The organism is Kitasatospora phosalacinea, from assembly GCF_000716545.1.
Classification (GTDB): Bacteria; Actinomycetota; Actinomycetes; order Streptomycetales; family Streptomycetaceae; genus Kitasatospora; species Kitasatospora phosalacinea.
This window is the reverse complement of sequence record NZ_JNWZ01000049.1, coordinates 1-48,257: the sequence shown is the minus strand read 5'-3', so window position 1 is coordinate 48,257 and position 48,257 is coordinate 1. Positions and strand designations below refer to the sequence as shown.

The following is a 48,257-nucleotide window of genomic DNA, read 5'->3' as shown; positions in this document are numbered from 1 at the left end:
ATCGCCCGCGGCGCCGCCTCCGGCGACCGGGACGGCTACTTCGCCGAACTCGACAAGAAGTGGTCCGAAGCGCAGAAGACCGTCAACGGCTGACCACACGGGTCGAGTTGACCGAGTGGCGCGGTCGGAACACCACCGGCCGCGCCGCCCACCGGGTGTCAGGACTTGAGAAGGAACGGAAGATGACTGCACTGCAGAGGGACCGGGGCGCCGGAAAGCCCCCCGCGGCGGCCGACGACGCCGCCCCGGCCGGCCCGCGCCGCGCTCCCCGGCGCAAGGCTCTGCGCCGCCACTGGTGGTTCACGCCGTGGCTGTACCTGGTGGTACCGCTGGCGTTCCTGGTGACGTTCACGTACCTGCCGATCGGCGACATGATCGGCTACAGCTTCACCGACTGGGACGGGATCAGTCCGGAGAAGGAGTACGTGGGCTTCGAGAACTACACGGACCTGTTCACCCGGCCCGAGCTGTTCAAGGTCTTCCTGGTCTCCGGCGTCTACCTGGTCGCCGCGGTGCTGCAGATCGCGCTGGCCCTGTACTTCGCCACCGTGCTGAGCTTCAACACCCGCTTCCGGAACCTGTTCAAGGGCATCCTGTTCTTCCCGTACCTGATCAACGGCGTGGCGATCGGGTTCGTGTTCCTGTTCTTCTTCCAGCCGCACGGCACCCTGGACTCGCTGCTGTCGATGTTCGGCGCGCACGGCAAGCACCAGTGGCTCGGCGACCCGGACCTGGTCAACAAGTCGCTGGCCGGCGTGTCGGTGTGGCGCTACACCGGCCTGAACCTGGTGCTGTTCCTGGGCGCGATCCAGTCGATCCCGCCGCACCTGTACGAGGCGGCGGCGCTGGACGGCGCCAACCGCTGGCAGCAGTTCCGGCACATCATCGCGCCCAGCATCAAGCCGGTGATCAGCCTCAGCGCGATCCTGGCGGTCTCCGGCTCGCTCGCCGTCTTCGAGATCCCGTACATCATGACCGGCGGTTCCAACGGCTCGCAGACCTTCGTCATCCAGAGCATCAACATGGCGTTCAAGTTCGACAAGTTCGGTCTCGCCTCGGCCAGCGCCGTCGTGCTGATCGTCCTGATCCTGATCGTCACCTGGATCCAGCGCCGCCTGGTGCCGGAGGAGAGGGTGGAACTGTCGTGACCACCGCCGTGAACCACAACCGCCGTCGTTTCCACGCCCGTTCCGCCGCCGCCTCCGGAGCCAAGTACCTCTCGCTGGTGCTGGCCAGCGCCGTGGTGCTGGTGCCGCTGCTGGTGATCCTGTTCACCTCGCTCAAGACCCGCAAGGAAGCGCTCACCACCGGGCCGCTGGACCTGCCCTCGGACTGGTTCAACTTCGAGAACTTCCGGATCGCCTTCACCCAGGGCAACATGATGCCGGCGTTCCTGAACACCGGGATCATCCTGCTGGTGTCCGTCACCGGCACCGTGGTGATCGGCTCGATGACCGCCTACGCCATCGACCGCTTCGAGTTCCGCTTCAAGAAGCTCGTCATGGGCGCCTTCCTGCTGGCCAGCCTCGTGCCGTCGGTCACCACCCAGGTCGCCACCTTCCAGATCGTCAACGAGCTCGGCGCGTTCAACACCCGCTGGGCGCCGATCCTGCTCTACCTGGGCACCGACATCATCTCGATCTACATCTTCCTGCAGTTCATCCGCTCCATCCCGGTCTCGCTGGACGAGGCGGCGCGGCTGGACGGGGCGAACTCGTTCACCATCTACCGGCGGATCATCCTGCCGATGCTCAAGCCCGCCATCGCCACCGTGGTGATCGTCAAGGGGGTGACGGTGTACAACGACTTCTTCATCCCGTTCCTGTACATGCCCTCAACCGACCTGGGCACCATCTCCACCTCGCTGTTCCGCTTCCAGGGCCCGTTCGGCGTCAACTGGGAGATCATCTCGGCCGGCGCGATCCTGGTCATCCTCCCCACCCTGGTCGTCTTCCTCGCCCTGCAGCGCCTCATCTACGCCGGCTTCGCGGCCGGCTCCAGCAAGTGAGCCGCCGCGCCGGGGGGAACGGGCGGCGGCACCGCACCTGCGCCGCGGTGCCGCCGCGCGGGGAGCCGGCGGAGGTGGCACGGTGAGCGGACGCGTCACCATCCGGGAGGTCGCCGCCCTCGCCGGAGTCTCCGCCGGGGCCGTCTCGCTGGCGCTGAACGACCGGCCCGGGGTGTCCGCCGCCACCCGGGAGCGGATCCGGGCCGCGGCCGAGCAGCTCGGCTGGGTGCCCAGCCAGGCCGCCCGCAGCCTGGCCCGGCTCGCCCCCGGCAGCGACACCGTCGGGCTGGTCATCACCCGCCCCGCCCGCCAACTCGGCCTGGAACCCTTCTACATGGAGTTCATCTCCGGCATCCAGAGCGTGCTGGAGGAACGCTCGGCGACCCTGCTGCTGCGGCTGGTCCGCGACCGGGAGCAGGAGATCTCCGTGCACCGCACCTGGTGGCGCACCCGGCGGGTCAGCGGCTCCGTGCTGGTCGACCTCACCGAGGCCGACCCGCGCATCCCCGCGCTCGCCGCACTCGGCATGCCGGCCGTCGCGGCCGGCCACCCCGGCCTGGCCGGCGGCGAGTTGGCCGCCGTGTGGACCGACGACTCGGCCGCCGTCGAGGACGCCGTCCGCTACCTCGCGATGCTCGGCCACCGCCGGATCGCCCGGGTCGGCGGCGCCCCCGACCTCGGCCACACCGCCATCCGCACCAGGGCGCTGGCCGCCGTCGCCGAACAGCTCGGACTGGAGCCGCCGCGCAGCGTCCCCACCGACTTCTCCGGCCAGGCCGGCGCCCGCGCCACCCGGATGCTGCTGGCCTCCGCGCACCGCCCCACCGCGATCATCTACGACAACGACATCATGGCCGTCGCGGGCATCTCGGTCGCCGCCGAGTTCGGCCTGCACGTGCCCGCCGACGTGTCGCTGATCGCCTGGGACGACTCCCAGCTGTGCCGGCTCACCCACCCCGCGCTGTCCGCGATGAGCCACGACGTGCACGGCTACGGCGCGCTGGTCGCCCGCACCCTGTTCGACGTCATCGAGCACCGCGGCACACCGGCCGGGCCCGCGCCCACGCCCGTCCTGGTCCCGCGCGGCAGCAGCGCCCCGCCCGCCGCCGTCCACTGACCGCCGCCCGACCGCCGTTTCCCGCAGACTCCCGGCCCGGCCCCGACTCCTTCTGAGGGTAAGGAAGTCCGGGGCCGGACCGGGGCACCACCCGCCCGGAGCGCACCCGATGACCGCCGACCTGCTCGCCACCACGATCCGCCCCTACGCCTGGGGCTCGACCACCGCGATCGCCCGCCTCACCGGCCGCCCGCCCACCGGCGAACCCGAGGCCGAACTCTGGATGGGCGCCCACCCCGGCGCCCCCTCCCGGGTCGACCGCGGCCACGGCCCCGAACCGCTCGACACCGTCATCGCCCGCGACCCCGCCGCCGAACTCGGCCCCCGGGTCGCCGACCGCTTCGGCCCCCGGCTGCCCTTCCTGCTCAAGGTGCTGGCCGCCGAGAAGGCGCTCTCGGTGCAGGTCCACCCGACCGCCGCCCGGGCCGAAGCCGGGTACGCCGCCGAGGACGCCGCCGGCCTCCCGCTCGACGACCCCCGGCGGATCTACCGCGACCGCAACCACAAGCCTGAACTCATCTGCGCGCTCGGCGAGTTCGACGCCCTGTGCGGCTTCCGCGACCCGCGCGCCAGCGCCGCGCTCTGGCAGCGCCTCGACCTGCCCGTGCTCGCCCCCTGGATCGACACCCTGCGCACCGCCCCCGCCGGAACGGCCCTGCGCACCGTCCTGACCGGCGCGCTCGCCGAGGACCGGGCCAGGGGCGAACAGGCCGCCGCCGAACTTCCCGCCGCCCTGAGCGAGCTGGCCGAAAGCGCGGACCCGGACGCGGCGAGCTGGGCCGCGTACCTGGCCGCCGCCCGGGACTACCCCGGCGACCCCGGCATCCTGGCCGCCATGCTGCTCAACCACGTCCGGCTCGGCGCCGGGCAGGCCCTCTACCTCGACGCCGGCGTCCCGCACGCCTACCTGCGCGGACTCGGCGTCGAGATCATGGCCAACTCCGACAACGTGCTGCGCTGCGGACTCACCCCCAAGCACGTCGACACCGCCGCGCTCGCCGAGGTCGTCGACTTCCGGCCCACCGCCCCGCACCGCGCCCCCACCGTCCCGGTCGGCCCCGGCGAACTCGAGTTCCTCACCCCCGCCGCCGAGTTCGCCCTCTCCCGGCTCGAACTCGACGCCCCCGCCGTGCTCGACGACGACGGCCCGCAACTCCTGCTCTGCACCCGCGGCACCGCCCGCCTCCACGACGGGCCCGCCCTGGGGCCGGGCCAGTGCGCGTACGTCCCCGCCGCGAGCGGGCCGGTGCGGCTGACCGGGGACGCGACCGTGTTCCGGGCGAAGGTGCCGCCGGTGCGGTGAACCCGGCGCGGGCGGGCAGGAGCCGTACTGTCCGTCCTGTCCACCCGCCGAACCCGAACCGCCCGCCCGTCCGAACCGCCCGAACCGCCCGCCCGGACCGTCCACCCGGACCGCCCGCCCGGACCGCCCGCCGCCCGGTGACCGTCGACCCGGGCGGCGGGCACCGCACGTCCCCGAGGAGCCCGCATGCAGCCCACCGCCACCACCGCCGTCCTGTTCCAGGGCGACAGCATCACCGACGCCGGACGCGACCGCGCCCGCCCCGGCCACCTCGGTTACGGCTACGCGGCCATGGTCGCCGCCGCCCTCCCCGGCACCTCCACCGTCCTCAACCGGGGCGTCGCCGGCGACCGGATCACCGACCTGAGCGCACGCTGGGACGAGGACGCGCTCGCCCACCGCCCGCAGCTGCTCTCGCTGCTGATCGGCGTCAACGACACCTGGCGCCGCTACGACAGCGGCCTGCCCAGCCCCGCCGACACCTGGGAGGACGAGTACCGCGCCCTGCTGGAACGCCTGCACGCCCACTGCGCGCCCCGACTGGTCCTGATCGAACCCTTCCTCGTCCCGGTCACCCCCGAGCAGTGGACCTGGCGCGAGGACCTCGACCCGCGCATCCACGCCGTCCGCCGCCTCGCCGCCGACCACGACGCCCTGCTGCTCGCCGCCGACGGCCTGCTCAACCAGGCCGCCCGCACCGCCGGCGACCCCGCCCTGATCGCCGCCGACGGCGTCCACCCCACCGAACTCGGCCACCGCCTGCTCGCCGAAGCCTGGCTGCGACTCGTCAACGGCGGGGAGTGACCCGCCCTGCGGAGCGGGGCGGTGCGCGCACTATCCTCCCTGACATGACCAGCAGCCCTGCCGGCGGCACCCGCGGCGCCCGCCCCACCATGAAGGACGTCGCGGCGGCCGCCGGGGTCGGGCTGAAGACGGTCTCCCGGGTGGTGAACGGCGAGAGCGGCGTGACGCCCGAGATGGCCGCCCGGGTGCGGGCCGCGATCGAGGCGCTCGGGTTCCGGCGCAACGACAGCGCCCGGCTGCTGCGCACCGGCCGCACCGCCAGCGTCGCCCTGCTGCTGGAGGACATCAGCGACCCGTTCTCCTCCGCGCTCTCCCGCGCCGTCGAACAGGTCGCCGCCACCGAGGGCTGCCTGCTGTTCACCGGCTCCAGCGGCGAACAGCCGCACCGCGAGCAGGAGTTGGCCCTCGCCTTCTGCGCCCGCCGGGTCGACGGTCTGATCGTCGTCCCCGCCGGCGACGACCACGGCTACCTGCTGCCCGAGGTCGAGTCCGGCACCCCCGTGGTCTTCCTGGACCGCCCCGGCAGCATCGACGCCGACGCCGTCCTCAGCGACAACGCCGGCGGCGCGAAGGCCGGCACCGCGCACCTGATCGCCCACGGCCACCGGCGGATCGGCTTCATCGGCGACCTCCCGTCCATCCACACCGCCGCCGAACGCGCCCGCGGCTACCGCGAGGCGATGGCCGAGGCCGGCCTGCCCGTCGACGAACGCTGGATCGACTGCGGCCCCACCGACCGCGCCCGGGTCGCCGCCGCCGTGCACCGCCTCACCACCGGGCCCGACGCCGTCACCGCCCTGTTCACCGCCAACAACCGCGTCACCCTCGCCGCCCTCCACCACCTCCCCGCCGCACGGCGCCCCGCCCTGGTCGGCTTCGACGACCTCGAACTCGCCGACCTCCTCACCCCCGCCCTCACCGTCGTCGCCCAGGACCCGGTCGCCCTCGGAGCGCTCGCCGCCCGCCGCCTGTTCGACCGCCTGGCGGGGGAGAGCGCGCCCCCGGCGCGACTGGAGCTCCCGACGCTGCTGATCCCGCGCGGGTCGGGCGAGACGCCGCCCGGCGGGCACTGAGGGCGGAGTCGGGTTCTCCTACGCCCGGTAGGCCGTCTCCAGCCAGGAGCGGTGGTCCTCGCCGAGGAGGCGGGGCGGCAGGTCGGCGATCCAGGCGGCCACCTCGGGGCCGACCGGGAGTTCGCGGTAGAAGCCGAGGTGGAGGTCGGGGAGACGGGCGAAGTGCAGCCAGTCGTCGATGGTGCGGGTGATGTGCCGTTCGGCGGTCGGGGTGCGGGTCTCGGTCCAGGCGGCGAGCCAGGGGGTGGCGGTGCCGGTGGCGACGGCCAGGGTCTCCAGGACGTCGGCGGCGTTCGCGGTGGGGTCGTCGAGGGTGGCGGGCCACCAGGCGTCCAGGACGTCCCGGACGAGTTCGGCGCGGTGCCAGGACGTCCAGTCGGCGGCGACCAGGCGGGAGGCGATCAGGCGGCCGTCGACCGCCAGCGTACGGGTGGTCAACTTCCTCAGCAGGCGCGGGGCGAGGCGCCGGTAGAGGGTGGGGAAGTCGACCCAGTGGTCGGGGAACTTCATCGCGGCCGAGTGCAGCAGCCGCTCGGGGACGAGGGCGGGCGGGCCGGCGAGGGCGGCCAACTCCTCCGGGGTGTAGCAGTGTCCGCAGCCGTCGACCACCGGTCCGGGGCGGGCGGTGCGGTCGAGGGCGTCCAGGGCGTGGTGCAGGCGCTGTTGCGCGGTCGTCATGCCGAGTCCCTGCTGGGGTACTCCGCCGGGTCGTCCGGCGAAGGTTGCGACGCTACCAGGAGCCGATGTGCCGCTCGGCGCCGGGGACCTGACAGGATGGGGAGCCGCAGGTGGCGGGTGCGCGCGGGTCCGCGAGGGTCCGCGCGGGTACGGAGTGGACGGGGTGAGCAGCAGGATGCAGCGCCGGGTGACGATCCGGGACGTGGCGGCCCGGGCCGGGGTGTCCGCCGGAGCGGTCTCGCTCGCCCTCAACGACCGGCCGGGCGTCTCCGACGCGACCAGGCGGCGGATCGTCGAGGCCGCCCGCGAACTCGGCTGGTCGCCGAACCTCGCGGCCCGCTCGCTCGCCCAGGGCGACCGGGTGCACACCGTCGGCATGGCGCTGACCCGAGGCGGCGCCGGGCTGGACCAGGTGCAGATGGCGCTGATCGGCGGCATCGAGCAGGTCCTCGCGGAGCGGCCGTGCGCGCTGCTGCTGCACACCGTCCCCGACCGGGACGCGGAGATCGCGCTGTACCGGCAGTGGTGGCAGTCCGGGCGGGTCAACGGCTCGGTGCTGGTCGGGGTGGTCGCCGACGACCCCCGGCTGGAGCCCGTGCACCGGCTCGGCATGCCGGCCGTCGCGGTCAGCCAGCCCGCGCTGTCCGGCCCGTTCCCGGCGGTGTGGACCGACGACGCGGCGGCGATCTCCGAGGCCGTCCGCTACCTGGCGCTGCTCGGCCACCGCCGGATCGCCCACGTCACCGGCCCCGAGACGCTCGGCCGCACCCTGCTGCGCGGCGACGCCTTCACCGCGACCGCCGCCGAACTCCCCGACGTCACCGCCCGCACCCTCCCCACCGACCTCTCCGCGTACGCCGGCGCCCGGGCCACCCGCACCCTGCTGACGGCCGCCGAACGCCCCACCGCGATCGTCTACGACAACGACCTGATGGCCGTTGCCGCGCTCGCCGTCGCCGAGGAACTCGGCCTGCGCGTCCCGCAGGACGTCTCGCTGGTCGCCTGGGACGACTCCGACCTGTGCCGGATCACCCGGCCCCAGCTCTCCGCCCTCAGCCACGACCCGTTCGCGGTCGGCGAGGAGGTCGCCCGCTGCCTGCTGGAACTCATCGACGAGGGCCGCGCCCCGTCCCGCCCGGCCGGCACCCCCGTCCTGGTGCCGCGCGGCAGCACCGGCCCCGCCGCGCCCTGACCCGGTCGGTGGTGTGCGTACTCGTCCGGCGGTCGACGGCGCGCACGAGGTGGTGGCAGGGCGAAGCCGGTCGAAGCGCCCGCGCGGCGCGCGGCCGCGGCGCGGCAGGTGGAGCGGTCGCGGGCGCGGGCCGATGCGTTGGCCGAGGAGATCCGCAGGTGGACACCCTGGTCCGGCGCACCGACCGGGAGATCGACCTGATCGAGGACTGACCGGCCACGGGCCGGCGGTGCTCCGGCCATCGGTGCGTGAAGAGCAGCGCAGGGGTTCGACTCCCCGAGGACAGTGCGGCTCGGCACCGCGTTCAGCCGCGCAGCAGCGCGAGGGCCAGGTCGCGGGCCCGGTAGTCGTCGAGGCCGCCGCCCGTCCTGCGCAGGAGGCCGAGGAAGCCCTCGGGGAGCAGTCGGCGCGGGGCGAAGGCCAGGCCGCGCAGGAACGGGCGGGCCTCCTCCGGGAGCCGGGGCAGGGCGGCGAGCAGCGGCAGGGCTCTCAACGCGGCACCGGACGGGGAGAGCCGACCGATCAGGTCGGCGGCGGGCAGGCCGGGGGAGCCGGTGATGCGCAGGTGCGCCTCGGCGGCGGCGATCCGGCGCTCCGGGCGGTGGTCGGCGAGCAGCGGGACGACCAGCGGCAGCAGGGGCGCGGCGGCTTCGCCGAGGGGCGCCAACGCGGCCGGCGCGGAAGCGTCTCGGCCGTCCGTCAGGAGTTCCGCGAAGACCCGCAGGGCCAGGGCCGGGTCCCCGGTCAGCCGGTAGTGGGCGGCGGCCGCCGCCGCGCGCAGCGTCCCGTCCTCGGCGCGGGCCGATCCGCTCAGCAGGGCGGTGAGTCCGGGTGTGGCGGTGGCGGTGCGGCCGAGCACCCGGGCGGCCCCGGCGGCGGCCCGGCCCTCGCGCAGGCAGGCGGTCAGTTCGGGCGTTCCGCCGCCGACCTCGCCGAGCGCGTCGACGAGTGTCGCGCTGGCGAACTCGTCCGCGCAGTCGGCGAGTTGCCGGGAGATCAGGGTGCGCAGCCGGGGGCGCGCCGGGGCGGGCAGCAGGCGGGCGGCCTCCGCGAGCAGGCCGGCGTCGGGGCGGCCGGGCAGCAGGTCGAGGGCGCGCGGGTCGCGGGCCCGCACCAGGCCGAGCAGGGCGGCGGGGTGCCGGTCCAGGTGGGCGTGCAGGGCGTCCAGCAGGGCGGCGGGCGGGGTGCGCAGGTGCTCGATCCAGTGGGCGACGGTCTCCAGCCGGGGGCCGGGTCCGTCGCGGTGGTGGGGGAGCGCGGCCGTCATCAGGTCGAGCACCTCGGCCTCGCGGTCGCGCCAGGTCGCCACGATCCGCTCGGCCAGCCGACTGCCGCGGCCGCCCTCGTCCCCGTCCGCGATCCACCGGCCCGCGACGGCGAGCGCCGCGTCCGGGTCGCGCCGCAGCAGCCGGGCCAGGTGTTCCTCCGGCCCGCCGGTCACCGGCCACAGCGGGCCGGGCCCGCCGGAGGGCCCGTCGGCGGCGAACACCTCCACCACCCCGGCCGGGTACGGCGGCCCGTGCCGGTCGGCGGCCAGCACCGCCGAGACCTGCCGGATCTCGGCGAACGGGCTGTCCAGGAAGGCCAGTCGCACCCCGAACCGGTCGAGCGCCACCAGCGCGTCGGCCCGGACGGCCGGCGAGGCGTCCGCCTCGAACACCCCGGTCAGCAGCGCGACCAGCTCCGCCCGCCGCGCCCCGGGGACCACGTCCGCCACCGAGGCCACCAGCCGCAGCGCGAGCTGCCGCGTCTCCCGCTCCGGATCCGCCAGGCACGGCAGCAGTTCGGGCAGCACCCCGCACAGCTCGGCGCAGACCGCCGCCGTCGCCCCGTCCGCCCACCTCGGGGAGGCGAGCGCCTCCGGCTCGTGCTCCGCCATCACGAACAGCAGTACCATCGCCTGCTGCCGGGCCTCCCGCAGCGGCGCGTGCCGGGCCACGTGCGCCAGGAACGGGACGGCGGCCGCCGACGCCGAATACACGCTGCCCTGGTGGCAGACGGCGCCGACCAGCTCGTCCTCCGCCTCGTCGACGGCCGCCGGATCCTCCCCGTACAGCGCGGCCAGCATCTCCGGCACGTCCTCCGCCGATCCGTACGCGTGCTCCAGCGCCGCCCAGTCGACCTGCTCCAACTCCTCGGGTGACCTCATCCGCTGCACGACTCCTCGACCGGTCCGGGTACGGACGGGACCCTACCGGCGCCGTCCGACGGGCCCGCTCCGGTGCCGGGCCGGCGGCGGCCCGGCACCGGCGGCCGGTGTCAGCGGGCCGGCGGGGCGGCCGTGGAGCCGCGCGGGGTGAGCTGGGGGGCCTGGTCCTCGTAGCCGGTGACGGGGCGGCCGGCGATGAGGTCGAGGAGGGTGCGGGCGGCGTGGGCGCCGTAGGCGTGGATGTCGCGGCTGAGGGCGGTGAGCGGGGGGCGGACGACCTGGGCCAGGGGGGAGTCGTCCCAGGCGACCAGGGAGAGGTCCTGCGGGACGGAGAGGCCGAGTTCCTGGGCGACGGAGAGGCCGGCGACGGCGGTGATGTCGTTGTCGTAGAGGATCGCGGTGGGGCGGGCGGGGGAGAGCAGCAGGCGGCGGGTGGCGCGGGCGCCCTCCTCGCCGGTGTAGTCGGTGTGGACGGTGGGCAGCGCGTCCAGGCCGAGGTCGGCGCAGGCGGCGGCGAAGGCCTCGTCGCGGATGGCGGTGTGGACCAGGCCGGTGAGGCCGGCGATCCGGCCGACCCGGCGGTGGCCGAGCGCGGCCAGGTACTCCATGGTCTCGCGGACGGCGGCGGCGTCGTCGGACCAGACGGGGGTGAGCCTCCCGGAGCCGGAGGGGTGGCCGATGACGACGGTGGGCAGGCCCATCTCCTCCAGCGCGGGCACCCGGGCGTCGTCGCGGCGCAGGTCGACCAGGATCGCGCCGTCGATGTGGCGCTCGCCCCACCAGCGGCGGTACGCCTCCAGGCCGCGCTCGTGGTCGGAGACGACCTGGAGGGCGAGCGAGTAGGAGGCGTCGGAGAGCACCTTCTCGATGCCGCCGATCAGCTCCATGAAGAACGGTTCGGTGCCGAGCATCCGGGCGGGCCGGCAGAGCGCGAGGCCGACGGCGGCGGCCTTGGCGCCGCTGAGGGCGCGGGCGGCGCTGTTGCGGACGAAGCCGAGCTCCTCGGCGACGGCGGCGATCTTGGCGCGGGTGGCGTCCGAGACGCCGGGTTGACCGTTCAAGGCGTTGGAGACGGAGACCTTGGACACGCCCACGATCCTGGCGATGTCGGCGATGGTCGGCCGCTTCGCCGGCGGGCTCTGCTGCTGGGACACCTGCTCCACGGAACCTTTCAGGACTGCTCGTCGACCGCCCGCCGACCGTCCTGGTGCCGGACGCGGACCTGCTGTGCCCTCTCAAGCTACTACGCGCACCCCTGCCGACTGTAGCCCGGCGCTCCGGCCGGGAAGCCTTCTGCAACAAACGGTTAACCGGGCGTTGACAACGATGTCTGGCCGCCCGTACGGTCTTCACGCCTTAATCGGTTAACCGCCGATCGGGCAGGCCGCTGGACGCCTGCCCCGCGCAAGAGGAGCACTTCCCCGCAAGGCCCGGTGCGGGCGGCACGCCCCAACGAACGTCGCCGCCCGCACCGCCGGCCCCGAGCCGCCGCGATTGGGACGCCCGGCGGCCGGGGCGACTCCCACCCGCACCCCCACCCCCACACCGGGACGAAAGGCACTCGCGTGAACCCGAGACTCCAGCACCACCGCCCCCACACCCGCCCCTCCGCCAAGCGCCTCGCGCCGATGGCGTTCCTGCTGGCGGCGTCCGTCGCCGCGGCCGGCCTGACCCTCGGCCGGGCCGACACCGCGCAGGCGGCCGGCGCCGCCTCGTTCGCCACCCGCTGCGGCACGCACTTCTGCCTGGACGGCAAGGAGTACTACTTCGCGGGCACCAACACCTACGACATGTTCACCTACGGCTCGGCGTCCGGTGACACCGAGACCCAGTTCATGGACAAGGCGCGGATCGACGCCCAGTTCGCCAACCTGCAGGCCGACAAGGTCGACGTGGTGCGGCTGTGGATGTTCAGCCACGAGAACTGGCACGGCTTCGAGAAGACCAAGGGCGTCTACGACGAGCAGGAGTTCGCCCAGTTCGACTACATCGTCCAGTCGGCCAAGGCGCACGGCATCCGGCTCGTCCCGGTCCTCGAGAACTACTGGGAGGCGTACGGCGGCATCGACACCCGCCTGCAGTGGGAGGGCCTCTCCGGCGGCCAGCCCGGGCGGGCCGCGTTCTTCGACAAGTCCCGCTGCCCGGGCTGCTTCACCTCGTACAAGAACTACGTCTCGTACGCGCTGAACCGGGTCAACCACTACAGCGGGGTCAAGTACAAGGACGACCCGACCATCTTCGCCTGGGACCTGATGAACGAGCCCCGGTACGAGGGCCAGAGCGCCGCGGAGAACGTCAACGGGACGACGCTGCGCGCCTGGGTGGACGAGATGGGCGCGTTCGTGAAGTCCATCGACTCCAAGCACCTGCTGGGCGTCGGCCTGGAGGGCCACGGCACGAACTACGGCTTCGGCGGGGACGAGGGCAACCCCTTCGTCCACGTGCAGCAGTCGCCGTACATCGACTACACCTCCGCGCACCCGTACCCGACCGAGTCCTGGGCGAACCTGAGCATCGACCAGACCAAGGCGCTGATCCGCTCCTGGATCACCGACTCGCACGACAAGGTCGGAAAGCCCTTCTTCATGGGCGAGTTCAACGTCCACAACGTCGACCGCTCGGCCTGGTGGGGGCAGCTCTACCCCGACTTCGAGGCCGCGGGCGGCGACGGCAGCGCGTTCTGGTGGTACGCGGACCACAACGTGGACGGGAAGTTCGGCGTGCTGGCCGGGGCGCCCGAACTGTCGGTGTTCCGAGCCCACTCGGACCGGATGCGGGCCAAGTCCGTTCTGACCAACGGCACTTCGAGCCCGACGCCGAGCCCGAGCGCGTCCGCGAGCGCCAGCCCGAGCGGCAGCCCGAGCGGCAGCCCGAGCGCCAGCGCGTCCGCCAGCGCCAGTCCGTCCCCGTCCGCCAGTGCCAGCACCCCGCCGTCGGCCGGGAGTTGCGCGGTGCACTACGGACTGTCGGACTGGGGCAGCACCTTCAACGGCGACGTGACGGTGAAGAACACCGGCAGCGCGCCGGTCAACGGCTGGCGGGTGGCGTTCTCGTTCCCCGGTGACCAGAAGGTCACCAACATGTGGAACGCGGTGCCGGTGCAGACCGGCAAGCAGGTGGTGGCGAGCAACCCGGCCTCGTACAACACGGTGATCGCGGCCGGCGGCAGCGTCAACTTCGGCTTCAGCGGCACCTCCAGCGTGGGCACCAACGGCGTTCCGACCGCCTTCACGCTCAACGGGCAGTCCTGCGGCACCTACTGACGAAGCGTCAGTTGACCATGACCGCCTGGCGGCCGCCGTACCAGTGGCGGCCGCCGGGCGGTCGAGCACGAGCAACGAGCACGAGCAAGAGGGAAGCGATGCGCAGAGGATGGGCCGCCGTGGGTTCGGCGACCGCACTGGCCCTGGCCCTGGGCGGGTGCACCGGCGGCGGTGGGCCGGCTCCGCTCGAAGGGGTGGTGGCGGAGGCCGACCGGTCGAAGGTGTCGGGGTCGATCACGGTGCTGACCAACCGGGTCGACCAGGTGAACAGCGGGCTGCTGAAGAAGTACGCCGCCGAGTTCAACAAGCTCTACCCGAAGGTGAAGGTGACCTTCGAGGGCTTCACGGACTACGAGGGCGAGGTCGGCAAGCGGCTGGCCGACGGCGGCTACGGTGACGTGCTGCTGATCCCGGACAGCATGCCGGCCGGCCAGTACCCCACCTACTTCACGTCGTTGGGGAACTCGCGCGAACTGTCGGACACCTTCGACTACATCGACTACGGCACCGTCGACGAGCGGGTGTACGGCATCGCCGACATCGGGATCGCCTCCGGGATGGTCTACAACAAGGCGGTGTGGGAGAAGGCCGGGATCACCGAGTGGCCCAAGACCCCGGACGAGTTCATCGCCGACCTGAAGGCGGTCAAGGAGAAGACCCAGGCGATCCCGTACTACACCAACTACCACGACGGCTGGCCGCTGCGGCAGTGGTCGGACGCGATCGGCGTGCCCAGCTGCGACAACACCGCGCGCGACAGGCTGGCCTCGACCGAGGCGCCGTGGACGCCGGGCAAGGACCTGTACGAGATCGACAGCCTGCTGTACCGGGCCGTCCACGAGAAGCTCACCGAGTCCGAGCCGCAGACCACCGACTGGGAGCAGTCCAAGAAACTGCTGGCCACCGGCCGGGTGGCCACCATGGAGCTGGGCTCGTGGGCGATCTCGCAGATGCGCGACGCGGCGGCCGCGGCGGGGACGGACCCGGACGACATCGGGTTCATGCCGCTGCCGGTGCAGCGCGACGGGCACTTCTGCACCGTCGTGCAGCCGGACTACAAGTACGCCGTCAACGTGCACTCGCCGCACCAGGACGCCGCCAAGGCCTGGCTGGAGTGGTACATCACCCGCTCCGGCAGCGCCGCCGCCGACGAGTCGATCTCCTCGGTGCGCGGCGCCCGGCTGCCCGCCGCGCTGCAGCCGCTGGACGAGCGGGCGGTGCGGATGATCCCGCAGACCAGGGAGCAGCTGGCGAAGGTCGACGCGATCGACAAGGCGGCGGGCATCGGCCTGGACGCGCCCGACTACCGGCGCAGGCTGGTCGACCTGGCCACGGGCGCCGTCCCCGGCGACCTGAACTCCTACTTCGCCGACCTCAACCGGCGCTGGAGCAAGGCGCAGAAGGCCGCGCGCTGAGCCCCGGAGCCGCCCACCCGATTGGTGAACCGGTAAACCTGCCGTCCTGCCGTGCCCGTCCGTGGCCGGTGGGGCGGCAGTGTCGTTCCGGGCTTTTGGGCAGTTGGCAGCCGACTCGACGGTCACTGAAACCCATCAAGGTATTTACGTAACCGGTTTATAGACACGGCCGCTCCGGCGGGTTACGGTTCTGCTCGCGCCGCAAACCCGACCACCGGTCCGGCCGAACGACCAAGGAGCCGCACGCATGAAGGACACCACCCCGCTCGACCAGGGCTGGAGCCTGCACCACGAAGGGGACCGGCTGCCCGCCACCGTCCCGGGCTGCGTCCACACCGACCTGCTGGACGCCGGGCTGATCCCCGACCCGTTCCTGGACGCCAACGAGCTGGAGGTGGCCTGGGTCGGCCGCCGCGACTGGACCTACACCCTGGAACTGCCCGCCCACGGCAGCCGCCACGAGCGCACCGACCTGGTCTTCGACGGACTCGACACCGCCGCCACCGTCACCCTCGGCGGCACCGGGCTCGGCACCACCCGCAACATGCACCGCCGCTACCGCTTCGACGCCACCGGCCTGGCCGGCGAGCTGAAGGTCGAGTTCACCAGCGCCTACACCGAGGCCGAACGCGTCCGCGCCCTGGTCGGCGACCGGCCCAACGTCTACCCCGAGCCGTTCCAGTACATCCGCAAGATGGCCAGCAGCTTCGGCTGGGACTGGGGCCCGACCCTCCCCAGCGCCGGCATCTGGAAGCCCGCCCGCCTGGAGCACTGGTCCACCGCCCGGATCGCCGAGGTCCGCCCGCTGGTCACCGTCGACGGCACCACCGGCCGGGTCGAACTCCACGTCACCGTCGAGCGCACCGCCACCGGCACCGGCCGCCCGCTCACCCTCCGCGCCACGGTGGCCGGCGCCCGCGCCGAGACCGTCCTGGACGGCGACGGCGCCGTCCTCACCCTCGAAGCCGCCGACGTCGCCCTCTGGTGGCCGCGCGGCTACGGCGAACAGCCCCGCTACGACCTCGACCTCACCCTCGCCGACGGCGACGACCCGCTCGACACCTGGCAGCGCCGGATCGGCTTCCGCACCGTCGAACTGCACCGCACCCCCGACGCCACCGGCACCCCCTTCACCCTCGCCGTCAACGGCGAGCCGCTGTTCGTCCGGGGCGCCAACTGGATCCCCGACGACACCCTGATCACCCGGGTCACCCCCGCCCGCTACCGCCACCGCCTCCAGCAGGCCGCCGACGCCAACATCGACCTGATCCGGGTCTGGGGCGGCGGCATCTACGAGCAGGAGGCCTTCTACGAGGCCTGCGACGAACTCGGCCTCATGGTCTGGCAGGACTTCCTGTTCGCCTGCTCCGCCTACCCCGAGGAGCAGCCGCTGCGCGGCGAGATCGAGGCCGAGGCCCGCGACAACGTGGTGCGCCTGATGCCGCACCCCTCGCTGGTGCTGTGGAACGGCAACAACGAGAACCTCTGGGGCTTCCGCGACTGGGGCTGGGAGGAGGAGCTGCGGGCCGGCTCCGAGGGGGCGGACTCCTGGGGCGAGGGCTACTACCTCGGCGTGCTGCCCCGGATCGTCGCCGAACTCGACCCCACCCGCCCCTACTCGGCCGGCAGCCCCTGGTCCGGCAGTTGGGACCACCACCCCAACGACGTCGACCACGGCACCCACCACTCCTGGGAGGTGTGGAACCGGCAGGACTTCGCCGAGTACCGCGACAGCGTCCCGCGCTTCGTCTCCGAGTTCGGCTGGCAGGCCCCGCCCGCGCACGCCACCCTGCGCCGCGCCCTGCCGAACGAGGAACTCGCCGCCGACTCGCCCGGCATGCTGCACCACCAGAAGGCCGAGGACGGCAACGGCAAGCTCAACCGCGGCGTCGCCCGGCACTTCGAACTCCCCACCGGCCCCGGCGACTTCGATCGCTGGCACTACCTCACCCAGCTGATCCAGGCCCGCGCCATCGCCACCGGCATCGAACACTGGCGCTCGCACTGGCCGCACTGCGCCGGCACCGTCGTCTGGCAGATCAACGACTGCTGGCCGGTCTCCTCCTGGGCCGCGATCGACGGCGACGGCCGGCTCAAGCCGCTCCACCACGAACTGCGCCGCCTGTACGCCGACCGGCTGCTCACCCTGCAGCCCGCCGACCGCGACGGCGCCCCCCGGATCGCCCTGGTCAACCAGTCCGCCGAGCCCTGGACGACCGAGCTGCGCCTGCGCCGCCTGGACGCCGACGGCAACGTGCTCGCCGAGACCACCGCCGAACTCACCGCCGACGCCCGGGCCGTCCACCAGCTGCCCGTCCCCGACGGCCTGCTGCCCGCCGACGGCTCCGACAAGGAGTACCTGGTCGCCGACGCGGACGGCCTGCGCGCCGTGCACTTCCCCGTCCCCGACAAGGAATTCGCCTACCCGGCGCCGGAGTTCGAACTGGCCGTCGAGGAGGCCGGCGACGGCGCCCTCGACGTGGTCGTCACCGCCCGCACCCTGGTGCGCGACCTGCTCCTGCAGGCCGACCGGATCGACCCGGCCGCCGCCGCCGACCGCGGCCTGACCACCCTGCTGCCCGGCGAGCGCACCACCGTCCGGGTGCACGGCGCCACCGGAACGCCGACCGCCGCGCAGGTCCGGGCGGCCGTCTTCTGCGTCGAGCCGTCCTGAACGGCCGTGCGGTAGCGGAGAGCTGAGACCCGCGCCCGGGGCCGGGCCCGCCCACCGGCGGGCCCGGCCCCGAGTGCGCACCGGGCCGGGCTGTGCCTTGAATGGTCGAGGTGCGCCCGTCCCGCCGTCCCGGCCGGACGGGCGCACCGAGCCCACCTTTCCCCGCCGGGCGAGGCCGACCGCCGCCGCCCGGCCCAGGCCCCGGAGTCACACATGCCCGTTTGCACGACCCGCGACGGTGTGGACATCTTCTACAAGGACTGGGGGAGCGGCCGCCCGGTCGTCTTCATCCACGGCTGGCCGCTGAACGGCGACGCCTGGCAGGACCAGCTGAAGGCCGTCGCCGACGCCGGCTTCCGCGGCATCGCCCACGACCGGCGCGGCCACGGCCGCTCCACCCCGGTCTGGGACGGCTACGACTTCGACACCTTCGCCGACGACCTGAACGACCTGCTCACCGGCCTCGACCTGACCGACGTCACGCTCGTCGCGCACTCGATGGGCGGCGGCGAACTGGCCCGCTACATCGGCCGGCACGGCACCTCCCGGATCCGCTCCGCGGTGCTGCTCTCCGCCATCCCGCCGCTGATGCTCCAGGGCCCGGACAACCCCGAGGGCGTCCCGCAGGAGGTCTTCGACGGCATCAAGGCCGGCATCCTCAAGGAGCGCTCGCAGTTCTGGAAGGACTCCTCGGTCGGCTTCTTCTCCGCCGACCGCCCCGGCAACAAGGTCACCGAGGGCAACAGGGACGCCTTCTGGTACATGGCCATGGCCGAGACCGTCGAGGGCGGCGTGGCCTGCGTGGACGCCTTCGCGCACACCGACTTCCACCAGGACCTGAAGGAGTTCGACATCCCGCTGCTGGTCGTCCACGGCGACGACGACCAGATCGTCCCGATCGACGCCACCGGCCGCAAGACCGCCGCCCTGGTGCCCGGCGCGCAGCTCAAGGTCTACGAGGGCGGCTCGCACGGCATCGCGATGGTGCCCGGCGACAAGGAACGCTTCAACCAGGACCTGATCGAGTTCCTGAAATCCTGACGACCCCGCCGGACGGTGCGGCAGGATGCGCGGCATGACCACCACCACCGCCACCGCCCGGCAGGCCGCCCGCGACGCGCTGGAGGGCCTGGCCCTCGGGGACGCCTTCGGGGAGCGCTGGTTCAAGCTGTTCCGGGCGCCCGCCGAGGCGATCGAGCAGATCCGGGCCCGGCGCACCCCCGAGGAGTCGCCCTGGCACTGGACGGACGACACCGCGATGGCGCTGTGCGTGTACCGGACGCTGCTCGACCGGGGCGGGGTGGACCGCACCCGGCTCGCCGCGACGTTCGGCGCCACCTTCCTGGCCGACCCGGCCCGCGGCTACGGCTACGGCATGACCCGGCTGCTGCCCGTCCTCGCCGAGCACCCGCAGCGCTGGGAGACCGACACCCGGGAGCTGTTCGAGGGACAGGGCAGCCTCGGCAACGGCGCCGCGATGCGGGTCGCCCCGCTCGGCGCCTGGTTCGCCGGGGACCTCGACGAGGCCGCCGAGCAGGCGGTGCACTCCGCCGAGGTCACCCACGCCCACCCGGAGGGCGTCGCCGGGGCGGTCGCCGTCGCGGTGGCCGCCGCGCTGGCGGCCCGGGGCCGGACGGCCGGCGGCGGCCCGGCCGGGGCGGAGCTGCTGCGCGAGGTCGCCGCCCGCACCCCCGACGGGGCGATCCGCGCGGGCGTCCGCGCGGCCGCCGAGCTGTCCCCGGACACCGAGCCGTGGCGCGCCGCCGACCTGCTCGGCAGCGGGCAGCGGATCCGGGCCTCGGACACCGTGCCGTTCGCGCTCTGGTCCGCCGCCCACCACCTGGACAGCCTCGCCGACGCGCTGTGGACCACCGCCGAGGGCCTCGGCGACACCGACACCACCTGCGCGATCACCGGCGGCGTGGTCGCCGCCCGCACCGGCCCGTCCGGCGTCCCGGCCGCCTGGTGGGAGCGCCGCGAGGCGCTGCCGGCCTGGGTGGCGGAGGGGTAGCCGGTCCTACCCGGCGGGGGAGCAGCCGGTCCTATCCGGCGGGGGCGTCCAGCAGGGCGAGCTCGGCGGGGGTCAGGCGCAGGGCCGCGGCGGCGAGGTTCTGGCGCAGGTGCGCGGGGTCCCTGGTGCCGGGGATGGCCAGCACGTGCGGGCCGCGGTGCAGCGTCCAGGCCAGCCGGACCTGGGCGGGCGTCGCGCCGTGCGCGTCGGCGACGGCCCGGACCCGGGCGTCCCGCTCGGCGGCGGGGGCGGACTCCCGGGCCGTCCCGGAGATGGCGAAGAACGGGACGAAGGCGATGCCGAGCCGGCCGCACAGCTCCAGCAGCCCGTTCTCGTCCGCCGAGCGCCGGTCCAGCCCGTAGGAGTTCTGCACGCACACCACGGGGGCGATCGCCCGCGCCTGGTGGACGTGCTCGGGCCGGACGTTGGACAGGCCCAGGTGCCGGACCAGCCCGGCCCGCTGCAGTTCGGCGAGGGCACCGAAGTGCTCGGCGACGGACTCCACGTCCGGCCCGTTGCGGCGCAGGTTCACCACGTCCAGGTGATCGGTGCCCAGTTGGCGCAGGTTCTCCTCGACCTGGGCGCGCAACTGCTCGGGCCGGGCCATGGTGTACCACTCCCCGTCGGGGGTGCGGCCGGGCCCGACCTTGGTCACCACGGCGACCCGGTGGCCGCGCCGGCCCGACAGCGCCCGGTTGATCAGCTCGTTGGCGGAGCGCAGCGGCGAGAAGTAGAACGAGGCGGTGTCGACGTGGTCGACGCCCTGCTCGAACGCGTCCTGCAGCAGCCGGACGGCGGCCGCCCGGTCGATCGGCGGGCCGTCGGAGTTGCCGTGCATGCCGTTGCCGGTCAGTCGCATCGCGCCGTAGCCGAGCCGGTTCACCTCCAGGTCGCCGAGCCTCCAGGTACCGGCCGCCGCTGCCGCTGCGTCACCCATGCGCACTTCCCCTCCATCGGATGCCAGGAGACGGAGTATGGGCCGGTCAGGGGGTGGACCGACAGGGCCCGCGGATGCGGGGAACCTCACCCCCGGACGGGGAACGAACGGACCGGCGCCGGGAGTTGGATCCGGTGTACGAAGGGACGCCGACCGGCCGTCGGCGGGCCCGGGGGAGGGGGGCCCGCGGGGCGGCAGCAGCGGATAGGCTGGCCCGGCTGGTTCTTTGCCGAAATTTTCCTGTGCGCCGTACGACGTGTCGACGGCCTTGTCCTGCCCAGACGGAGGTACTCCGCCTTGCACGTCGACCAATGGATCAACGACGTACCACCGACCCTGGTGTACGTCATCATCGGCCTGATCATCGGGCTGGAGAGCCTGGGCATCCCGCTGCCCGGCGAGATCGCCCTGGTCACCGCCGCGCTGCTGGCCGCCAAGGGCACGGTCAGCCCGTGGGGCGTGGCGCTCTGCGCGATCGCGGGTGCGATCATCGGCGACTCGATCGGCTACGCGATCGGCCACAAGGGCGGCAGACCGCTGTTCGAGAAGCTCGGGCGGAAGTTCCCCAAGCACTTCGGGCCCGACCACCTGGCCACCGCCGAGCGGCAGTTCCAGCGCTGGGGCATGTGGGCGGTCTTCTTCGGCCGCTTCGTCGCCCTGCTGCGGATCTTCGCGGGCCCGCTGGCCGGCACCCTGCGGATGCCGTACTGGAAGTTCCTGATCGCCAACGTGCTGGGCGGCGTGGTCTGGGCGGGCGGCACCACGCTGCTGGTCTACCAGGTCGGCAAGGTCGCCGAGGAGTACCTCCAGGGCGCCTCGTACATCGGCCTCGGCGCGGCCGTGCTGTTCGGCGCCGGCTCGGCGTTCTGGCTCAAGCGGAAGGCCAAGAAGTCCCGGGCCGCGCACCCCGAGCAGTCCGGCGGCAAGAGCGGCGAACCGCTCGCCGAGACCTTCGCCGAGACCGCCGACTGATCCGGGCCGCCGCCCGCCCGAGGCCGCCGCGACCCCGCCGGGTTGCGGCGGTCTCGGCGTGTCCCGGGGCGGACCCGGGTAGGTTCGGCGGGTCCGGAGTGATCACGGAAGTGGGGAGAACCCTGTGCAGGACGAAGACCCGCAGGTGTGGACAGAGGTCGACGAGTACGCCGAGGCGCTGCTGATCGGCCCCGACGAGACGCTGGACGCGGCCCTGGCGGCGGCCGACGAGGCCGGGCTGCCGCCGATCGCGGTCGCCGCCAACCAGGGCAAGCTGCTGCACCTGCTGGCCCGGATCCAGGGCGCCCGGCGGATCCTGGAGATCGGCACGCTGGCCGGCTACAGCACCATCTGGCTGGCCCGCGCGCTGCCCGACGGCGGCGCCCTGACCACCCTGGAGATCGACCCGGCGCACGCCGCCGTGGCCACCGCCAACCTGGAGCGGGCCGGCCTCGCCGACCGCGTCGAGGTCCGCCTCGGCCCGGCCCGGGACACCCTGGCGCAGCTGGTCGAGCAGGGCGCCGAACCGTACGACTTCTTCTTCGTCGACGCCGACAAGGCCAACATCCCGCACTACGTCGAGGCCGCGCTCGCGCTGGCCCGCCCCGGCGCGGTGATCGTGGTCGACAACGTGGTGCGCGAGGGCCGGCTCGCCGACGCCGACAGCACGGACCCGGCGGTGATCGGCGTGCGGCGGATGCACGAGCTGATCGCGGACGAGAAGCGGCTGGACGCCACCACCGTGCAGACCGTCGGCAGCCGGGGCCACGACGGGTTCACCCTGATCAGGGTGCTGGAGGCGTAGCCCCGGCGTTCGGGCGGCCGGTGCCGAGGTGGAAGACTGGGCGGCATGCGCATCGGACTCCTCGGCACCGGCCCCTGGGCGGGCTTCGTGCACGCCCCCGCCCTGGCCGCCCACCCCGACGTCACCTTCGCCGGCCTCTGGGGGCGCCGCCCCGAGGCCGCCGCCGAACTCGCCGCCGTGCACGGCGTCCCCGTCTACCCGACGGTCGACGCCCTGCTGGCCGACGTGGACGCGGTCGCCATCGCCCTCCCGCCGGACGTGCAGGCCGAGTACGCGGCCCGCGCCGCCCAGGCCGGCAAGCACCTGCTGCTGGACAAGCCGGTCGCGGCGACCGTCGACGCCGCCCGCGCCGTGGAGGACGCGGTGGCCGCCTCCGGCGTCGCCTCGGTGGTCTTCTTCACCACCCGCTTCGGCCCCACCCAGGAAGCCTGGATCACCGAACAGGCCGCCCGGGACGGCTGGTTCACCGCCCACTGCCACTGGATCGGCTCGGTGTTCACCACCGACAGCCCGTTCGCCGCCTCCCCCTGGCGCCAGCAGAAGGGCGCGCTGTGGGACGTCGGCCCGCACGCCCTCTCGGTGCTGCTGCCCGTCCTCGGCGAGGTCGACCACCTCACCGCCGCCCCCGGCCCCGCCGACACCGCCCACCTGGTGCTGCGCCACCGCGGCGGCGCCTCCAGCACCGTCACCCTCAGCCTGACCGCCCCGCCCGCCGCCTCCGCCAACGGCGCGGCCGTCGAACTGCGCGGCACCGCCGGCGTCACCGCGCTGCCCGACCGCGACACCGAGGCCACCACCGCCTTCGCCCACGCCGTGGACGCCCTGCTGGCCGCCGCACGGAGCGGCACCCCGCACGCCTGCGACGTCCGCTTCGGCCGCCAGGTGGTCGAGGTGCTGGCCGCCGCCGAGGAGCAACTGCTGCGCGGCGGACGGTAGTCGACGGACGGCGGGGGAGCGCTCCGGCGGTCGGTCAGACCTGTTCGGAGCGCTCCCCGGCCTGTTCGTCCTGTGCTTTCTCGTCCCGCGCCTGCCCGTCGTGCGCCTGCCCGCCCTGCTCCGGCGCGTCCCGGCGGGGCCGCTTCCACGGGCGGGGGATCCGCGCCACCAGGCCGGTTCCGGTCCCGACGGGTCCGGCGGCGTCCTCGATGTCGGCGAAATCCTCGAGGTCCTCGAAGTCCTCGATGTCGATGACGTCCCCGGTGTCCGCCCGGAGGTCCCGATGGCCGGGCCGGGCCAGCTCCAGGCCGGAGAGGTGGTTCTTCAGCCGCTTGGCCATCGGGAGGTAGGTCGCCAGGGTGAGCCCGCCGGAGACCACGGCGCCGACGACGGGCACGGCCTTCGAGACGCTCTTGGCGAAGGTCTGCTTCGACATCTGGACGCCCAGGTAGGCCGCCACCCTCTTCACCACGGGGTAGATGACGCCCTGGGTGAGCGCCCTCCGGGGGAGCTGCTTGACGATCTGCTCCGATATCCGCGTGGCGAGCTTCCCCACGGCGGCGTTCGCCGACTGGGTGCCGAACATGACCCCGAGGAAGAGCGTGAGCACGCCCTTGGTCGCGTCGTCGAGGTCGTCCTCGCCGGAGAACAGGTCGGGCCAGCTGTAGAGGTAGGCGAGCTTCTGCGAGATGCGCAGCATGTGACCGAAGTACTGGGCCAGGTCGGCGGGCACGGTGGCCGGAAGGAAGAGCAGGCCGGGGAGCCCGGCGGCGGCGGAGAGCGCGCTCGCCTTCCCGGCCTCGTAGCGGATGGACTCGTTGGCCGCCTTCTCCAGCACCTCGGCCGGGACGCCCGCCGCCGCCGGGCTCTCCTCCACCGCCCGTTCGATCTGCTCCGCGGAGCAGCTGCGCGCCAGCGCCTTGCGGAGGTACGCCTCCCGGTCGACGCGCACCCCGGGGAGATTCGCGGCGTACATCAGCACTGCGGAGAAACGCAGTTCCGGATTCTCGGGCGTTATGTTCGAGGTCACGGCAGGAACCTATCGCATCCACAGCGCACCGAACCTCTTCCAAACGTCGACCGCTGTCCGGGAGTTGGGTCCGCACGGACTTTCAGGGGCCGGCGGGCCGCCGGTCGGCCGGGCGGCGCGGTGGGATCGGCGCGGCCGGGAAGTCGCGCGGGCCGGTCCACAGGGCCGGGACGGCGTCGGCCCGGCGGGCCAGCTCGTAGGCGACCGACTCGTAGTTGACCCGCCAGCCCCGGAAGTGCGGCCACGCCTCGGCCACCGTCCGCTCCGGCTCCATGCCCGCCGAGGTGACCAGCTCCGCCGCCGCGTAGAACTCCTCGAAGGTCAGCCGGATCGGCCCGTCCGGGTCCGGGTCCGGCTCGAACGGGATGCGCAGCGCCGTCGCGATGTCCCGCAGCGCGGTGAACCCGGCGCGCAGCAGCAGCCTGGCCTCCGGCGGGGCCGAGCGCGGGTTCAGCGCCGACTGCATCGCGGCCGCGTCCATCACCGCGATCAGGCCCACCACCCAGCTGCGGTACGGCTGCGGCGAGCGGAACGAGATCAGCACCGGGTAGTTGGAGTGCCCCTCGCCCAGATCCGCCGCCAGCCGCTCCCAGTCCCGGTACAGCTCCGGCAGTTCGCTCTCGGTGCGCACCAGCGCCTGCCGGGCCAGCAGTTCGGGCCCCCAGGCCGGCTCGCCCGCCCGCGACTGCAGCAGCGTCACCTCCAACTCCCGCCGGTTGTACGCCCCGTACAGCGTCGGCAGGTAGGCGATCAGCAGCGCGATGATCAGCGGGCCGTTGGCCGCCGCCAGGAAGTCGATCACCGACAGGTGCAGCCGGTCGCCGCTGGCGAAACCCAGCGTGAACAGGCTCGACCCGGCCTCCCGGAACGCCACCCGCCACGCCAGGTCGGACGTCCCGCGCAGCAGCAGCGTGTACGCGGCCAGCGTCGACAGCAGCCAGCAGCCCAGCATCCCCAGCAGGATCAGCGGCGCCAGCCAGGTCTGGGCCCGGTCGATCGCCCGGTAGCCGCCGAACGGCGCCGCGACCGTCCGCACCACCCGGCGCAGCACCGACCACAGCCGGATCACCAGCGCCGAGTACAGGCCGCGCGGCACCACCAGGGTCCGCAGGATGCTGGCCGCCGTCGCCAGCAGCAGGGCGGCACCGGCCACCGTGGAGATCACTCGCATGCGGTCATTGTGGCGTGCCGTCGGGACCGGCCCGACCGGGGGACACCTCCGTGAAAGCATCGGCGGAGTCCCCACCGGCCGGATCGACCGACCGACCCGCCGAGCAGAGAGCCGAGCCGAGACCCGTGCCGCACGCCCCCGTACCCGACGCCCCCGAGATCCGCATCGACGCCCCCGGCTCCTTCCCCCGGGCCGTCTTCCACGAGCGCCACCCCGTGCTGATCGGGCAGGTGCTGGACGCGCTGCCGTACGGCCCGGAGCAGCGGGCGGCGCTGACCGGCCTGCTCGCCCGCAGCACCGGCGACGGGCGGCTGGAACCGCCGGCCGCGGACACCCCGGACGGCGAACGCTGGCGCGCCTGGGGCGAGGGGCTGTGGGGGCGGCGCTGGGACGAGGCGCCGTTCCTGTGGGCGGAGAGCTGGTTCTACCGGCTGCTGCTGGAGGCCACCGGCTACTTCCGGCCCGGCGACGCCTGGCGGGGCGTCGACCCGTTCGCCCCGTTCAAGGCCGCCGAACTGGCCGGGGCGGCCGTCGACGGCGAACTGGCCGCGCTGGACGCCGGGCCCGGGCCGGACGCCCTGCTGGCCGCCGCGCTGTGGGGCAACCGCGCCGACCTGAGCTTCCGGCTCACCGCCCGGGAGGGCGGCAGCGACGCGTCCGGGCTGGTCGCCGACGACAGCGCCCGGCTGTGGGCCGCCCTCGAACACGGCCGGGGCGGCCGGGTCGCCCTGATCGCGGACAACGCCGGACGCGAACTGCTCCCCGACCTGGTGCTCGTCGACCACCTGCTGGCCACCGGCCTGGCCGGCCGGGCCGTGCTGTACGTCAAACCGCAGCCGTACTACGTGTCGGACGCGACGACGGCCGACGTCCTCGCCTGCCTGGACCGCCTGCGCACCGCCCCCGGCAAGGCCGCCGCCGCGGTCGGCGAACGGCTGTGGCGGGCGATGGCCGGAGGCGCGCTCGCCGTGCGCACCCACCCGTTCTTCTGCGCCCCGCTGCCGTACGCGGCGATGCCCGCCGACCTGCGCGAGGACCTGGCCGGGGCGGTGCTGACCATCCTCAAGGGAGACCTCAACTACCGCCGCCTGGTGGGCGACCGGCACTGGCCCCCGACCACCCCCTTCGACGCGCTCACCGCCCGCTTCCCCACCCCCGTCGCGGCCCTGCGCACCCTGAAGTCGGACGTGGCCGCCGGGCTCGCCCCGGACACCGTGGCCCGGCTCGACGCCACCGGCACCCCCTGGCGGACGGACGGCCGGCACGCCCTGATCCAGGTCCGCGCCTAGGGCCCGGCGCCGTACCCCGTCGCCCCCTCCAGCAGCCGGCGGTGGCCGTCGAGTCCGGGCTCGCGCTCGGCGATCCGGCGGGCCCCGGCGAGCAGTGGGGCGGCCTGCGGCAGGTGGTCGCGGTGCTCCGGCGGGAAGGCGAGGGCGAGGCCGTCGCGGACCTCCCGGCCCGGACGGGCGGTGAAGCACCCGGCGGCGGCCGGCCGGAAGCACGGCCACGGGTCGGCGTACGGCTCGGCGGGGAGCAGGCCGCGTCGCGGTGGAAGCGCAGGTGGTGGGCGGCCGCGGCGGCGCCGCCGTGCTGCGGCCGACCGCCCTGCGGGAGAAGGGGGGGCGAGCCCCTCCAGGGTGGCCCGGGGGCCGAGCACGCCGATCAGCGGGCCGATCAGCGGGCCGACCGGCTGGGAGGTCAGCGGGCGCTCCAGGGCGAGCAGCCGGAAGACCCGCCGGGCCCGCCGGGGGCTACCGGCCGGTGCGGCCGTCGAGGAGCTCGCGCAGGATGTCGAGGTGGCCGTTGTGCCGGGAGATCTCCTCGATCAGGTGGAGCAGGATCCACCGCAGGTCGGGGTTCCGGCCGTCGCTGTGGGGCTGCTTGGCCCGGGTGTCCAGGTCGTGCTCGGCGACCAGGCGCCGCAGCCGGACGCTCTGCTCCTCGTACTCGTCGAGCAGGCGCGGCAGCGGGACGTCGACCGCGGTGCGCATCTCCGGGTCCGGGTCGTCGTCGGTGGCGTCGGCCAGCGGGCCTTCGAGCGGCCCGCCGAGCAGGACCACGTCCAGCCAGTAGTGCTCGACCCAGCGCAGGTGGCTGATCAGCCCGCAGGCCGTCATCAGCGGCGAGTCGGGCAGCGGCGCCCGGCGGGCGTCCTCGGCGGAGAGGCCCTCGCACTTGGCCCGCGCGGTGGCCCGGGCGTAGTCGAGGAAGGTGGTCAGCTGGGTGCGCTCGTCCCAGGAGGGAGGCGTGTCGGTTCGCTCGGTCATCGGAGGCAGTCTGGGCCATCCCTGACACGGTGTCGACAAGTTTTCCGTCCGGGCGCCACCGGCCGGGGCGCAGGGGGCGTCGGGGGACGTTGCCGCGCCGCGCATCCGGTGCCGCGCGGCGCGCGCACGGGCCGCCGCTACCGCGCGGGTTCTTCGGAGCGGTGCCGTGCGGCGTCGGCGGCGAGGAGGCGCACGGTGCGGATGACCGTCTCGCGGCGGCGGGCGAGGGCGGCCTCCTCGCTCTCCTCGTCCAGGACCAGCCGGCACATCCGGGGCACCGCGAAGTTCCAGGAGATCAGTCCCATGACGGTGAACAGCAGGTCCTGCGCCGCACGGGTGCGGTCGGCGTCGTACGGGTCGGCGGCCGGGTCCGCCCCCGCGAGCCGCCCGACCTTCTCGCGGAAGCCGACCCGGCGTTCGTGCTCGCCCTCGGGGTCGTCGGACGCCTCCAGCGCGTCCCACAGCACCATCCTGATCAGCTCCGGGTGGTCCTGGTACCAGTCGAAGATCTGCCCGACCGACTCGGCGACCGCGTCGAGGTCGAGGTCGAGGCAGACGCCGCCGCTGACCTCCTCCAGCTTCGCCCGCAGGACGGCGGCGAAGAGCTGCTCCTTGCACCCGTAGTAGAGGTAGATGGCCTGCTTGTTGGCCTGTGCGGCCTTCGCGATGCGCTCCACCCGGGCCCCCGCGAGGCCGTGCTCGGCGAACTCGTCGCTGGCGGCGGCGAAGATCCGCCGTCGGGTGTCCTCCGCGTCATAGGCCATGACATCGATTAAACCATTCGGTTGACTCGGCGCCTCCGGTGGGGCAGCATCGTGCCCGGCAGTAAAACAACCAGATGGTTTATTTGAGCGAGAGGCTCTGTCCATGAGCACTGCGACTCCCGTCCCCGTCCGTTCGCCGCTGACCAGCGCCCTGTCCGGAACGACCGCCGTGCTCGTCGGCGGCACCTCGGGCATCGGGCTGGCGGCGGGCGTGCTGCTGCGCTCGGTCGGCGCCCGCGTCGTGCTGGTCGGGCGCGACCCCGGCCGGCTGGAGACCGCCGTCGCCCGGGTGCGCGACGCGGAACGGACCGGGGACTCCGACGGCGCCGTCCTGGGCGTCGCGGGCGACGGCGCCGACGAGAAGGTCCTCACCGAAGCCTTCGACCGGGCCGGCGCCGTCGACCACGTGCTCGTCACCGCGGGCGGCCTCGGCGGCAACGGCCCGGTGACCAGCCTGACGGCCGACGAGATCCGGACGGCCCTCGACCCCCGCCTCCAGGCCGCCTTCGGTGCCGCGCGGGTGGCGGCCGGGCGGCTCCCCGCGGGCGGGTCGCTCACGCTCACCTCGGGAATCCTCGCGGTCCGCCCCGTCCCGGGCATGGCCGCGCTGGTGTCGGCCGCGGGCGCGGTGGAGACGCTCACCAAGGCCCTCGCCGTGGAACTGGCACCCGCGCGGCTGCGCGTCAACGCCGTCCGCTTCGGCCGGGTCGACACCCCGCTCATCCGCTCGATCCCCGGGCTCGACTCGGACGAGGCGGTCGCCGCGGCGGGAGCGACCGCTCCGCTGGGACGCATCGGCACCGCCGAGGAAGCCGCCGCCGCGGCCCTCTTCCTGATGGCCAACAACTACGTCACGGGCCAGATCGTCACCGTCGACGGCGGCGAGAGCCTGGTCTGACCGCACCGGGAGGGGGCGGGCCCGGCCCGCCCGGTGATCAGCGGTGCGGTGATCAGCGGTGCGGGGCGGGCACCACCGGCGCCTCGCGCGGGACCAGGACCCGGCGCGGCAGCATCGTGCCGGCCGGCAGGGCGGCGAGCAGCAGGCAGGCGGCCGCCCACCAGGGCGGGGTGTCGTCGGACAGCACCGAGGAGCCGAGGCCCTGCCCCGTGAGCAGGGCGGCGACCAGGGCGCCCGAGGCCGCCCCGGCCCGCCGGGTGACGACCGTCGCCGCCGCGGAGAAGAACACCGGCACCAGGGCCAGGCCGATGCCCAGGCCCGCGACGGCGGTGCCGGCCGACACGACCGGGAACGTCAGCCCGTTGTCCAGGGCGGCGATGCTCCCGGCCGTGCCGGCGGCCGCAGCCAGCAGACCCGCCACCACCAGGGCGCGGGGCGAGGCCCCCGGGCGCGGCAGGCGGGTGCGGGCCACGGCGGCGCCGACGGCCGCCCCGGCGGCCAGCAGCGCCGGCGGCGCGAGGGTCGCGACCGTGGCCTGGTCGTCCCCCCGGTACGTCATGAGGACCAGCATCGGCAGCAGGCAGAGGAAACCGGCGCCCGCGAGCACCGCGACCAGCAGGCCGCCGAGGTGGTCCCGCCCCTCGACCACGTCCGGCGGCAGGATCCGCCGGCGGGTTGTGCGCTGCTGCCACCAGAAGACGGCGAGCAGGACCAGTCCGGCGACGGACGGCGCGACCGTCCAAGGGCGCAGCGGCTGTTCGTAGGCGTAGGCGAGGGCGCCCGGGCCGAGCGCTCCCGGCAGTGCGCCGAACGGGGAGAAGCGGGCCCGGGTCGGCTGCGGGGCGTCCGCCGGCAGGGCGCGGACGCCGAGCAGCGCGGCCAGTGCGGCGACCGAGCCGACGAGCGGGAGGAGGTACGAGGAGAGCAGGGTGATGCCGAGCAGCCCGGCCACCGTCCCGGCGACGGTGACCGAGGCGTACACCCCGAACGTCCCGGCCCGCTCGGCGGGGTCGCGCGGATCGGTGGCCGTGGCGGCGAGCGAGGCGGCCAGCGCGAGGGCGCCGAAGCCGCCCTGGAGGGCGGGGACGGCGACCTCCGGCAGGCCGCGGGAAAGGTTGAGGGCGTAGTCGAGCAGGCAGGCCGCCGTGAACCCGGCCAGCCCGACGGTCAGGGTGCGCCGGCGCCCCGCGAAGTCGGCCAGGTGGCCGCCGGGCAGCAGCAGCGCGGCGAAGACCACCGCGCCCCAGACCGACTCGGAGCCCAGGCGGAGGAGGGCGCCGGTCGCCCAGTCCCCGTGCACGAGGGCGAGCACCACGGCGAACTGCGTCAGCGCGAGCACCACCCGGGCGCCGCGGCGGCGGGGCGCGGTCGGCTCGCCGACGCGGGTCGGGGCGGACCCGGGGGCGGGCGCGGCTGTGGGCGCGGCGGCCGTGGTGGCCGCAGGAGGGGCGTAGGCGGAGGCGGCGGCCGGGACGTGGGCGCGCTCCGTCGGCGTGTAGCCGGACAACCGGGCGGGCGCGGGCACGGGCGCGGGCGCCGGCGGACCGCTCCGGGGTTCGGGTGCGTAGTCCAGCAACCGGGCGGCGTGGCGGCCGAGTTGGGCCAGGATCTCACCGGGCAGCCACACCCCGGAGTCGTCCCCGCCGGTGCGGGCGGAGATCTGCGCGGGAGTCGGCCGCCGGGCCGGGTCCTTGTCCAGGCAGGCGCGCACCAGCTCGTCCAGGGCGGCCGGGACGCCGGTCAGGTCGGGTTCCTCCTCGGCGATCCGGAACAGGTGGGCGTGCAGGTTGGAGCCCTCGGCGCCGAACAGCAGGCGCCCGGTCGCGGCGTACACCAGGACCGCGCCGAGGCAGAACACGTCGCTGGCGGCGGTGAGTTCGAGCCCCCTGGCCTGCTCGGGCGACATGAAGCCGGGCGAGCCGATCAGCATGCCGGTGCGGGTGTGCAGACTGTCGCCGACCAGGCTGTCCATGGCCCGGACGATGCCGAAGTCGATGACCCGCGGCCCGTCCACCGTCACCAGCACGTTGGACGGCTTGAGGTCGCGGTGGATCAGCCCGGCCCCGTGGACGGCCTCCAGCGCCAGGGCCAGCCGGTTGGCGAGGATCCGCACCGAGCGCTCGGGCAGCGGGCCGAAGTCCCGGGCGACGACCGCCGCCAGGTTCGGCCCCGGCACGTACTGGGTGGCCACCCAGGGCACACCGGCCTCGGTGTCGGCGTCCAGCACGTCCGCCGTCCAACTCCCGCCCACCCGGCGGGCGGCGGCCACCTCGCGGGCGAAACGCCTGCGGAACTCGGCCTGTTCGGCGTACTCGGCCTGGACGACCTTGACCGCGACCGTGCGCCCGGCCTCGGACCGGCCGAGGTAGACCAGGCCCATGCCGCCCGCGCCGAGGCGGGCGATGAGCCGGTAGGGGCCGATCTGCGCGGGGTCTTCGGCGGTCAACTGGTCCACGCCAGGAATCTAGCGGAGACGGATCGCGCGGGGGCCGGAAACCGCGAGGTGGCGGCCCCGTCAAATGGTGTTGCGCGGAGGTGAGTTGACCGTCGGGCGGGGGAGCGCGCCCCGGTGCCCGACGGCCGGAGGGCCGAAAACCGCTTGGGGGAGCCGGTGCCGGACGGTAGAAAGACCGCGGACGGGACGGCGACGGGGACGACGGAGGGGGAGCGGCGATGGCGCTGCCGGACGGGATGACGGTACGGCCCGCGACGGGCGGGGACGCGGCGGCGGTCTGCGAGCTGCTGAACCGGGTGGACGAGATCGAGACCGGCGAGCCGGGCACCGACCTGGTCGAGGTCGAGCAGGAACTCGGCCACCCCGGGCTGGACTTGGCGCGCGACAGCTGGCTCCTGCACGACGGCGACGGACGGTTGGTCGGCTACGGGCTGGTCCGCGACCGCTCCGGCGGCGAGCGGATCGACCTCGACCAGTACCTGCTGCCCGGCCAACTCGCGGGCGGGCTCCACCTGTTCGACCTGATGGAGGCCCGCGCCGCCGAACTCGCCCGCCGCAACGGCGCCGAGCGCGCCGTGCTGCACCTGCTGCTCAACAGCACGCCCACCACCGACACCGACGCGATGCGCGCCCGCGGCTGGCGGCACGTCCGCCGCCACCACTCCCTGCACCGCGCGATCTCCCCGGCCACCGACCCGCTGCCCGAGCCCCCGGCGGGCGTGCGGCTGCGCGACTGTGTCGAGGAGGCGGACCGGCGGGTCGCGCACCGGCTGATCCAGCGGACCTTCGCCGCGCACTACGACTTCAAGCCCCGCGAGTACGGGCAGTGGCTGCGGGACATCGGCGCCGAGACGGTGGACTGGTCCCTGGTGTGGGTCGCCGAGCTCGACGGGCACGGCGACGTCGCCGTCCTGCGCACCGGCGTCCGGCCGCCCGCCACCGCCTGGGCGTCCAACATCGGCGTGCTGCCCGCCACCCGGGGCCGCGGCCTCGGCGGGTACCTGCTGCGGCACTTCTTCGCCGCGCACGCCGCCCGCGGCCTGACCGCCGCCGGCCTGGGCGTCGACACCGAGAACGCCACCGGCGCGATGGAGCTCTACCTCAAGAACGGCATGGAGCTCCGGTTCGCGGTCGACACCTGGGAGTTGGTGCTCCCGACCGCCGCCTGACCCCGTTCCCGCCGTTCCCGCCGTTCCCGCTTCCTTCCGGCAGAGGAGGGCCCCGACCGTGGCCGACACCGGGTACGACGCCCGCACCGCCGCCGACTACCGAGCGGCCCGCGAACTCCCCCGCGAGGGCCTGACCGCCTGGCGGGAGGCGGTCGCCGAGCACGCCGCGCTGCGCCCCGGCGCGACCGTCCTCGACGTCGACGTCGGCGCCGGCACCGGGGCCTTCGCCACCGCCTTCCGCGACTGGTACGGCGTGCACGTGCTGGCCGTCGAACCGTCGCCCGCCATGCGGAAGTCGATCCCGGCGGGGGAGGGCGTCACGCCGCTCGGCGGACGGGCCGAGCAACTGCCCGTCGCGGACGCGGCCGCGGACGCCGCCTGGCTCGGCTCGGTCGTCCACCACCTCGCCGATCTCGACGCCGCCGCAGCGGAGTTGCACCGCGTACTGCGCCCCGGCTCGCCGGTGCTGATCCGCAACTCCTTCCCCGGCCGCTGCCGACGCGACCTGCGGGCGCGGTACTTCCCCGAGACCGCCGCCGGTATCGACCGCTACCCGAGCGCCGAGCGCGTCACCGCTGCGTTCACCACGGCCGGCTTCACCCGGACCGCCCTGCTGCCGCTGCCGCAGCGCTCCGCGCCCACCCTGGCCGCGTTCGCCGCCGGCCTGCGCCGCGGCGCGGACGGCAAACTGCGCGCCCTGAGCGAGCAGGCGTGGACGGCCGGCCTCGCCCGGCTGCGCCGAGCGGCCGCCGAACGGCCGGACGAGCCCGCCGTCAGCTGGATGGACCTGCTGGTGCTGCGGCGCGACTGACCCCGCCCGGGGCGCCGCGCCGCGAGCACGTCCACGGTGCCGTCCACCAGGAGCTCCGGCCCGGCGAAGACCGCGCCGAGGAGCACGGACCGCAGCCGGACGCGGCCGGGTCCGGGCCCGCCCGCGGCCGGTGCGGGGCGTGTTCCGGCCGTGGGCGGGGCGGGGTGGTGCGAGGTGCGGGGTGCGGGGTGCGGGTGGTGCGGGTGGTGTGCGTGCGGGCGTCAGCCGTTGGCGAGCGCCTGGACGCGGTCGAGCGCGCCGTTGAAGTAGTCCTGGTCGCCGGGCAGCGTGCCGGAGTCGGCGTACTGCCAGATGGTCTGGTAGGACCAGCCGGCCGGGAGGGTGCCGACCGCGGTGGAGTAGCGGGCTATCCAGAGCGGGTTGGTGGTGGCGAAGGAGGCGTTGTTGCCGGTGCAGGTGCTCCACCAGTTGGTGGTGGTGTAGATGACCGGGTAGCGGCCGGTCTTGGTGTGCACCGTGTTGGAGAAGTCGCGGATCCAGCTGACCATCCCGGCCTGGCTCAGGCCGTAGCAGGTCGCGCCGTACGGGTTGTACTCGATGTCGAGCGCGGGCGGCAGCGTCTTGCCGTCCTTGGACCAGCCGCCGCCGTGGGCGACGAAGTAGGCGGCCTGGGTGGCGCCGCTGGAGACGTTCGGCAGCGCGAAGTGGTAGGCGCCGCGGATCATCCCGACGTTGTAGGAGCCGTTGTACTGCTGGGTGAAGTACGGGTTGGTGTAGCTGGTGCCCTCGGTGGCCTTGACGTACGCGAAGCGGCCGCCGTTGGCGTACGCGGTGCTCCAGGCGACGTTGCCCTGGTATCCGGAGACGTCCATGCCCTTGGTCTGGGTGGCGGCCAGTGCTGCGAAGGTGCTCGCGGTGTCGGCTGTGTCCCGGTGCGCGTTGCCGCGGCCCTCGTGGGCGGGGACGGTCGAGCCGGCGTAGTCCTGCTCGGGGTGGAAGCCGGGCGGGTCGGTGGGCCCGGCGGCCTGGGCGGGGGCGGCGGCGATGCCGACGGCCCCGATCAGCAGGGCGGTGGAGACGGCCGCGGTGGCGGCGCGGCGGAGCGTGCGGATGGTGCCGGAAGCGGTCATGACGACTCCTCAATCCGGTGGTCGCGGCCCCGTCGGCCGCATGCGGAGAAGATATAGTCATGGCCCCGTCAGTCAACAGAGTGTTGAAACCACATATCGAATGAATGTATGTAGAGCGAACAGCCATAGGTGTGACAAATGAACACCCGCAATTCCGCCCGATGTTGACGGAGTGACAGGAGAGCGGCGTGCTGGCGCGCCCGGCCGCCCCGGCGGTACCGTGTCAACGCGCGTCCCGCTGCCGGGACGACCGGGCCGAGACGAACGATGGGGGAGCGGTGCCGGACGGACGCCTGCTCGCGGTGAGCGACCTGCACGTCGGCATCGCGGACAACCGCGCCACCCTGGAGGCCCTGCGCCCCACCGGCCCGGACGACTGGCTGATCGTCGCGGGCGACGTCGCCGAACGCGTCCGGGACGTCGAAGCCACCCTGCGCCTCCTCACCGACCGCTTCGCCAAGGTCGTCTGGACGCCCGGCAACCACGAACTGTGGACCACCACCCACGACCAGGCCGACCTCGCCGCCCCCGAGCGCTACCGCCTGCTGGTCGAACGCTGCCGCGCCCTCGGCGTGGCCACCCCCGAGGACCCGTACCCCGTCTGGCAGGGCCCCGACGGTCCGTACGCCGTCGCCCCCGTCTTCACCCTCTACGACTACAGCTGGCGGGTGCCCGGCGTCGCCGACAAGCAGCAGTCGCTCGCCCGCGCCCACGAGAACGGCGTGGTCTGCACCGACGAGTACCGGATCGACCCCGCGCCCTACCCCGCCGTCGACGACTGGTGCCGCGAACGCGTCGCCGCCACCGAGAAGGCGCTCACCGCCCACGACCCCGACCTGCCGCTCGTCCTGGCCGGCCACTGGCCGCTCGACCGCCGCCCCACCGACGTCCTCCACCACCCCGACTTCGCCCAGTGGTGCGGCACCGAACTCACCGCCGACTGGCACCGCCGCTTCAACGTCGCCGCCGTGGTCTACGGCCACCTGCACATCCCGCGCACCACCTGGTACGAGGGCGTCCGCTTCGAGGAGGTCTCGCTCGGCTACCCCCGCGAGTGGCGCCGCCGCGGCCACCCGCGCGGACTGCTCCGCCAGATCCTCCCCTACCCCGGCCCCGCCGAGCAGCCCGTCCCGCCCCCGTCCGCCGGACCGGACGGCCGCTGACGGTACCGCCCCCGTCCGCCGGTCCCGACGGCCGCTGACGGTACCGGCGGCTAGGGTCGGAACCCTCGGACAGCGGCGGCACGGCAGGGGGAACGCGCGGTGGGCGGAGTCGGACTGACGACGGCGCAGGTGCTGCGGTGGCGGCTGCGCAGGCAGCACCTGGACGCGGCCCGGCCGGCGGACGGTCCGGTCGCCGTCGTCCGGCGGCTCGCCGGGGTGCAGGCCCAGGTCCCGGCCGCCGCCGACCTCGCCGTCGCCCTGCGCACCGGCCCCGGCGCCGCCGGGGCGCTGCGCGCCGACCTCGCCGAGGGCCGCCTGCTGCGCACCTGGGCCCAGCGCGGCACCCTGCACCTGCTCGACCCGCGGACCGCCGCCGACGCGCTCGCCCTGATCGGCTCCGCCCGGACGTGGGAGAAGCCCGCCTGGACCAGGCAGTTCGGCGCCACCCCCGGGCAGGTCGCCCGACTCGTCGAAGCGGTCGGCGAACTGCTCCACGGCGCGGTGCTGACCAGGGAGGAGCTGGCCGCCGCGCTCACCGCCGACCCCGACTTCGCCCCGCTCGCCGGGCAACTCGCCTCCGGCTGGGGCGCCCTGTTGAAACCGCTCGCCTGGCAGGGCGTGCTCTGCCACGCGCCCGCCCCCGCCGGCCGCGCCGCCTTCACCCACCCCGCGAGCCACAGCCCGCACTGGCCCGGCCTCCCCCCGGTCGAGGAGGCCGGACCGCGCCTGCTCACCGCCTACCTCGGCGCGTACGGCCCGGCCGGCCTCGACCGCTTCGACGCCTGGCTGTCCCGCAACAGCCTGCGCAAGAGCGTCCTCAAGGGCTTCGCCGCCACCCTCGGCGACCGGCTCGCCGAAGTCACCGTCGACGGCGCACCCGCCTACGCGCTCACCGAACACCTCGACGAACTCGCCGCCACCACCCCCGCCCCCTCCGTCCACCTGCTCGGCGCCTTCGACCAGTACGTGCTGGGCCCCGGCACCAAGGCCGCCGAGGTCCTCCCCGCCGCCCACCGCGCCGAGGTCAGCCGCACCGCCGGCTGGATCGCCCCGCTGCTGCTGGCCGACGGCCGGATCACCGGCACCTGGGAACAGGACGGGCCCCTCCTCACCGTCACCCCGTTCGACCAGGCCCCGCCCGCCGACGCCCTGGCCGCCGCCGCGCGGCGCCTGGCCGAGGCCACCGGGACGACCGGCCTCACGGTGCGGGTCGCCGGCCCGGACGGCGGCGGCGCGGCCCGGCCCGGCGACGGGACGCCCGGGTAGCGGCACGCACCGCGCGCCGCAGCCCGAAGCAGGCCCGACGCAGACCCGGAGCGGGGAACGGCGCTCCCGGCGCGGGCGGGCGCTGTGGGACCATGGCGGTTCCGGCGCCCCCGCCGAGGGGGCCCGTTCGTACGGCACCGCCCCGAGGAGAGCACCGATGACCGCCGCCGAGCCGATGTCCGTCCCGACCACCCCGGCCCGGTCGGGCGACCCGGCCGAACCGGTCTTCCGGACCGCGGAAGCGCGGGACGTGCCGGCGCTGGTGGCGCTGGTGGAGTCGGCGTACCGGGGCGAGTCCAGCCGGGTCGGCTGGACCACCGAGGCGCACCTGCTGGAGGGGCAGCGCACCGACGGGGCCGCAGTGGCCGAACTGCTGGGCCGCCCCGGCTCGGTGGTGCTGGTGGTCGAGCGGAACGGCGTCCTGGTCGGCTGCTGCCACGTCGAGCGGCGCGGCGGCGCGGCGTACTTCGGGATGTTCTCGGTCTCCCCCGCCCTCCAGGGCGGCGGCCTGGGGCGGCGGGTGCTGGCCCGGGCCGAGGAGTGGGCCCGGGCCGAGTGGGGGTCGACCGCGATGGAGATGACCGTCATCGAGCAGCGCGCCGACCTGATCGCCTGGTACGAGCGGCGGGGCTTCGCCCGGACCGGCGAGTTCGAGCCCTTCCCCTACGGGGACGAGCGCTTCGGCGTGCCGCTCCGCTCCGACCTGCGCTTCGTCAAGCTGGCCAAGCCGCTGGTGTAGCGCGCCGGTGGACGGCCGTCACCACCTGGACGGGGCCGGCGGGGCGACCACCGGCGGGCGGTCGTCGCAGGTGAGGGTGTTGGGCAGCTCCCAGGGGGCCAGCCAGTCGCCGGTGGTGCCGCCGCCGGAGTTGCCGCCCAGGTCGGTGACCGAGAACTCGGAGCCGGCCGGGGTGAAGTGGAAGGTGCCGCAGTTGTTGACGCCGACGGCGCCGACGTTGCGGGCCACCACGTTCTGGAAGCTCGCGGAGCCGGCGACGCGGACGCTGAGCACCGAGGTGCCGGTGCCGTCGATCCTGACGTCCTTGAACGCCAGGTTCGACAGCCTGTACCGGTCCTTCACGCCCCACTCGGCGACCGCCATGATCGCGTTGTAGGTGGAGTCCAGGTAGTGGTCGCCGGTGACCTCGACGGCGGCGTCGACGTCCCGGTCCAGCACCTCGAACCAGATCGCGCCGAGGCCGATGTTCCAGTTCAGCTCGTACGTGCCGGCCCGCACGGTGGTGTTGTCGGTGAAGTGCAGGTAGCCGGTGAACGGCTCGGCGCCGAAGCGGGAGCCGGCGTGCAGGCCGGAGCCCTCGCGGACCGGGTCGGCGACCAGGTTGTTCGAGACGGTGGTGTCGGTGCCGCCGTACACGGCGATGGCGTTGGCCAGGGTCGGCGACTGGACGGTGTTGTGGTCGATGACGTTGCGGGCGTCCTCGGTCCTCTCCGACCAGAGCGCGATGCCGTCGTCGCCGGTGTTGCGCAGGAAGTTGTCGCGGATCACCGAGTCGGCCACGCCGGTGTGGAAGTTGACGCCGTCGGCGATCTGGTCGGCGATCTGGTTGCCGGTGACCTTCAGGTTCTTCATCGGGCCGTCCAGCCAGATGCCGACCTTGGTGTGGTGGATGTACAGGCCCTCGATGCTGGAGTCGCTGAACGCCCCGCCGACGCCGTTGACCTGGTCGGTGTCGATCCGTTCCCGGACGTCGCCCTCGATGGCGAACCCGGAGAGGTGGACGTTGCGGCTGCCGCCCTGCGCCGCGTCCTTGCCGTAGACGCCGACGCCGGTGTGCACGCTGCCGTCGGGGGCGGGGGTGGTGAGCGTCCGCTGGGCGCCCTTGAGCACGGTGTACCAGCTGCCCGCGCCGATCAGCGTCACGTCGTCGACCACCAGGTGGCGGTCGACCCGGAAGACGCCCGGCGGCAGGTAGACCGGCAGGCGCAGCGTCCGGGCCAGCTTGACCGCCCGGTCGACGGCGTCCGCCGAGTCGCGCCGCCCGGTCGGGTCCGCGCCCAGCGCCAGCACGTTGACGGCCTTCGGCTCGACGTGCGGGGCGGCGACCAGCTGGGAGTCCAGCAGGTCGATCACCGCCCAGGGCGCCTTCGACCCGGTGGGCAGCGCGACGCGGACCTTGTCGCCCGCCCGGTGGGTGCGGCCCAGCAGCAGCCGCTGCTCGTCGTACGCGTGGCCGGGCCGGAACGGGGTGGCCACGGTGGGCGCCGGCGTGGTCGCGGCGGGCACGCAGCCGCACTCGGTGATCCACCAGTCCGGGTGCAGCAGCCCGGCCTCCGGGTCGTTGGTGAACGGGTACTGGTTGTACAGCCAGGAGTACTGGCTGGTGGCCGAGAGCTGTCGGCGCTCCTTGCCGTTGACCGTGACGTCCAGCGGGGCGGTGATCCCGCCGCCGTCCGCCGCGTCGGGGAGGCTGTAGCGGACGGTGATCGCGTTGGCGTCCTCCGGCAGGGTGAACTCCACGTACTGGCCGGGGGCCAGCTTCACGGCGCTGCGGCCCGAAGCCTCCGCGGCCAGGGTGTACGCGGTGCGGTCGGCGGCGATCACGCTGCCGGTGGTGGCGGCGTTCTCCGCCTCCTGCTCCAGGAAGTCCACCCGGGCGCCGCGGCCCGCGGTCAGCGCCGGGTCGATCCCGGCCCGGGTCACCACGGCCCGGCCGTCCCCGGAGGAGGGCGCGGCCTGCGCGGCCGGGGCGCACAGCGCCACCCCCAGCCCGAGCACGGAGGCGACCACGACCGCCCCGGCGCGGGCCGAACGGGGGAGGACGGAACGGGCGGGGGCGGCGGGGGCGGCAGTCATCGGGGACCGGCTCTCTCGAAGGCGTGGTGGAGGTGAGGCGACAGTAGGGGGGCGTGCCGCACCACCACAAGAGAGTTGCACGGAAATTTCTGCCCTGTGTCGGATTCTTGCGGCTGTTGAGACGGTCGTTGCGGTGCGATCAGCTCTCGACGACCGGGACGCCCGGCTCCCGCCGCGCCGCCGCCCACTCCACGTACCGGCCGGACTCGCGGGTCAGGCCCACCAGGAACCACAGCAGCACGTCCCGCAGCAGCCGCGGCAGCGCCCGGACGCGTGCCGCGAGCCCGGGCGCGCCCGGCCGCCGGGTCTCCCGGTACAGCCCCCACGCCGAACGCGCCACCACCGGTCCGTTCAGCCCCCGCGCCCGCGCCGCGGCCTTCGACCCCTTCGCCGCCCCGTCCCTGCCGCCCACGCGGTCCTCCCCGAACCAGCCCTCCGCCGTCCTCCGGCTTCTTCCACGGTACGGGGCCCCGCATGCCCGCGGCGGGCCCGCGACCGACCGCGACACGCCAGGGGGAGGGCGCGACACGCTGCGGGCGGCGGCGCGTGCGTGCGCGGCGCGGGGGCGCGGCCGATGCTGGCCGCATGACGAGCAACAGCACCACCGAAGAGCCCCTGGTCAGGGTCGCCGAGTTCCGCACCGACAGCCGCTACCGCCTGGTCCACTTCCAGGGCGTGGGCTGGAAGCCGCTCGCCCCGGAGGAGTTCGAACCCGAACTGCACCACCACTTCCCCGACCTCGACCCGCGCGACCCGGTCCGGGTGCACTGGGACGACCGCCCCTGGGAGTGGCCCGCCTGGCACCCCGGCGAAGCCTGACCCCGCCGCCCGCACGCCCTCCGCACGCCCTCCGCACGCACCGGAGCCCGGCCCGCGCGACCCCCCGCCCGGGCCGGGCTCCGGCACGTCCCCGTCCGGGGCTCAGCGCGCCCCGGCGAGCAGCGCCAGCACCTCCTCGGTGGTGCCGGTCTCGCCCAGTCGCGGGAAGATCCGCTGCACGCTGTTGCGGTGCGCGTCCGCGTCCAGGTCGCTCATCGCGTCCACCGCCAGCGTCACGTGGTAGCCGTGCTCGTGCGCGGCCCGCGCGGTGGACTCCACGCCGATGCTGGTCGCCACGCCGGCCAGCACGATCTGCGTCACGCCCCGGCGGCGCAGCTGCACGTCCAGGTCGGTGCCGTGGAAGGCGCCCCAGTTGTGCTTGGTGACCACCAGGTCGGACGGGTCCAGCAGCTGGTCGGAGAGCCGGTCCCAGCCCTCGGGGCGGGCCGCGCCGGAACCGCCCCGGTTCTGCTCGGTGCGGCCGGGCGGCACGTCCCCGCCGTCCGCGGCGAAGGACACCCGCACCAGCACCACCGGCAGCTTCGCGGCGCGGAACGCCCCGGCCAGCGCGACGGCGCGCTCCAGCACCTCGCCGGCGGGGTGCGGGGCGGTGGGGGCGGCCAGGATGCCCTGCTGGAGGTCGATGACGACCAGGGCGGTGTTCGGGTCGAGCGCGGTGACGGACACGGCGGGCCTTTCGTCGGGGCGGTGCGCGGACGGCCCGGGGCCCGGACCGTCCAGTTCCACTGCGCAGGTTACCTGTACAGTTCGGACGGCCCGGGCCCCGGGCCCGGCGCGCTCCGGCTCAGCCCGCCAGCTGCGCCTCGATCGCCGCCACCAGCTCCGCCGACTCCGGCTCGGTCCGCGGCCGGAACCGCCCGACCACCTCGCCGTCCGCCGACACCAGGAACTTCTCGAAGTTCCACTGCACGTCCCCGGCCTCACCGGTGGCGTCCGGGACCTCGGTCAGCCGGGCGTACACCGGGTGCCGCTCCGCCCCGTTCACGTCGATCTTCTCGAACAGCGGGAACGACACCCCGTACGTGGTCGAGCAGAACTCCTGGATCTCCTCGGCCGACCCCGGCTCCTGCCCCATGAACTGGTTGCACGGGAACCCGAGCACCGTGAACCCGCGCTCCCCGTACTTCTCCTGCAACCGCTCCAGCCCCGCGTACTGCGGCGTCAGCCCGCACTTCGACGCCACGTTCACCAGCAGCAGCACCTTGCCCCGGTACTCGCCCAGCGAGGACGGCTCGCCCGCCAGCGTCCGGATCGGGAGCTCGAACAGCGAATCCACCATGACCTGCACCTGCCTTCTCTTGCGACGGTCTGCCAACGCCCCCGAACCTACCCCGCCCGGACGCTCCGGCGGAGGCTCCCGGCCCGCCGCCCGCCCGCGTGGTCCGATGGGGGACCGGAGAAGGACAACGGCGAGACGAACGGACGGACGGCGATGACCGAGTACACCGACCTGCGGGCGGTCTTCCTCAACTGCACCCTCAAGCGCAGCCCCGAACGAAGCCACACCCAGGGCCTGATCGACCTCAGCGCCGGCATCCTGCGCCGCCAGGGCGTCCAGGTCGAGGAGATCCGCGCCGTCGACCACGACATCGCCACCGGCGTCTGGCCCGACATGACCGAGCACGGCTGGGACACCGACGAGTGGCCCGTCCTCTACTCGCAGATCATGAACGCCGACATCCTCACCCTCGCCGGACCGGTCTGGCTCGGTGACAACTCCTCCGTCATGAAGAAGGTGATCGAGCGGCTGTACGCCTGCTCCTCCGTCCTCAACGAGCACGGCCAGTACGCCTACTACGGGCGGGTCGGGGGCTGTCTGGTCACCGGCAACGAGGACGGCGCGAAGCACTGTGCGATGAACGTGCTGTACAGCCTCCAGCACCTCGGCTTCACCATCCCGCCGCAGGCCGACGCGGCCTGGGTCGGCGAGGCCGGCCCCGGCCCCTCCTACCTCGATGAGGGCTCCGGCGGCCCCGAGAACGACTTCACCAACCGCAACGTCACCTTCATGACCTGGAACCAACTGCACCTGGCCCGGATGCTGAAGGACGCCGGCGGCATCCCGGCCCACGGCAACCAGCGCTCCGAGTGGGACGCCGGTTGCCGCTTCGACTTCGAGAACCCCGAGCACCGCTGAGTGCAGGGCAGCCCGCGCCGGGGTCATGGCCAGGGGCGAACGTCCGCGGGCGGCGGGAACGAAGCCCGGCCGCCGGCCGCGATCGAGTCGAGGTCGCACCGGGCTCGCGGCGGCGGCCCGGTCACCGGCCCTGCGGCGCCGGGGACATGTCCGGGAGGAGCTCGCGCACCTGGGGCAGGTAGGAGGGATCGATGTCTCCACAGATCCGAAGGTCCTCTTCCGCCTCCTCGGTCCGTCCCAGCGCGACGAGGCTCCTGGCGCGCTGCAGCCGCGCGTCGAGGTCGTCCGTCTCGGAAAGCACGGAGTCCAGGAGTGTCACGGCCAGCCCGTGCCGGGCGTCATCGTGACAGGCGACCGCGAGGTTGAAGCGGATTCCCGGCGCATCGGAAAGCGCGAGGGCCTGTTCGAGGTCGGCGATGGCCGACGCCAGGTCACCGGCCCGGTGGGCCAGCGCGCCGCGCAGGGCCCACGCTTCCGCGTAGTCGGGGGCCGCGGTGAGCGCCGCCGAGTAGACTGCGGCCGCTTCCTCGAACTCGGCTCGGAGCTCGTGCAACTGACCTTTGAGGCAGAGCAGTTCCGGGCTGTCGGGGGTGGCGCCGAGTCCGGATTCGACGCTCGACCAGGCGATCCGCACGGCGTCGACGTCGTCCTGTGCCAGCTCGATCAGCAACGAGCTGCGGTTGATGTGTGCTTCCGTCATGCCGGGAGCGATGTCCACGACGTACTCGTAGTCGGCCAGTGCGCCTTCGATGTCACCGGCTTCGGTCCGCGCCTCGGCGCGGTTGAAGTAGGCCTCGGGAAAGGGCGGGGAGAGCCGGATGGCCTGGTCGTAGTCGGTCAGCGCCTCGCCCAGCCGCCCCTGTCGATGCAGCAGTATGCCCCGGTCGAGGTAGTACTCGGCGTAGTTGGGATCGCGGGCGATGACCGCGGTGAACTCGTCGAAGGCCTCGTCGGGGCGGCGGAGGGCCGAGAGGAGCTGGGCCCTGTTGTGCCGGAGCACCGAGCGGTGCAGGGCTTGCTCGTCGGGATCCAGTTCGGTGTCGAGGCGGGCCACGCAGGCGTCCACCAAGGCGAGCGCGGCTTCCGTGTTCCCCCGGTGCATCTCGATGAGGGCCAGGCCGTTGCGGTAGAAGGCGGTGGTCATCGCCCGGTCCTTCGGATCCGGCAGCTGGCCGGCGAAGGCGATTCCCTGGTTGATCCAGCGGCGGGCCTGTTCGTGGTCCCGGTGTTCCGCGGCGAGATGGCGCGTGTAGATCATCGCGGTGGCGTAGGCGGCCTGCATGTGCACCGACGGCGAGGTGCTGACACCACGGGCCCCGTCGTACAACGCAAGTGCCTCCTCGGCGAGCCCGAGAGCGGCCAGCGAGGTGGTCATCTTGGTGGTGAAGGCCCACCAGTGTCCGGGGTTGCTCTCGTACGTCACCAGGGCGCGTCCCCGTGCGCCGTAGTCCAGGACCGCGTGGTAGAAACCGAGGTCCATGCAGTAGTCGAGCGCGTACCGCAGGGCGTCCGCACCGGCTCCTGCCGGGTCGCTGCCGTTCTCCGCGTGCCAGGCGATCGCCCCGAGGCGCAGCGAGGGCTCGGCGGCCGCTTCCAGCTCCTGGCGGCGCAGGTCGTGCAGAGCCTGTCGGTCGGCGGGCGACAGTCGCAGGTAGGCCGCCTGCTCCGCCTCATCGTCCCCGGTGCCGTCGTTGTCGATGTAGGAGGAGGCGGACGCCGGTTCGCCCGGCCGGACGGCCGCAGCGGATGCGGCGGCGACCAGGTGCCGGCAGTGCACGGCGAGTGCGGCGCCGAGGCTCTCGGCGGGAGAACCCGCCGGTTCGTCGAGGGGCTCATCCGCCGTGGTCACCACGACGGTGAGACGCTCGGGGGCGATCCTGCGCAGGAGTACGGCCAAGAACTCGCCGTCGGTGGGGTCGGCCCGGTGGGCGTCGTCGACGATCAGGGACCGGGGCCGGTCGCCGAGCGCCCGCAGGTACGCGCCGAGGAAGTCGACGAGACCGTTGGCGATGCGAAGCGTGCGGACCGCGGAGTAGAAGCGGGTGCGCTCCGCGGGCACGGCCAGGGAGGTCAGCGTCTCCCTGGACGCCGGGACGAGGGCCCGGAGTTCGGGCGTGGTGGAGAGGATCTCGACACTGTGCCGGGCGACGGCCTCCGGGCAGCGCTCCAGCGCGTCCGGGACGACGGCGCGCAGCAGCGTGCCCACGGCGGTGTACGGCCCGCGCAGCCGACGGTGGGCGCTGACCGCGGCGAGCGGCAGGGGCAGCTCCAGCCGTTCCACGGCTGCGGCCCGGTCCGCCCGCGAGGATGCGCTGATCCAGTGGTGGCGTGGAGCGGTCATGAGGGAACTACCTTTCTTGCACGGGCACGGGCGCGGCGGTCGTTGAGGGCCATGAAGGCGACTGCGAGCAACTGGGCGAGCAGGAGGGCCAGGAGGGTCGCCGAGTCGAGGATCCCGGCCAGGGGCTCGCCGCCCCGCAGGCGTCCGAACACGCCGGTCAGTAGCTGATAGGCCGACGGCACCACCACGGTGGCGAAGGAGGCGAGGGTGAGTGCGTAGCCCACGGGCAGGAGGTACGCGTACCAGCGGGCCGCGCGGAGGTCGGCCGGACCGTACGCGGACAGGTCGACGGCGGCTCTGCCGGTCCATCGGCGCACCGCGTTGCGCAGCACGGCCGCGGCCGCGCCGTGCAGGTCCGTGCATCCCAGGACGGTGGTGAGCAGGATGTACACGTCGGTGCGCAGGTAGAAGAAGAGCTGCCAGAGCAGGCGCAGCATGATCGCGAAGGCCAGTGCCAGGCAGACCCGGCCGACCAGTGGCAGCGCGCCGCCCGGTTCGCGAACCACGGCCGCCACCAGGGTGAGTGCGGCCATGGCGAGAACGTCGGCCAGCATCCCGGCGAGAATCGGCAGGTAGCGCTGTCGGCGCGGAACGGCGACCAGCCCCGGTAGGGACGTCTCGAACACCACGAAGATCAGACGCCGGCTCACCGAGAAGCGGGAGTTCAGCCCCAGGCGGCGGCCGGCCAGCGCGTGGAACGCCTCGTGCAGGGCGAGGAAGGGCATCTGGCCCAGGAAGAGCACCAGGCTGATCGCGGTGTACGAGGGGGTGAAGAACAGGGCACTGCGGTGGGGTGCGAGCTCGGGTGCCCGCGCCATTGCCACGACCGAGAGCGCGGTCAGGAGCGCGTAGCACATCCAGGCCGTTCGGCTGAAGAGCGCCCGCCCCAGCCGCTGCCAGCGCACCGGTGCCGGTGCGGCAACGCTGCTGCCGTCGTGGATGAAGCCCAGATCCTCCAGTACGGCGAGCAGGTCGGGCATGTCGACGCTCTCACCGTGTGCCTCCTCGTGGCGCTCGGCGGCCTCCCTGGGCGGGATGCCGTCGGCCAGCATGCGGACCAGTTCGGCGCCGTCGGGGGGGAACACCGCGTAGGAGTCCACCGCCGGGCTGCCGATGGTGACCTCGTCGCCCTCCTGCAGGTAGACCAGCGGCCGCAGCGCCAGCGGCCGGTCGAGGTCGAGACGGGAACCACCAGGGGCGCCGTCGACTGGGGCGGACACGTGGACTCCTCTGGAGAGCAGGTTTCGTGGATGTGGTGGGGCCCGGCCGGGATGCCCCGGCCGGGCCCCACCCGAACTGCATCAGAAGGGCCTCCACCCGCAGAACGGGTCGGAGTAAAGCGCCGTGGCGGTGCTGGTCAGGCGCACCGGGCCGGCCTTGCGGACGACGATCTTCTTCATGTGTGGTCACCTCCACTCGTGATGTGTCTTGCCGCACCGAAACCTAGGCGGCGGCGGTCTACGACCGGTTTGGCAGCGGTAAAGGAATGGGTCGGGCGATCGAGCGGTGCGGCCGCCCTCGCACCGGAGCGTCGGGGCGGAGCCCACCCCCGGAGCCGTTCCTGCTGGGATCTCCACAGCTCAGGCGGGGTGCCAGAGCGTTCCGCCGGTCTGGCTCGGTGGCAACTCCTCCGTCATGAAGAAGGTGATCGAGCGGCTGTACTCCTGTTCGCCCGTCCTCAACGAGCACGGCCAGTACGCCTATTGCGGGCGGGTCGGGGGCTGCCAGGTCACCGGCAACGAGGACGGCGCGGAGCACTGTGATGCTGAAGGACGCGGGCGATCGCCCGGTGCCCCTCATGCGGTGTCGGGCTCCGCCCTGCCCCGGAGCGCGGATGGAGAAGTGCGCGCTCCGGGGCAGGGCGGGATCGATCAGCGGTCGGCCCAGATGGAGTTCAGCTTCTGGGCGCTGAAGGCGTCCAGGGAGGCGGTGCCGCCGGTGGCGTAGGCGGACACGCCGTTGTTGGCGGGGTCGGGGAAGATCTGGTCGGTCAGGACGACCCGGCCGTCCGCCGCGTACACCTCGACGGAGGAGGTGTCCACGACGACGCGCAGTTGCAGCTTGCCGTCGGCGTCGAGGCTGAGCGGTGCGCGGTGCACGGCGGCGAAGTTCCCGCCGAAGGAGGAGTCGCCCGAGCGCGTCCGGTCGACGTACAGCTCCCCGGCGGTGGTGTCGTAGCCGATGCGGGTCTCCTGGCCGCCTCCGGTGCGGACCTTGATGCCGAAGTCCGTCGCGGTGCCGGCCCGCAGGGTGGCCGTGATGTCGAGCAGGGTGCCCTGGGTGCTCAGGGGCACGTCGGCACCGGCCGCGAGGGTCGTCGTCGGCGCGGTGCTGACCGTCCCCGTCCTCAGTTGCTCCAGTTCCTTGACCGGAACCTGCACCAGCTGCGGGGCGCCGTTCACCGTCTTCAGCGAGAGCTCCCTGGGCAGGGAGTCGGCGCTGCGCCAGGGGGAGGTGGGGATGTTCCCTCCGTACTGCCAGTTGTTCATCCAGCCGATGACGACGCGGCGGCCGGCGGGCTCGTCGTTGAAGGAGGTGGCGGCGTAGAAGTCGGCTCCGTAGTCCATCCAGTGGACGTTCGAAGCCTGGCTCTGGGCGGGGGTGTCGGTGAGGGTGAACTGGTCGGCGTTGATGTGGCCCCAGCCGCCGGTGTTGTTGTCGACGATCTGGATCCGGGCCTGCTTGCCGGCGAGGTCGTGCAG

Annotated in this window: 42 protein-coding genes and 1 pseudogene; 25 read left to right on the top strand and 18 right to left on the bottom strand. The window is 74.0% G+C overall.

Features of this window, described 5'->3' with window-relative positions:
- Nucleotides 1-182: 182 nt before the first annotated feature.
- The 6 genes from OO48_RS23485 (at nucleotide 183) to OO48_RS23460 (ending at nucleotide 6,305) form a co-directional block, all read left to right on the top strand.
- Complete coding sequence (locus OO48_RS23485; RefSeq protein ID WP_033219484.1) at nucleotides 183-1,148, top strand: carbohydrate ABC transporter permease; 966 nt, start codon at nucleotides 183-185, stop codon at nucleotides 1,146-1,148.
- Between the two features lie 8 nt (nucleotides 1,149-1,156).
- Nucleotides 1,157-2,008, top strand: a complete 852-nt coding sequence (locus tag OO48_RS23480; protein WP_051732571.1) for a carbohydrate ABC transporter permease — start codon at nucleotides 1,157-1,159, stop codon at nucleotides 2,006-2,008.
- An 82-nt stretch (nucleotides 2,009-2,090) separates the two neighbouring features.
- Nucleotides 2,091-3,125 carry a LacI family DNA-binding transcriptional regulator gene (locus OO48_RS23475; RefSeq protein ID WP_033219482.1) on the top strand — a complete coding sequence of 345 codons (1,035 nt, stop codon included), beginning with the start codon at nucleotides 2,091-2,093 and terminating at the stop codon, nucleotides 3,123-3,125.
- 109 nt (nucleotides 3,126-3,234) lie between these two features.
- A complete protein-coding gene (manA, locus tag OO48_RS23470; RefSeq protein ID WP_033219480.1) occupies nucleotides 3,235-4,428 on the top strand; it encodes a mannose-6-phosphate isomerase, class I in 1,194 nt (397 codons plus the stop codon).
- Between the two features lie 186 nt (nucleotides 4,429-4,614).
- Nucleotides 4,615-5,232 carry an SGNH/GDSL hydrolase family protein gene (locus tag OO48_RS23465; RefSeq protein WP_033219478.1) on the top strand — a complete coding sequence of 206 codons (618 nt, stop codon included), beginning with the start codon at nucleotides 4,615-4,617 and terminating at the stop codon, nucleotides 5,230-5,232.
- A 44-nt stretch (nucleotides 5,233-5,276) separates the two neighbouring features.
- Nucleotides 5,277-6,305: a LacI family DNA-binding transcriptional regulator gene (locus tag OO48_RS23460; RefSeq protein ID WP_033219476.1), complete on the top strand. Its 1,029-nt coding sequence runs from the start codon at nucleotides 5,277-5,279 to the stop codon at nucleotides 6,303-6,305.
- Nucleotides 6,306-6,323: 18 nt separating this feature from the next.
- Here the strand turns inward: OO48_RS23460 and OO48_RS23455 are convergent, their stop codons facing one another.
- Complete coding sequence (locus tag OO48_RS23455; RefSeq protein WP_033219474.1) at nucleotides 6,324-6,983, bottom strand: hypothetical protein; 660 nt, start codon at nucleotides 6,981-6,983, stop codon at nucleotides 6,324-6,326.
- A gap of 175 nt (nucleotides 6,984-7,158) precedes the next feature.
- Between OO48_RS23455 and OO48_RS23450 the strand changes: the two genes are divergently transcribed.
- Nucleotides 7,159-8,175: a LacI family DNA-binding transcriptional regulator gene (locus OO48_RS23450; protein ID WP_033219472.1), complete on the top strand. Its 1,017-nt coding sequence runs from the start codon at nucleotides 7,159-7,161 to the stop codon at nucleotides 8,173-8,175.
- Nucleotides 8,176-8,479: 304 nt separating this feature from the next.
- Here OO48_RS23450 and OO48_RS23445 read toward each other — a convergent pair whose 3' ends face one another.
- Complete coding sequence (locus OO48_RS23445; protein ID WP_157845518.1) at nucleotides 8,480-10,324, bottom strand: hypothetical protein; 1,845 nt, start codon at nucleotides 10,322-10,324, stop codon at nucleotides 8,480-8,482.
- 110 nt (nucleotides 10,325-10,434) lie between these two features.
- Entirely contained in the window at nucleotides 10,435-11,487 is a 1,053-nt protein-coding gene (locus OO48_RS23440; protein ID WP_245194772.1) for a LacI family DNA-binding transcriptional regulator, read from the bottom strand.
- A gap of 402 nt (nucleotides 11,488-11,889) precedes the next feature.
- On the opposite strand from OO48_RS23440, the gene OO48_RS35360 reads away from it, so the two are divergent.
- From OO48_RS35360 to OO48_RS23415, 5 genes are all read left to right on the top strand, one after another.
- Nucleotides 11,890-13,587, top strand: coding sequence for a cellulose binding domain-containing protein (locus OO48_RS35360; protein ID WP_051732569.1), 1,698 nt, complete (start codon nucleotides 11,890-11,892; stop codon nucleotides 13,585-13,587).
- 119 nt (nucleotides 13,588-13,706) lie between these two features.
- Nucleotides 13,707-15,002 carry an ABC transporter substrate-binding protein gene (locus OO48_RS23430; protein ID WP_245194771.1) on the top strand — a complete coding sequence of 432 codons (1,296 nt, stop codon included), beginning with the start codon at nucleotides 13,707-13,709 and terminating at the stop codon, nucleotides 15,000-15,002.
- Between the two features lie 247 nt (nucleotides 15,003-15,249).
- The gene (locus OO48_RS23425; protein ID WP_033219469.1) at nucleotides 15,250-17,676 is read left to right on the top strand and encodes a glycoside hydrolase family 2 protein; all 2,427 of its coding nucleotides are present in this window, start codon (nucleotides 15,250-15,252) and stop codon (nucleotides 17,674-17,676) included.
- A 213-nt stretch (nucleotides 17,677-17,889) separates the two neighbouring features.
- Nucleotides 17,890-18,717 carry an alpha/beta fold hydrolase gene (locus OO48_RS23420; RefSeq protein WP_033219467.1) on the top strand — a complete coding sequence of 276 codons (828 nt, stop codon included), beginning with the start codon at nucleotides 17,890-17,892 and terminating at the stop codon, nucleotides 18,715-18,717.
- Nucleotides 18,718-18,751: 34 nt separating this feature from the next.
- Nucleotides 18,752-19,687 carry an ADP-ribosylglycohydrolase family protein gene (locus OO48_RS23415; protein WP_033219466.1) on the top strand — a complete coding sequence of 312 codons (936 nt, stop codon included), beginning with the start codon at nucleotides 18,752-18,754 and terminating at the stop codon, nucleotides 19,685-19,687.
- Nucleotides 19,688-19,718: 31 nt separating this feature from the next.
- Here the strand turns inward: OO48_RS23415 and OO48_RS23410 are convergent, their stop codons facing one another.
- A complete protein-coding gene (locus OO48_RS23410; RefSeq protein ID WP_033219464.1) occupies nucleotides 19,719-20,624 on the bottom strand; it encodes an oxidoreductase in 906 nt (301 codons plus the stop codon).
- A 297-nt stretch (nucleotides 20,625-20,921) separates the two neighbouring features.
- Here OO48_RS23410 and OO48_RS23405 point away from each other — a divergent pair, with 297 nt between their 5' ends.
- The 3 genes from OO48_RS23405 to OO48_RS23395 all read left to right on the top strand — a co-directional run bounded on the left by OO48_RS23405 (nucleotide 20,922) and on the right by OO48_RS23395 (nucleotide 23,337).
- Nucleotides 20,922-21,596, top strand: coding sequence for a DedA family protein (locus OO48_RS23405; RefSeq protein WP_033219462.1), 675 nt, complete (start codon nucleotides 20,922-20,924; stop codon nucleotides 21,594-21,596).
- A 124-nt stretch (nucleotides 21,597-21,720) separates the two neighbouring features.
- Nucleotides 21,721-22,401, top strand: a complete 681-nt coding sequence (locus tag OO48_RS23400; RefSeq protein WP_033219460.1) for an O-methyltransferase — start codon at nucleotides 21,721-21,723, stop codon at nucleotides 22,399-22,401.
- 45 nt (nucleotides 22,402-22,446) lie between these two features.
- Nucleotides 22,447-23,337 (top strand): Gfo/Idh/MocA family protein, encoded by an 891-nt coding sequence (locus tag OO48_RS23395; RefSeq protein ID WP_033219458.1) that lies wholly within the window; start codon nucleotides 22,447-22,449, stop codon nucleotides 23,335-23,337.
- 34 nt (nucleotides 23,338-23,371) lie between these two features.
- Here OO48_RS23395 and OO48_RS23390 read toward each other — a convergent pair whose 3' ends face one another.
- Together OO48_RS23390 and OO48_RS23385 are read right to left on the bottom strand one after the other, a co-directional pair.
- Nucleotides 23,372-24,313 (bottom strand): hypothetical protein, encoded by a 942-nt coding sequence (locus OO48_RS23390; protein WP_245194774.1) that lies wholly within the window; start codon nucleotides 24,311-24,313, stop codon nucleotides 23,372-23,374.
- A 136-nt stretch (nucleotides 24,314-24,449) separates the two neighbouring features.
- Nucleotides 24,450-25,538 (bottom strand): hypothetical protein, encoded by a 1,089-nt coding sequence (locus OO48_RS23385; RefSeq protein ID WP_033219456.1) that lies wholly within the window; start codon nucleotides 25,536-25,538, stop codon nucleotides 24,450-24,452.
- Nucleotides 25,539-25,663: 125 nt separating this feature from the next.
- Here OO48_RS23385 and OO48_RS23380 point away from each other — a divergent pair, with 125 nt between their 5' ends.
- The gene (locus OO48_RS23380) at nucleotides 25,664-26,827 is read left to right on the top strand and encodes a damage-control phosphatase ARMT1 family protein (protein WP_033219455.1); all 1,164 of its coding nucleotides are present in this window, start codon (nucleotides 25,664-25,666) and stop codon (nucleotides 26,825-26,827) included.
- Here OO48_RS23380 and OO48_RS23375 read toward each other — a convergent pair.
- From OO48_RS23375 to OO48_RS23365, 3 genes are all read right to left on the bottom strand, one after another.
- The gene (locus tag OO48_RS23375) at nucleotides 26,824-27,195 is read right to left on the bottom strand and encodes a hypothetical protein (RefSeq protein WP_033219454.1); all 372 of its coding nucleotides are present in this window, start codon (nucleotides 27,193-27,195) and stop codon (nucleotides 26,824-26,826) included. The two genes, OO48_RS23380 and OO48_RS23375, sit on opposite strands and share 4 nt — an antisense overlap.
- 94 nt (nucleotides 27,196-27,289) lie before the next feature.
- Entirely contained in the window at nucleotides 27,290-27,805 is a 516-nt protein-coding gene (locus OO48_RS23370) for a DinB family protein (RefSeq protein WP_033219452.1), read from the bottom strand.
- Between the two features lie 137 nt (nucleotides 27,806-27,942).
- Nucleotides 27,943-28,569, bottom strand: a complete 627-nt coding sequence (locus OO48_RS23365; protein ID WP_033219450.1) for a TetR/AcrR family transcriptional regulator — start codon at nucleotides 28,567-28,569, stop codon at nucleotides 27,943-27,945.
- A 103-nt stretch (nucleotides 28,570-28,672) separates the two neighbouring features.
- Here OO48_RS23365 and OO48_RS23360 point away from each other — a divergent pair, with 103 nt between their 5' ends.
- Nucleotides 28,673-29,467, top strand: coding sequence for an SDR family oxidoreductase (locus OO48_RS23360; protein ID WP_033219448.1), 795 nt, complete (start codon nucleotides 28,673-28,675; stop codon nucleotides 29,465-29,467).
- Between the two features lie 52 nt (nucleotides 29,468-29,519).
- Here the strand turns inward: OO48_RS23360 and OO48_RS41060 are convergent, their stop codons facing one another.
- Complete coding sequence (locus OO48_RS41060) at nucleotides 29,520-31,922, bottom strand: MFS transporter (RefSeq protein ID WP_051732567.1); 2,403 nt, start codon at nucleotides 31,920-31,922, stop codon at nucleotides 29,520-29,522.
- A 218-nt stretch (nucleotides 31,923-32,140) separates the two neighbouring features.
- Between OO48_RS41060 and OO48_RS23350 the strand changes: the two genes are divergently transcribed.
- Together OO48_RS23350 and OO48_RS23345 are read left to right on the top strand one after the other, a co-directional pair.
- The gene (locus OO48_RS23350; protein ID WP_033219446.1) at nucleotides 32,141-33,091 is read left to right on the top strand and encodes a GNAT family N-acetyltransferase; all 951 of its coding nucleotides are present in this window, start codon (nucleotides 32,141-32,143) and stop codon (nucleotides 33,089-33,091) included.
- Between the two features lie 58 nt (nucleotides 33,092-33,149).
- Complete coding sequence (locus OO48_RS23345; RefSeq protein ID WP_033219444.1) at nucleotides 33,150-33,902, top strand: class I SAM-dependent methyltransferase; 753 nt, start codon at nucleotides 33,150-33,152, stop codon at nucleotides 33,900-33,902.
- 221 nt (nucleotides 33,903-34,123) lie between these two features.
- On the opposite strand, the gene OO48_RS23340 is transcribed toward OO48_RS23345, so the two are convergent.
- On the bottom strand, nucleotides 34,124-34,993 hold the full coding sequence (locus tag OO48_RS23340; protein WP_033219442.1) for a lysozyme: 870 nt from the start codon (nucleotides 34,991-34,993) through the stop codon (nucleotides 34,124-34,126).
- A 278-nt stretch (nucleotides 34,994-35,271) separates the two neighbouring features.
- On the opposite strand from OO48_RS23340, the gene OO48_RS23335 reads away from it, so the two are divergent.
- The 3 genes from OO48_RS23335 (at nucleotide 35,272) to OO48_RS23325 (ending at nucleotide 38,161) form a co-directional block, all read left to right on the top strand.
- On the top strand, nucleotides 35,272-36,156 hold the full coding sequence (locus OO48_RS23335) for a metallophosphoesterase family protein (protein ID WP_033219441.1): 885 nt from the start codon (nucleotides 35,272-35,274) through the stop codon (nucleotides 36,154-36,156).
- Between the two features lie 99 nt (nucleotides 36,157-36,255).
- Nucleotides 36,256-37,422 carry a DNA glycosylase AlkZ-like family protein gene (locus OO48_RS23330; RefSeq protein WP_051732565.1) on the top strand — a complete coding sequence of 389 codons (1,167 nt, stop codon included), beginning with the start codon at nucleotides 36,256-36,258 and terminating at the stop codon, nucleotides 37,420-37,422.
- Nucleotides 37,423-37,579: 157 nt separating this feature from the next.
- Complete coding sequence (locus tag OO48_RS23325) at nucleotides 37,580-38,161, top strand: GNAT family N-acetyltransferase (protein WP_106970392.1); 582 nt, start codon at nucleotides 37,580-37,582, stop codon at nucleotides 38,159-38,161.
- Nucleotides 38,162-38,179: 18 nt separating this feature from the next.
- Here OO48_RS23325 and OO48_RS23320 read toward each other — a convergent pair whose 3' ends face one another.
- Together OO48_RS23320 and OO48_RS23315 are read right to left on the bottom strand one after the other, a co-directional pair.
- A complete protein-coding gene (locus OO48_RS23320) occupies nucleotides 38,180-40,237 on the bottom strand; it encodes a glycosyl hydrolase family 28-related protein (RefSeq protein ID WP_033219440.1) in 2,058 nt (685 codons plus the stop codon).
- A gap of 139 nt (nucleotides 40,238-40,376) precedes the next feature.
- A complete protein-coding gene (locus OO48_RS23315) occupies nucleotides 40,377-40,649 on the bottom strand; it encodes a hypothetical protein (protein ID WP_033219439.1) in 273 nt (90 codons plus the stop codon).
- Nucleotides 40,650-40,822: 173 nt separating this feature from the next.
- Between OO48_RS23315 and OO48_RS23310 the strand changes: the two genes are divergently transcribed.
- Nucleotides 40,823-41,056, top strand: a complete 234-nt coding sequence (locus OO48_RS23310) for a hypothetical protein (protein ID WP_033219438.1) — start codon at nucleotides 40,823-40,825, stop codon at nucleotides 41,054-41,056.
- Between the two features lie 102 nt (nucleotides 41,057-41,158).
- Here the strand turns inward: OO48_RS23310 and OO48_RS23305 are convergent, their stop codons facing one another.
- Both OO48_RS23305 and OO48_RS23300 read right to left on the bottom strand, forming a co-directional pair.
- On the bottom strand, nucleotides 41,159-41,743 hold the full coding sequence (locus tag OO48_RS23305; RefSeq protein ID WP_033219487.1) for an isochorismatase family protein: 585 nt from the start codon (nucleotides 41,741-41,743) through the stop codon (nucleotides 41,159-41,161).
- Between the two features lie 118 nt (nucleotides 41,744-41,861).
- Nucleotides 41,862-42,356 (bottom strand): glutathione peroxidase, encoded by a 495-nt coding sequence (locus OO48_RS23300; protein WP_033219437.1) that lies wholly within the window; start codon nucleotides 42,354-42,356, stop codon nucleotides 41,862-41,864.
- Nucleotides 42,357-42,509: 153 nt separating this feature from the next.
- Here OO48_RS23300 and OO48_RS23295 point away from each other — a divergent pair, with 153 nt between their 5' ends.
- The gene (locus tag OO48_RS23295) at nucleotides 42,510-43,214 is read left to right on the top strand and encodes a flavodoxin family protein (protein ID WP_033219436.1); all 705 of its coding nucleotides are present in this window, start codon (nucleotides 42,510-42,512) and stop codon (nucleotides 43,212-43,214) included.
- Between the two features lie 121 nt (nucleotides 43,215-43,335).
- Here the strand turns inward: OO48_RS23295 and OO48_RS23290 are convergent, their stop codons facing one another.
- Both OO48_RS23290 and OO48_RS23285 read right to left on the bottom strand, forming a co-directional pair.
- Nucleotides 43,336-45,555, bottom strand: coding sequence for a tetratricopeptide repeat protein (locus OO48_RS23290; RefSeq protein WP_081952317.1), 2,220 nt, complete (start codon nucleotides 45,553-45,555; stop codon nucleotides 43,336-43,338).
- Nucleotides 45,552-46,775: a hypothetical protein gene (locus tag OO48_RS23285; RefSeq protein WP_051732561.1), complete on the bottom strand. Its 1,224-nt coding sequence runs from the start codon at nucleotides 46,773-46,775 to the stop codon at nucleotides 45,552-45,554. The genes OO48_RS23290 and OO48_RS23285 overlap by 4 nt, the downstream gene beginning before the upstream one ends.
- Before the next feature lie 385 nt (nucleotides 46,776-47,160).
- Between OO48_RS23285 and OO48_RS40100 the strand changes: the two are divergent.
- A pseudogene (locus OO48_RS40100) lies at nucleotides 47,161-47,316 on the top strand (flavodoxin family protein); the annotation flags it as partial.
- A gap of 110 nt (nucleotides 47,317-47,426) precedes the next feature.
- Here the strand turns inward: OO48_RS40100 and OO48_RS23280 are convergent.
- A partial coding sequence (locus OO48_RS23280; protein ID WP_033219434.1) for a glycoside hydrolase family 32 protein occupies nucleotides 47,427-48,257 on the bottom strand: 831 nt, incomplete at its 5' end.

Coding starts and splice junctions, on each gene's coding strand:
- OO48_RS23485 (WP_033219484.1), top strand. CDS start 183: ATGACTGCACTGCAGAGGGACCGGGGCGCCGGAAAGCCCCCCGCGGCG.
- manA (WP_033219480.1), top strand. CDS start 3,235: ATGACCGCCGACCTGCTCGCCACCACGATCCGCCCCTACGCCTGGGGC.
- OO48_RS23465 (WP_033219478.1), top strand. CDS start 4,615: ATGCAGCCCACCGCCACCACCGCCGTCCTGTTCCAGGGCGACAGCATC.
- OO48_RS23460 (WP_033219476.1), top strand. CDS start 5,277: ATGACCAGCAGCCCTGCCGGCGGCACCCGCGGCGCCCGCCCCACCATG.
- OO48_RS23455 (WP_033219474.1), bottom strand. CDS start 6,983: ATGACGACCGCGCAACAGCGCCTGCACCACGCCCTGGACGCCCTCGAC.
- OO48_RS23450 (WP_033219472.1), top strand. CDS start 7,159: ATGCAGCGCCGGGTGACGATCCGGGACGTGGCGGCCCGGGCCGGGGTG.
- OO48_RS23445 (WP_157845518.1), bottom strand. CDS start 10,324: ATGAGGTCACCCGAGGAGTTGGAGCAGGTCGACTGGGCGGCGCTGGAG.
- OO48_RS23425 (WP_033219469.1), top strand. CDS start 15,250: ATGAAGGACACCACCCCGCTCGACCAGGGCTGGAGCCTGCACCACGAA.
- OO48_RS23420 (WP_033219467.1), top strand. CDS start 17,890: ATGCCCGTTTGCACGACCCGCGACGGTGTGGACATCTTCTACAAGGAC.
- OO48_RS23415 (WP_033219466.1), top strand. CDS start 18,752: ATGACCACCACCACCGCCACCGCCCGGCAGGCCGCCCGCGACGCGCTG.
- OO48_RS23410 (WP_033219464.1), bottom strand. CDS start 20,624: ATGGGTGACGCAGCGGCAGCGGCGGCCGGTACCTGGAGGCTCGGCGAC.
- OO48_RS23395 (WP_033219458.1), top strand. CDS start 22,447: ATGCGCATCGGACTCCTCGGCACCGGCCCCTGGGCGGGCTTCGTGCAC.
- OO48_RS23390 (WP_245194774.1), bottom strand. CDS start 24,313: ATGTACGCCGCGAATCTCCCCGGGGTGCGCGTCGACCGGGAGGCGTAC.
- OO48_RS23385 (WP_033219456.1), bottom strand. CDS start 25,538: ATGCGAGTGATCTCCACGGTGGCCGGTGCCGCCCTGCTGCTGGCGACG.
- OO48_RS23370 (WP_033219452.1), bottom strand. CDS start 27,805: ATGACCGAGCGAACCGACACGCCTCCCTCCTGGGACGAGCGCACCCAG.
- OO48_RS23365 (WP_033219450.1), bottom strand. CDS start 28,569: ATGGCCTATGACGCGGAGGACACCCGACGGCGGATCTTCGCCGCCGCC.
- OO48_RS23360 (WP_033219448.1), top strand. CDS start 28,673: ATGAGCACTGCGACTCCCGTCCCCGTCCGTTCGCCGCTGACCAGCGCC.
- OO48_RS23350 (WP_033219446.1), top strand. CDS start 32,141: ATGGCGCTGCCGGACGGGATGACGGTACGGCCCGCGACGGGCGGGGAC.
- OO48_RS23340 (WP_033219442.1), bottom strand. CDS start 34,993: ATGACCGCTTCCGGCACCATCCGCACGCTCCGCCGCGCCGCCACCGCG.
- OO48_RS23325 (WP_106970392.1), top strand. CDS start 37,580: ATGACCGCCGCCGAGCCGATGTCCGTCCCGACCACCCCGGCCCGGTCG.
- OO48_RS23320 (WP_033219440.1), bottom strand. CDS start 40,237: ATGACTGCCGCCCCCGCCGCCCCCGCCCGTTCCGTCCTCCCCCGTTCG.
- OO48_RS23310 (WP_033219438.1), top strand. CDS start 40,823: ATGACGAGCAACAGCACCACCGAAGAGCCCCTGGTCAGGGTCGCCGAG.
- OO48_RS23300 (WP_033219437.1), bottom strand. CDS start 42,356: ATGGTGGATTCGCTGTTCGAGCTCCCGATCCGGACGCTGGCGGGCGAG.
- OO48_RS23295 (WP_033219436.1), top strand. CDS start 42,510: ATGACCGAGTACACCGACCTGCGGGCGGTCTTCCTCAACTGCACCCTC.
- OO48_RS23290 (WP_081952317.1), bottom strand. CDS start 45,555: ATGACCGCTCCACGCCACCACTGGATCAGCGCATCCTCGCGGGCGGAC.